We start from the raw sequence: 57,671 nt of genomic DNA on the forward strand, positions 1-57,671 counted from the left end.
AAGGAAACCTCTTGACGAGGTTCATAAATTTACTGGCTATTCGGCACGCTGTTGAGTTCTCAAAGAACACGCGCTCATCGTCACTCGCCGCTCGCACGGCTCGATCGGAGGCTTGTGCATTCAGTAAGCTTGTTGTGAAACCAGACGCCCTTGGCCACACGACTCGATCGAGTCCGGACTGGGTCTTCCTGTTTCGCGGTCACCCACTCTACCACACGTGGTGGGAGCTTGGTTCGTGACCCCCGCCGCGCTCCGTTCCGGCTCTTTCGTTCCGGCCCGTTCCGCGCTGGCAGAGAGAAAGTTACACGCACCCGAAGCGGAGGTCAAATCGGGGGCGCAGCGTGGCCACACGGACTGAAACCGCAGGTCAGCAGCCCGTGCAGCACTCGACACCACGCTATCCGACCGGCTCTGCGCGCAACAGTGTGACCGCGATCACACCAGAACGCGCACGCCGGCCGTGTTCCGCTTGCCCCGGCGCACCACCAGCCACGACCCGTGCAGCAGGTCTTCGCTGGTCGGCACCCACTCCTCGTCGGAGACCTTCGCGTTGTTCACGTACGCGCCGCCCTCCTTCACCGTCCGCCGCGCCGCGCCCTTGCTGTCCGCGAGCCCGGAGCTGACCAGGAGGTCGACGATCGTCGGGGCGTCGGCCAGGCGCACCTCGCCGGTCGGCGCCTCGGCCATCGCGGCCTCCAGCGTCGACAGGTCCAGCTCGCGCAGCTCGCCCCGCCCGAACAGGGCCTGGCTCGCCGCGATCACCTGCTTGGTCTGGTGCTCGCCGTGCACGAGGTCGGTGAACTCCTGGGCCAACCGCTTCTGCGCGGCCCGCAGGTGCGGCGCGGACGCGGTCTGCTCCTCCAGCTCCGCGATCTCCTCGCGGGACAGGAAGGTGAACATCCGCAGGTACCGCAGCACGTCGGCGTCGCCGACGTTCACGAAGTACTGGTACCAGGCGTACGGCGACGTCATGGTCGGGTCGAGCCACAGGTTGCCGCCGCCGGTGGACTTGCCGAACTTGCGGCCCTCGGCGTCGGTGACCAGGGGCGCGGTCAGGGCGTGCACGGACTTGCCGTCGACCTTCCGGACCAGGTCCACGCCGCCGATGATGTTGCCCCACTGGTCGGAGCCGCCCACCTGGAGCCTGGTGTCGTACTTCCGGTTGAGCTGGAGGTAGTCGTGCGACTGCAAGAGCAGGTAGCTGAACTCGGTGTAGGACATGCCGTCGCCGTCGAGGCGCCGCTTGACCGTCTCGCGCGCGAGCATGACGTTGATCGAGAAGTGCTTGCCGACGTCCCGCAGGAACTCCAGCACCGACACCCCGCCGGTCCAGTCGAGGTTGTTCACCACGATCGCGCCGGTCGGCGAGTCGTCGAACTCCACGAACCGCTCCAGCTGGCCGCGGATGCGCTGCGCCCAGTCGGCGACGGTGTCGAGCGTGTTGAGGCTGCGCTCGGCGGTGTCGCGCGGGTCGCCGATCATGCCGGTGGCCCCGCCCGCGAGGACGATCGGCCGGTGCCCGGCGCGCTGGAAGCGGCGCAGCATCAGCAGCGGGACGAGGTTGCCGGCGTGCAGGCTGGGCGCGGTCGGGTCGAAGCCGCCATAGAGGGTGAGCGGGCCCGAGTCGAGATCCTCGCGCAGCGCGTCGAGGTCGGTGGACTGCGCGATCAGGCCGCGCCAGGTCAGCTCGTCGAGGATGTGCTCACTCACGGCTGACCATTCTCCCCTACCAGGGCAAAGCGGTTTGCGCAGGTGCCCGTCGGGGTATGCGGGTGCCTGAGGAGCCGGGGGGCACACCTAGTTCGAGAGGACTCGGCCGATGACCTACCCCGATCGCGATCCCCGTTCCGTCGACCGCCCCACCGAGGCGATGCGCCCGGTCGGCCGTCCCGTGCACGAAGAGGTCGTCGAGCGCGGTGACAGCCGGGTGCGGACCGTCCGCGCGGTGTGCGCGGTGATCGACGTGGTCTGCTGGGTGTTCGCCATCGTGCTGGCCGTGCACATCTTCCTGGTGATCGCGGGCGCCAACCCGGCCAACGGGTTCGCGCAGGTCATCGAGTCGTGGTCGGCCGGTGTGTCGCTGGGGCTGCGCAACCTGTTCACGCCCGCCAACGACGCGCTGCGGACGCTGCTCAACGACGGTCTCGCCGCGATCCTGTGGCTGGTGATCGGCGCGCTGCTGACGAACCTGATCACGCGGGTGGCGCTGCCGGCGGACGAGCGCCGGGCCTGGTACCGCCGGACCGTCCGGTAGCACTACGGTCGGTCACCGGCGGGCTCACCCGGGTGAGGAAAAATCGCCCCGCTGGTCAATTGTCGTCGGGCCGCCCGGCCGCCAGGTTTGCTGGGTGGCCAGCGACTTGCAGAAGCGGAAGAGCTCCATCGTCTTCACGGCGATGGACGCCGACGACGACGGTTTCCTGGAGCGGGCGGACTTCGAGGCGCTCACCGACCGGTGGGTGGCGATCCGCGGGGACAGCGGCGAGGCGCGGTTGCGCGAGCTGATGATGGGCTGGTGGGAGACGCTGCTGTCGGCGTCGGACCAGGACCGCGACGACAAGGTGACCTTCGACGAGCTGCTGGGTGTGGTGGACGACCTCGGCACCATGTTGGACCTGGTGGTGGCGACGGCGGAGTCCATGTTCGAGGCGGTGGACGAGGACGGCGACGGCAGCATCTCCGCCGAGGAGTACTCGTGGATGATCCGGGCGTGGACCGGGTCGGAGACGCCGACGGAGGAGGCGTTCGCCCGGCTGGACCTCGACGGTGACGGGACCCTGTCCAAGAGCGAGTTCGTGTCGCACTGGGTGGAGTTCTGGGCGGGCGACGACCCCGACGCGCCGGGCACGCACGTGTTCGGGACCGTCTGACCCGGGTCACCCGATGGTGACGCCCAACTTGCCGACCGCACCACGGATGAAGTCGGCGACCGCGCGGGTGCTGTCGGTCGCCGTCCCGTAGGGGGTGACGCTTCGGAGCAGGTCAACGCGTTGATGCGGTGGGCGGAGGAGCACCGGGGGTACGTGGCGGAGTCACGGCTGCGGCACGACGCCGGGCACCTCTGAAGCGCCCGGAGTCAGCTCACCCGCGTGCGACGGGTGCCTCGGCGGTACGTGCTGACCGCCGGGGAGTCGATCCAGAAGCGCCACGGCACGTCCACCGCGACCGCCACGCCGACCCGCGGGCCGGTGCGGATGTCGGTGGCCGGGTCGCCCGCCAGGAGTCGCACCGACGCGTCCGGCTCGGTCAGGTCGATGCCGTTGTGCGCGCGGTCCAGGCCCAGGACGCCGGTCAACCGCGCCGGCCCCTTGGCCAGTTCGGCGTGGCTGCGGGCGGACGGGCGGCGCATCTGGGCCAGGTCCTCGCCGTAGACGACCTCGCCGGCGCGCAGCAGGACGGCGCCGGGCACGCCGTCGGTCAGGGAGACCACGTTGGCGCAGAAGTGCATGCCGTAGACGAAGTACACGTACAGCCGGCCCGCCGGGCCGAACATGACCTCGTTGCGCGGTGTGCGGCCCCGGTAGCAGTGGGACGCCGGGTCGTCGCCGCCCCGGTACGCCTCCACCTCCACGATGCGCACGCCGACGACACCCTCGGGGGTCGTGCTCTCGATGATGGACCCGAGCAGGAGCCGGGACGCGTCGACGGGGTCGACTGCCAGCTCCTGCTCGGTGAGCTGCCTAGGCGCGTCGAGCAAGGCGTGCCTTGTCCCGCAACCGCTTGAGCTGTTCCGCCACCCGGTCGGGCGCGGTGCCGCCGTGGGCGTCGCGCGACGCGATCGAACCTTCCACGGTCAACACGCTACGCACCTCGGGCGTGAGGTGGGGCGAGATCCCCGCGAACTCGTCGTCGGTGAGGTCCTCCAGGCCCACACCCCGGGCCTCGGCAGCGCGCACGCACTCCCCCGCGGCCTCGTGCGCCACGCGGAACGGGACGCCCTGCCGCACGAGCCACTCGGCGATGTCGGTGGCCAGGGTGAACCCGGCGGGCGCGACCTCGGCCATGCGGGCGGTGTCGAAGCGCATGGTGGCGATCATCCCGGCCAGCGCGGGAAGCAGGAGTTCCAGCTGCTCGACGGAGTCGAACAGGGGCTCCTTGTCCTCCTGGAGATCGCGGTTGTAGGCCAGCGGCTGGGCCTTGAGGGTCGCCAGCAGGCCGGTCAGGTTGCCGATCAGGCGGCCGGACTTGCCCCGGGTCAGCTCGGCGACGTCGGGGTTCTTCTTCTGCGGCATGATCGAGCTGCCGGTGGCCCACGCGTCGTCGAGGACGGCGAAGTGGAACTCCGCCGTGGTCCAGATGATGACCTCTTCGGCGATCCGGGACAGGTTCACGCCGATCATGGCCAGCACGAACGCGATCTCGGCGGCGAAGTCGCGGGACGCGGTGCCGTCGATGGAGTTCTCCGCCGGCGCGTCGAAGCCGAGGTCCTCGGCGACCGCCGCCGGGTCCAGGCCCAGCGAGGAACCCGCCAGCGCGCCCGACCCGTACGGGGAGACGGCGGCGCGCTTGTCCCAGTCGCGCAGCCGGTCGATGTCGCGCAGCAGGGCCTGGCCGTGGGCCAGGAGGTGGTGGGCGAGCAGCACGGGCTGCGCGGACTGGAGGTGCGTGCGGCCGGGCATGACCGCCGTCGGGTGGGCCTCGGCCTGACCGGCCAGGGCGTCCACGACGTCCAGCACGCCCTCGGACACGCGGTGCGCGGCGTCGCGCAGCCACATCCGGAACAGGGTCGCGACCTGGTCGTTGCGGGACCGGCCGGCGCGCAGCTTGCCGCCCAGCTCGGGGCCGGCGCGCTCGATGAGGCCGCGTTCCAGGGCGGTGTGCACGTCCTCGTCGGCCAGGGTCGGGGTGAACGCCCCGGAGGCCACGTCGGCTTCCAGCGCGTCCAGCGCCGCGATCATCCGGTCGCGCTCGTCCTCGGTCAGCAGGCCCGCGCGGTGCAGCACGCGGGCGTGCGCGCGGGAGCCCTTGATGTCATAGGGCGCCAGCCGCCAGTCGAAGTGCGTGGACGCCGACAGCAACGCCATCGCGTCCGCCGGTCCGCTCGCGAACCGGCCACCCCACAGAGAACTCACGTCTACCTCTTCACCGTTTCCCAGCCGTCACGGCTGCGCGAATGCCTTTGGTCGTGGCTCGGCCGCCGTGCAGCACGAGCCGGATCTCGCCGGACACGTCCCCCTGGGTGTGCTCGATGAAGGTGTCCAGCGCGTCCTTGAGGGGCGAGTACCACAGCCCGTCGTGCACCAGTTCACCCCAGCGCCGCTCCACCCGCCGCTTGAAGCGCACCAGGTCGCGCTCCAGGGTGATCTCCTCCAGCTCGCGGTGCGCGGTGATCAACGTGGCCGCGCCGTGGCCGCCGGTGCGCAGGTTGACCTCGCGCAGCGCCTGCCCGGCGGTCACCGTCTCGCCGTCGAGCGCGACCGGCACACCCCGGTCGAAGGTGACCAGGAGTTCCTGGGGGTCGTCGCCGTGCGGGACGGCGCTGCCCGACCACACGGTCCGGGACGCGGCGGGCGCGTGGTCCAGCACGATCACCCGCAGGTCGGGGGCCAGGGCGTGCAGGCAGGTGTCGAGCCGTTCGCCGCCGCTGTGCGCGATGGTGGTCGCGCCGTGCTCGCGCGCGGTGGCGACCACGTGCTTGGCCACCAACGGGTCGGCCAGTGCGGAAGCACTCGCTTCGGCGGCGTTGGCCAGCAGGGCGGGAAGGCAGTAGGAGTCGGCGAACTCGTCCGCCGCGTCCACCAGCACCCCGTCGACGTCGACCACCACCACCTCGGCGGCGGACAAGGCGACGGCGAAGGTCTCGAACGTCTCCCTGCCGACCACGACGACCCGTTCAGGCACCGTTGGGTCCCTGGTCGTCGCCCGCGGCCAGCGCGAGGATGCGGGCCGCGAGGTCCGCGCCGGTCAGCGGCTCGCGGGCGACGATGATGATCGTGTCGTCGCCCGCGATGGTGCCGACGATCTCGTGCAGCGCCGCCCGGTCCAGGGCGCTGGCCAGGAACTGCGCCGCGCCCGGCGGGGTGCGCAGGACGGCCAGGTTGGCCGACGAGTCGGCGGAGACCAGCAGCTCGTTGAGCACCCGGACCAGGCGGGACGTGCCGCCCTGGACGCCGCGCACCGGGCTGCCGTCCTCGGGGATGACGTACACCGGCGCGCCGCCGTCGGGGCCGCGCAGCTTGACCGCTCCCAGCTCGTCCAGGTCGCGGGACAGCGTGGCCTGGGTGACGTCGATGCCTTCCATCGCGAGGGTCTTGGCGAGCTCCGACTGGCTGCGGATGGCTCGCTGGCTGACCAGCTCGACTATGCGGGCCTGCCGCGCGGTTCGGGTCACGAGCTGTTCTCCAGCAGCCACACCAGCAGGGCCTTCTGGGCGTGCAGGCGGTTCTCCGCCTCGTCCCAGATCGCGCTGTCCGGGCCGTCGAGCACCTCGTCGGTGATCTCCCAGCCGCGGTGCGCGGGCAGGCAGTGCAGCACGGTCGTCTTCACGCCGGTGGACGCGACCAGCGCCGCGTTGACCTGGTACGGGCGGAACGGGCCGACGCGGTCGCGGCCGTCGTTCTCCTGGCCCATCGACGTCCACGTGTCGGTGACCAGCACGTCCGCGCCCTCGACGGCCTTGCGCGGGTCGATGACCACCTCGACGGACCCGCCGGTCTCGGCGGCGCGCTTGCGGGCGTCGTCCAACGCCCACTGCTCGGGCTGGAACCCGGCCGGCGCGGCGACCCGGACGTGCATCCCGGCGGTGGCGCCGCCGAGCATGATCGAGTTGGACATGTTGTTGGCGCCGTCGCCGAGGTAGGTGACGGTGAGGCCGGCGAGCTTGCCGTGCACGCGCCGGATGGTCTGGAGGTCCGCCAGCACCTGGCACGGGTGGAACTCGTCGGTCAGCGCGTTGATCACCGGGATGCGCGACACCGACGCCATCGCCTCGATGCGCTTCTGCGCGAACGTCCGCCACACCACCGCGTCCACGTAGCCGGACAGGATGCGGGAGGTGTCCTCGATGGTCTCCTCGCGGCCCAGCTGCATCGAGCGGCCGTCGATGATGACCGGGTTGCCGCCCAGCTGGGCGATGCCGACCTCGAAGGACAGCCGGGTGCGGGTCGAGTTCTTCTCGAAGATCACCGCGACCGACTTCGGCCCGGCCAGCGGCTTCGCGCCCAGCCGGTCGGCCTTGTAGGTGTCGGCCAGGTCGAGGACCTCGGTCTGCTCGGCGGGGCTCAGGTCGTCGTCACGCAGGAAGTGCCGGACCATCAGGACTCCTCGCTCGGCGGCAGGAAGGACGGGAGGTCGGCCACCAGGCGGTGCGCGTCGGACTCGTCGAGCACCAGCGGCGGCGCGAGGCGGATCACGTCGGGCTGGATGGGGTTGATCAGATAGCCGGCCTGCTGCGCGGCAGCCGCGATCTTCGCCGAGACCGCCTCGCGCAGCGTGATCCCGAGCAGCAGGCCGGCTCCCCGCACACCGGAGATGAGCGGGTGGCCCAGGGCCTCCACGCCGGCGGCGATCTCCTTGCCGACGGCGGCGGAGTGCTCCAGCAGGCCTTCGGCGGCGATGGTGTCCAGGACGGCCAGGGCTGCCGCGCAGCACACCGGGTTGCCGCCGAACGTGGTGCCGTGGTGGCCGGGCTGGAACAGGTCCTTGGCCGCGCCGAAGGCGATGCACGCGCCCAGCGGCAGGCCACCGCCCAGGCCCTTGGCCAGGGTCATGACGTCCGGGACGATGCCGAACCGCTGGAAGGCGAACCAGGAGCCGACGCGGCCGATGCCGGTCTGCACCTCGTCCAGCACCAGCAGCGCGCCGTGCCGGGCGGTGATGGCGCGGGCGGCCTGGAGGTAGCCCTCCGGCGGCACCACCACGCCCTGCTCGCCCTGGATCGGCTCCAGGACGAACGCGGCGGTCTCGTCGTCGATCGCGGCTTCCAACGCGGCCACGTCGCCGAACGGGATGTGCACGACGCCCGGGACCAGCGGTTCGAACGGGCCGCGCTTGGCGGGTTGGCCGGTCAGGGCGAGCGCGCCCATCGTGCGGCCGTGGAACCCGCCCTCGGTGGCGACGACCTTGGTGCGGCCGGTGCGGCGGGACAGCTTGAACGCGGCCTCGTTGGCCTCGGCGCCGGAGTTGACGAACAGCACGCGGCCGTCGCCGTCCTGGCCGGTCAGGTCCAGCAGGCGTTCGGCGAGCTTGAGCGCGGGCTCGTTGATGTAGAGGTTCGAGCTGTGGCCGAGCTTGCCGATCTGCTCGGTCACGGCGGCGATGATCGCCGGGTGCGCGTGGCCCAGGGCGTTGACCGCGATGCCGGACAGCAGGTCCAGGTAGCGGTTGCCGTCGGTGTCCCAGACGTAGGCGCCTTCGCCTCGTTCGAGGGTGAGACCAGGCGTGCCGTAGTTGTTCATCATCGCGGCTTGCCACCGCTGCTGGTCAGTCACTCTCGTCCACCCCTGTCGAATTGCCGACTCCGTCGGCGGTCACCATCGTGCCGACACCCTCGGACGTGAAGACCTCCAACAACACCGAGTGCGCCAACCGTCCGTCGATGACGTGCGCCTCGGGCACGCCACCGCGCACCGCGCGCAGGCAGGCCTCCATCTTGGGCACCATGCCGCTGTCCAGGTCCGGAAGGAGTTTCTCCAGCTCGGACGAGCGGATCTGGTGCAGCAGCGAGTTCTTGTCCGGCCAGTCCGCGTAGAGGCCCTCCACGTCGGTGAGGACCACGAGCTTCTCGGCCTTGAGCGCCACGGCGACCGCGCCGGCGGCGGTGTCGGCGTTGACGTTGTGCACCACGCCGTCCGCGTCCGGGGCGACCGTGGAGACGACCGGGATGCGGCCGGCGTTCACGATGTCCAGCACCGCGTCCGGGTTGACGTCCACGATGTCGCCGACCAGTCCGATGTCCACCGGCTCGCCGTCGATGATCGCGGGGCGGCGGGCGGCGGTGAGCAGGTGGGCGTCCTCGCCGGACAGGCCCACCGCGTACGGGCCGTGCTCGTTGATCAGGCCGACCAGCTCGCGCTGCACCTGCCCGACCAGGACCATGCGCACGACGTCCATCGCCTCGGGCGTGGTCACGCGCAGGCCGCCGCGGAACTCGCTCTCGATGCCCAGCCGCTTGAGCATGGCCGCGATCTGCGGACCACCGCCGTGCACCACGACCGGGTGCAGGCCGGCGAGCTTGAGGAACACCATGTCCTGGGCGAACGCGCGCTTCAGCTCGTCGTCCACCATCGCGTTGCCGCCGTACTTGACGACCACGATCGCGCCCCGGAAGCGCTGCAACCAGGGCAGCGCCTCGATCAGGACCTCGGCCTTCTCGCGCGCGTTCATGAGCTGTAGGCGCTGTTCTCTTCGACGTAGGCGTGGGACAGGTCCGTGGTCAGGACGGTCGCGGTGCCGTCGCCCAGGTTCAGGTCCACCACGATCTCGACGTCCCGGCCGGACAGGTCGGCCTCGCTGCGGTCGGCGGCCTTGTGGCCGTCGGTGAACAGGGTGACGCCGTTGATCGTGATGCCCAGTTTGTGCTGGTCGACGGTGGCGCGGGAGCGGCCGACGGCCATCGCGATGCGGCCCCAGTTCGGGTCGGAGCCGAACAGGGCGGTCTTGACCAGGTTGTCCTCGGCGACCGTCTTCGCGATCTCGACCGCCTCGGCCTCGGAGACCGCGCCGTTGACGGTGATCGCGATCTCCTTGGTGACGCCCTCGGCGTCGCCCTGGAGCTGCTTGACCAGGTCGCCCGCGACCACCGTGAGCAGGGCCTGGAAGTCCTCGGCGCTGGGTGTGACGCCGGACGCGCCGGAGGCCAGGACCAGGACGGTGTCGTTGGTGGACGTGCCGCCGTCGACGTCGAGCCGGTCGTAGGTCCGGGCGGTGGTGGCGCGGAGGGCCGCGTCGAGGGCCTCGCCGTCGATCACCGCGTCGGTGGTGATGACGCTGAGCATGGTGGCCATGTTCGGGGCGAGCATCCCGGCGCCTTTGACGAAGCCGCCGACCGACCAGCCGTCCGGGTGGGCGGCGAAGGACTGCTTGGGCCGGGTGTCGGTGGTCATCACGGCCGTGGCGGCGTTCAGGCCCGCCTCGGTGGTGGTGTCCAGCTCCTTGGCGGCGACCTCGATGCCGGCCTTGAGGTTGTCCATCGGCAGGCGCTCGCCGATCAGGCCCGTGGAGCAGACGGCGACCTCGATCGCGCCGACGCCCAGCACCTCGGCCACCTTCTCGGCGGTGGCGTGGGTGTCCTGGAAGCCCTCGGGACCGGTGCACGCGTTCGCGCCGCCGGAGTTGAGCACGACGGCGTTGAGCTTGCGCTCCTTGAGCACCTGCTGCGACCACAGCACGGGGGCGGCCTTGACCTGGTTGGTCGTGAACACGCCCGCCGCGGCCTGGCCGGGACCCTCGTTGACCACCAGCGCCAGGTCCAGCGCGCCGGACTCCTTGATGCCCGCGGCGACTCCCGCGGCCTTGAAGCCCTTGGGGCCGGTGACGCCCTTGTCACGGACGGGGTTGTTCACGGTGCCACTCCCACGGTGGACAGGCCGGTGGTCTCCGGCAGGCCGAGTGCCAGGTTCATGCACTGCACCGCGGCGCCCGCGGTGCCCTTCGCCAGGTTGTCGACGGCGGCGACCACGACCAGTCGGTTCAGGTCGCGGTCGACGGTGACCTGGAGCTGAACGGCGTTCGAGCCGAGCACCGCGCCCGTGGTCGGCCAGTGGCCTTCCGGCAGCAGGTGCACGAACGGCTCGTCGGCGTAGGCCTTCTCGTAGACCGAGCGCACGTCGTCGTCGCTGGTCAGCGTCGCGGTGCAGGTCGCCAGGATGCCCCGGGGCAGCGGCGCGAGGACCGGCGTGAAGGACACCTTGATCTCGCGGCCGGCGACCTTGGACAGGTTCTGGGTGATCTCCGGGGTGTGCCGGTGGGTGCCGCCGACACCGTACGCGGACAGCGACCCCATCACCTCCGAGCCCAGCAGGTTCGGCTTGAGCGACTTGCCCGCGCCGGACGTGCCGGACACGGCGACCACCGTCACCTCGGGCTCGATCAGCCCGACCGCGGGGGCGAGGGCCAGCGAGGACACGGTCGGGTAGCAGCCGGGAACGGCGACGCGCTTGGCGTTCTTCAGCTGGTCGCGCTGACCGGGCAGCTCGGGCAGGCCGTAGGGCCAGGAGCCGGCGTGGGTGCCGCCGTACCAGCGGGTCCAGGCCTCGGCGTCGGTCAGCCGGTGGTCGGCGCCGCAGTCGATGACCAGGGTGTCGTCGCCCAGTTGCGCGGCGATCTCGGCGGAGTGGCCGTGGGGCAGGGCGAGGAAGACGACGTCGTGGCCGGCGAGGTTCTCGACGGTGGTCTCGCCGAGCACGCGGTCGCCGAGCGGCAGCAGGTGCGGTTGGTGGGCCAGCAGCGGGGTACCCGCGTTGCCACCGGCCGTGAGCGCGCCGATCTCCACCTCCGGGTGCCCGAGCAGGAGCCGCAACAGCTCACCCCCGGCGTACCCACTCGCCCCCGCGACCGCGATCCGTACCGTCATGCGGATAAGTATGCACGCTCGTGCAAAGTCACTCAAATACGCTTTCCCGATGGGTCCCGCGACCTTCGTCACCCACCCCCACCGCAACACCCCTCACCGCAACGCCCCGCACCACCCTCGCCCATCACGACAGCTCGCGCCACCGCCTCCCGCCGCCACCTCGCTCAACACGACGGCCCGGCACCCGCGGCTACCTTGGCGCTCATGAGGGCAGTGATCTTCGACTGGCGGGGCACCCTCGTGCTCACGCCCACCTTCCGCGGCTGGGTCACCGAGGCACCGCGCCGCCTCGGCCGCGACACCTCCACCGCACCCGACGTCATCGCGGCGATCGACGTCTCCCGCCTCGACGCACCCGGCGTCGACGCCGACGCCACCCTCCACCGCGAGACCTACTACGACGCCTTCGCCGACGCCGGCCTGGACGACGACTTGGCCGACACCCTGTACGAAGTCGAGTCGGACCCCGCGTTCAACCCGTTCGCGGTGGACGCCGCAGCCACGCTGAACACCTTGCACGACAACGGGATCCGCATCGGCGTGCTCAGCGACATCCACTTCGACATCCGCCCCGCCTTCGACGGCCTCCCGGTCGACTCGTTCGTGTTGTCCTTCGAGCACGGCGTGGTGAAGCCGGACCCGACGATCTTCCGGATCGCGCTCGACGAACTCGGCACGTCCCCCGAGGAGACGCTCATGGTCGGCGACCGGGCCACGCACGACGGCGCCGGCGTGAACGTCGGCCTCCCGACCCTCCTCGTCCCACCGCTGCGGGACGTCGACGACGCCCGACTGCACCTCGTCACCAATCTAATGGTTGCTAACGCCTCCAACCGTTAGATAACGTGGGCACCATGCTGCTCCCCAAGGTCTTCCACCGCCGTGTCGAGGTCGACGGCGTCCAGGTCTTCTACCGGGAGACCGGCCCGGCGGACGCGCCCACGGTCCTGCTGCTGCACGGTTTCCCGAGCGCTTCCCACCAGTTCCGCCGCCTGATGGACTCGCTCGGGACCCGCTACCACCTCGTCGCACCCGACTACCCGGGCTTCGGCCACAGCGACGACCTCGACCACCACACGTTCGAGCGACTCGCCGACGTGGTCGAGGGTTTCGTGCGGGCGATCGGCCTGACCCGGTTCGCCCTGTACGCGTTCGACTTCGGCGGCCCGGTCGGCTTCCGCCTGGCGACCCGGCACCCGGAGTGGATCACCGGCCTGGTCGTGCAGAACGCCAACGCCTACACCGAGGGCCTGTCCGAGGCCGCCCAGGGCTTCGTCGCCAACCGCGACCGGGACATGGCGCGCGGCCTGATGACCCTCGCCTTCACCAGGTCGCAGTACGAGGACGGCACCACCGACCCGACCCTGGTCGACCCCGACGCCTGGACCCTGGACCAGCACTTCCTCGACCAGCCGGGCCGCACGGAGATCCAGGTCGACCTCGCGCTGGACTACCACACGAACGTCGCCCTGTACCCGCGCTGGCAGGAATGGCTGCGCACCCGGCAGCCACCGACCCTGGTCGTCTGGGGCCGCGGCGACGGCATCTTCACCGAGGACGGGGCGAAGGCCTACCTCCGCGACGTGCCGGACGCCGAACTGCACCTCTTCGACACCGGCCACTTCGCCCTGGAGGAACACGCCACCGAGATCGCCCCCTTGCTGGCCACCTTCCTCGACCGCCTCCCGGCCTGAGCCCCGCCTACGAGCCTGAGCCCGCCCCCCAGCCAGCCGACTTCGCCCGCCGGTCGGCCCCCGTCTCAGATGCCGAAGCGGTCGAGGGCTCGGATCTTGTTGGTCGCGTCCAGGGCCGCCACCTTGTACGCCTCGGACAGGGTCGGGTAGTTGAAGACGGTGTCCACCAGGTAGTCCACCGTGCCGCCGCACGCCATGACCGCCTGTCCGATGTGGACGAGGTCGGTCGCGCCCGTGCCGAACAGGTGCACGCCGAGCAGCTTGCGGTCCACTGTGGACACGAGCAGCTTCAGCATCCCGTAGGCGTCGCCGACGATCTGGCCGCGGGCCAGCTCCCGGTAGCGGGCCAGGCCGACCTCGTACGGGGTCGCCGACGCCGTCAGCTCGGCCTCGGTGGCACCGCAGTACGAGATCTCCGGGATCGTGTAGATCCCGATCGGCTGCAACGCGGACAGCTCGTTCACCGTCTCGCCGAACGCGTGGTACGCCGCCAGCCGCCCCTGGTCCATCGACGTCGCGGCCAGCGCCGGGAAGCCGATCACGTCGCCCACCGCGTAGACGTGCTCCACCGGCGTGCGGTAGTGCTCGTCCACCGTCAGCCGGCCGCGCTGGTCGGCTTCCAGGCCGGCGGCGGCCAGGTTCAGCTCCTCGGTCGCGCCCTGGCGGCCCGCCGAGTACATGACGGCCGCCGCCGGGATGCGCTTGCCGCTCGCGAGCGTGGTCACGGTGCCCTGCTCGGACACGGCGACGTTGACCACCTTCTCCCCGAACCGGAACGTGACCGCCAGGTCGCGCAGGTGGAACTTCAGCGACTCCACGATCTCCGGGTCGCAGAAGTCCAGCATGCGCTCCCGCTGTTCGACGACCGTCACCCGGCTGCCCAGGGCGGCGAACATCGAGGCGTACTCGATGCCGATCACCCCGGCCCCGACCACGACCATCGACGACGGGATCTCCTCCAGCGCGAGCACCTCGTCCGAGTCGAGGACGCGCTCCTCGTCGAAGTCGACCTGCGCCGGCCGGGCCGGGCGGGTGCCGGTGGCGATCACGATCTTGTCCGCCGAGACCGTGTGGTGCTCGCCCCGGTGCACGCCCTGCACCGCGACGGTGTGCGGGTCGACGAACCGGGCCGTGCCGGTGAGCAGGTCGACCTGGTTGCGGTGCAGCTGGGCCCGCACGACCTGGACCTCCCGCCCGATGACGTGCTGGGTCCGGGCGAGCAGGTCCGAGATCGTGATGTCCTTCTTGACCCGGTAGTCCGCGCCGTACAGCTCGCGCTGACTCATGCCGGTCAGGAACATCACCGCTTCCCGCATGGTCTTCGACGGGATCGTGCCGGTGTTCGCGCAGACACCGCCGACCATGTCCGCCTTGTCCACGATCGCGACCCGCTTGCCGAGCTTCGCGCCCGCGATGGCCGCCTTCTGCCCTCCGGGGCCAGAGCCGATGACCAGCAGGTCGTAGTCGAACTCGCTCATGACCGAAGCGTGTCACATCGAGCCGCTCTACGGTGGTCGCGTGAGCGGACTCGTCGCGGCAATCCACGAAGGACTGAAATCGGCTGCCGACCCGGCGAAGGCACCGGAGATGCAGCGGTACATGAAGTCCGAGATGCCGTTCCTCGGTGTGCCGAAGCCCGAGCGCGCCGCACTGGCGCGATCGCTGTTCGGCAAGTTCCCATTCACCTCCCGTGACGAGTGGGTGGACACGGTGCTGGAGCTGTGGCGCGGTGCCACGTACCGCGAGGAGCGGTACCTGGCGCTGGACCTGCTGGGCCGGTACCCCAAGTGGCAGGACCCGACCATGTTGCCGGTGTACGACGAACTGGTCGTGACCGGCGCGTGGTGGGACTACGTGGACGAGATCGCGTCCCGCCGCATCGGCCCCCTGCTGCGCGCGCACCCCGACGACGTCGAACCGGTGGTGCGCACCTGGATGACCGACCCGGACCGCTGGCGGCGGCGGGTGTCGGTGATCTGCCAGCTGGGGTCGAAGGGCGAGACCGACCTCGACCTGCTCCAGGACGCGATCGAGGCGAACATCGCGGACCCGGACTTCTTCCTGCGCAAGGGCATCGGCTGGGCGCTGCGCCAGTACGCCCGAGTGGACCCCGGATGGGTGCGCGCGTTCGTGGACGCGCACCCGGACCTCTCTCCTCTCTCTAGACGGGAAGCCACGAAGCACCTGTGACGGCGGCAAGCGCCACGTAGCGACTGGGCTGCGACGGATGGCAGGTTGGACGGGTTGCGGGTTGGACGGGTGGCGGCGGGTTGCGGGAGGCTGCCGCGCGGTGTGGAGGGGCCGCGCGGTGCGGAAGGCGGCCGGGGCCTATCGCAGCCGGGGTCGGCCCCAGACGGTGCATGGCGCGGCCTGCCTGGGTGCTCGAGTGGTGCGAGGTGGTCAGTCGAGCATCCCCAGGCTGTTCCGGCGGAGGGCGGGTGTCGGGGGTTCGGTCGGCGGGTAGGGGCTCGGCGTGTAGGCGGTGCGCAGGTGGTCGGCTATCAGGGTGATCGCCTCTCGGGCCACCTCCACCGGCCTCCTGTGGGTGAAGCCGTGGTCGACACCCTCGAACTCGCGGTAGGTCACAGGTACGGCCTCGGCTTCCAGGATCTTGGCGAAGTCGCTCATCTCCTCTCGCAGCGTGTCGTGCTGGGCGGTCAGCACCAGGGTCGGCGGCAGGTCCGCCAGGTTCGGGTGGCGGATCGGTGAGGCGTGCGGGTGCTCCGGGTCGACACCCGCGAAGTACGTGCGGCGGACCAGGGACATGAGGGACCTGCGCACCACCGGTTTCTCCAGCATCGACGTGCGGCTGGAATCCGGGCGGCTCAGGTCGACGGCGCCGAACTCGACCGTCAGCGCCACCGGCAGCCGTATTCGGGCCTCGGCCGCGCGCAACGCCACGTTGACCGCCAGCTTGCCGCCGGTGCCGGCCCCGCCCACCGAGATGCGGGCGCCGTCCCACCCGTATGTGGCCGATCGCATCCACCGGTACACGTCGAACAGCTCGTCCTCCGCGACCGGGAACCGGACTGTGGGCGCGGTCGAGTAGTCGGGCACCACGACGTACGCCCCCACCTCGGAGGCCAGGAACCGCGCCACGTTGTCCTCCTGCTCGGGCACGCGCGCGATGAACGCCCCGTCGTGGGCGACCAGGTGCACGGGCGGGCGGTCGACCGGATCGGGTGGCGCGTACACCAGGGCTCGGACCTCGCCGTGGCGCGTCGGGATGCGGACCGTGGCAGGTCTGGCCACCTTCCTCGTGGCGAACTGGAGTTCGGGCGACGCGTACCGGAGCCGGTGCACGACGGGGAACGCGACCTGGAACGCCGCCGCGGTGAGCGCGGGACGCCAGGCGATCAACGGGTCCTTGCGGAGCATGACGCACCTTCCTTTCCAACTGGTTGGTTAGGAGAGTGCCGGCAAGATCGGAGTTTGTCAACTAACCGGTTAGAAGATAGTCTCGCCGGCGTGATCAGAGACGCGGACGCGACCCGCCAGCGCCTGCTCGATGCCGCCCTCGCCGAGTTCGCCGAGCACGGCATCGCGGGTGCGCGGGTGGACCGGATCGCCGCCCAGGCGAGCTCGAACAAGGCGCAGATCTACCACTACTTCGGCGGCAAGGCGCAGCTCTTCGACGCCGTCTACGGCTCGATCGTGCGGCGGGTGGTCGAGTCGACGCCGATCGACGTGCACGACCTGCCGGGGTACGCGGCGAAACTGGCCCGGATGTACGACGTGCACCCCGAGGTCATGCGGCTGGCGGTGTGGCACCGGCTGGAGCCGGGCGAGTCCGAGGTCAACGCCCTGGCCGTCGAGGCGACCGGCCGCAAGGTGGAACTGATCGCCCAGGCCCAGGCGGAAGGGGTGCTGTCCAAGCGGTTCCCGCCCGCGGTGCTGCTCGGACTGGTGCTGCACCTGGCGGCGACGTGGACGGAGGTCAACCCGGAGTTCCCGGGCGAGCTTCCGGAGGCCGAGGAGCGCTACGCGCACGTCGCCGAAGCCGTGCGCAGGCTCATCGCGGAGTAGGCCGGGGACGCGCTCCAGCCACAGGTTCGGCCGCGGATGACCAGCAGGTCAGCCGCGGGTGGCGCGGCCCGAGTAGGTCAGCGGGAAGACGGAGTCCTGGCAGGCGTCGGGCACGTCCGGGGAGATCTGCACGACCATCTCCACCTCGACCGTCCCCGCCGGCGGGATGGACACCGGCTCGGCCATCGGTCGCACGCTCAGCACCCCGGACGGGCAGTCCGGCACCCGGTTGTGCGCCGCGTCCAACGGCTGCCCCGGCACGGCCTGGAGCGTCATCACGACGATGTCGACGCTGTTCGGGTTGGACAGCCGCACGAGCCGCGACCCGACCCCGCCGGGCCTCAGCTCGACCGGTGCGCCGGACACGTCGTTGATCTCGAACGGCTTGAGGTCGGAGACACCGGGCTCGCCGTTGCTCACCGCGTACGCCATCGCGGGCAGTTCGGGTTCGGGCCAGGTGAGGTGCATCGCGGCGACCACGGCGGCACCGACGCCCAGGATGGTCATGGCGACGGCGACTTCCATCCGTGGTCCCAAAGTACGCATGAGGCAACCTCACTACGACTGCGCATCAGGCGGTGGGTTCGCCGCTAGCTCCCCGTCGGACCGGCGACCAGACTCGCCCGGCGGTTCATCGCTTCGCCCCTCGGCCCAGCGGGCCGCGAAGCCAATCTTGGAGAACGTTCAACCTCGGCGCAAGAACCAAGCAGGCCCGGAAATACAGGTCCAAAGACCCCTTGACAGGTGACGCTGAGTGGCCTGATCTGCACGTTCCCACTACCTCGGCGACCGAGGGGTTCACCCTACCGGCCCAATCCTGGACCCGCACTGGTGCGGGTCCAGGAACTCTGCGTCAGCCTCTCAGCACCGCCCCGAAGCGGGTCGACGCCTCCGCCACGGCCGCGTCCCGGGCCGCCGTGGCCTCCTCGACCGTCAGCGTCCGGTCCGGCGCGCGGAACCGCAGCGCGTAGGCCAGCGACCGCTTGCCGTCGCCGACCTGGTCGCCCGTGTACACGTCGAACAGCCGCAGGTCCTCCAGCAGCTCGCCGCCGCCGGCGGTCAGCGCCCGCGCCACCTCGGCGGCGGGCACCGCGGCGTCCACGACGACGGCCACGTCCAGCAGCACCGGCGGGTACGGCGACACGACCGGCGCGGGGCGGCGGTCCTCCACCGGCAGCGCGTCCAGGTCCAGCTCGAAGGCCACGGTCCGCTTGGGCAGACCCAGCGCCTCCAACACCTTCGGGTGAAGCTCGCCCGCGTGGCCCACCGGCCAGTCGCCGACGCGCAGCTCGGCGCACCGACCTGGGTGCCACGGCGCCAGGGAGGACGCCTTGACGGTCAGCTCGACGCCGTACGCCTCACCGACCAGCCGCGCGGCCTGCACCGCGTCCGCCCAGTCCGCCGGGCGGCCCTTGCCCCACCAGCCGGCGTGCTCGCGCAGCCCGGTCAGGACCGCCGCGACGTGCACCGGCTGCTGCGGCAGGGACGCGATCAGCGACGCGACCTGCTCGTCGGACGGCTGCTCGCCCACGCCCACCTCGGGCACCGGCACCGGCTGCGTCCGCGGCAACGTCACCTGGGCGACCGTGTACAGCGCCACGTCACGGGCACCGCGCGCCAGGTTGCGCTGCAAGGTCTCCAGCAGACCCGGCACCAGCGTGGTCGCGAGCGCGTGCTTGTCCGCCTCCAGCGGGTTCAGCGCGCTGACGAACCGCCGCCGCACGTCGTCCTCGGCCAGCCCGAACGCGTCGAACACCGAGGGCGCGATGAACGGGAACGGCTTGACCTCGACGAACCCGTTCTCGGCCAGGGCGCGCGACACCGTCCGGCGACGCCGCTGCTGCTCGGTCAGGCCGCGACCGGCCGGGGCGGGCGGCAGCGTGGACGGGATCGTGTCGTACCCCTCCAGCCGCAGCACCTCCTCCACCAGGTCGGCGGGCTGGGTGAGGTCGGCGCGCCACGTCGGCGGCACCGCCGTGACCAGGGTCGATCCGTCGTCACCGGTCGAGACCTCGACCTGGCAGCCGATCTGGCCCAGCCGCCGCGCCGTCACGCCGCGCGCGTAGCGCACGCCGGCCACCCGGTCGGGCAGGTCGATCGGCATGGTCACCGGACCGGGCAGCACCGGAGCGCCCACGTCCGTGCGGCCCGGCTTGATGCTGCCTTCGGCGAACATGTGCAGAAGCCGCGCCGCGCGCTCCAAGGCCACCGGGGCCAGCGCCGGGTCCACGGTCCGCTCGAACCGCTTGGCGGCCTCCGACGGCAGCTTGTGCCGCCGCACGGTGCGCGCGATGGACGCCGGGTCCCAGTTCGCCGCCTCCAGCAGGATGTCCGTGCTGGTGTCGCGGACCTCGGTGGACGCGCCGCCCATGACGCCGGCCAGCGACACCACGCCGCTGTCGTCGGCGATCACGATGTCGTCCGGGTCCAGCGCCCTGACCTGCTCGTCCAGCGTGGTGAGCTTCTCCCCCGCCACTGCGCGCCGCACGACCAGGCCGCCCTGGACGGCCGCGCCGTCGAACGCGTGCAGCGGCTGGCCGAGCTCCAGCATCACGTAGTTGGTGACGTCGACCGGCAGCGAGATGGACCGGATCCCGGCCAGCATCAGCCGCCGCCGCATCCACCACGGGGTCGGCGCGGTCGGGTCCACCCCGGTCACCCGGCGGGCCACGAACCGCGAGCACGCCGAGACGTCCTCGATCCGCACCGGCAGCACGTCGCCCTCGCCCTCGGGCACCTCGGCCAGGCCGGGGTCGCCGAACGGCACGTCGAACGCGCAGGCGATCTCGCGGGCCAAGCCGCGCACGGAGAACGCGTAGCCGCGGTCGGGCGTGGGCGCGACCTCGATGACCGTGTCGTTAAGGCCCAGCAGCTCGATGGCGTCGTCACCGGGCTGCGCGGTGCCGCTGGGCAGCACCAGGATGCCCGCGTGGTCGTCGCCCAGGCCCAGCTCGCGGGCCGAGCAGATCATGCCCTCGCTGACGTGGCCGTAGGTCTTGCGCGGGGTGATCGCGAAGTCACCGGGCAGCACCGCGCCGGGCAGCGCCACGACGACCGTGTCGCCCTCGACGAAGTTCGACGCGCCGCAGACGATGCCGTTGACCTGGTCCGGACCGACCTCGACCTGGCAGTACCGGATGGGCTTCTTGAACTCGGTGAGCTCCTTGATCTCCACCACCCGGCCCGCGACGAGCGGACCGGTGACGGGACCGAGCTGGTGGACGTCCTCGACCTCGAGACCGATCCGCACGAACGCCTCGGCGAGCTGCTCGGGCGTCGGGGTCTCCGGGAACTCGAGGTTCTCGACCAGCCAGGTAACCGGGATACGCACCGGTCATGCCTCCGTTCCGAAGGGCTGGGTGAAGCGGACATCGCCTTCGACCATGTCGCGCATGTCGGGCAGGCCGTTGCGGAACTGGAGCGTGCGCTCCAGGCCCATGCCGAACGCGAACCCCGAGTACACCTCCGGGTCGACACCGCAGTTGCGCAGGACGTTCGGGTTGACCATGCCGCAGCCGCCCCACTCGACCCAGCCGGGGCCGCCCTTCTTCTCCGGGAACCACACGTCCACCTCGGCGGACGGCTCGGTGAAGGGGAAGAAGCTGGGCCGCAGGCGGGTCTTGGAGTCCTCGCCGAACATGGCGCGGGCGAACGCGTCGAGCGTGCCCTTCAGGTGCGCCATCGTCAGGCCCTTGTCCACGGCCAAGCCCTCGACCTGGTGGAACACCGGGGTGTGGGTGGCGTCGAGCTCGTCGGTGCGGAACGTCCGACCCGGGCACACCACGTACACCGGCAGCTCGCGGTCCAGCAGCGTGCGGGCCTGCACGGGGCTGGTGTGCGTGCGCAGCACCAGGCCGGAGCCCTCGGGTGCCACGTAGAAGGTGTCCTGCATGGAGCGGGCCGGGTGGTCCTTGCCGAAGTTCAACGCGTCGAAGTTGAACCACTCGGTTTCCAGCTCGGGGCCCTCGGCGACCTCGTAGCCCATCGCGACGAACACGTCGGCGATGCGCTCGGCGAGCGTGCTGATGGGGTGGCGCGCGCCGCGCGGGACCCGGTCCCACGGCAGCGTGACGTCGACCGACTCCTCGCGCAGGACCCGCTCGTCGCGCTCGGCCTGGAGCACGGCGCGGCGCTCCTCGAACGCGTGCTTGACCGCGTTCTGCGCCTCGTTCACCCGCTTGCCCGCCTCGGCCTTGGCGGCCGGCGGCAGCGCGCCGATCTCCCGCCTGGCCAGCAGGACGGGCGAGCGGTCACCCAGGTGGCTCGGCTTCACGGCGGCCAGCTCGTCGAGGTCGGCCGCCTTCGCGAAGGCCTCCCGCGCCTGCTCCACCGCCGTGTCGAGCGCCTCCGGTGAGAGCGCCGCGACCTGCTTGGGGTCGTACGGGTCGTTGGCTCCGGACATGGTTGGTGGACAGCTCCCGTCGCGTGCCGCGTGTGGAAACCACCCCGCGAAGGGCACGGAGCGGCGGGTCGATCCTAGGTGATCGGGGTGGGGCCGGATCCACCGCGGCCGTGACTGCGCCGTGACCCCGGCAGGTCGGCCGCGCGGAATTGTCGTACCCCTCGTGCACACTGATCTTCGAGTGAGCCGCCGGCCCGGCGGGCGAAGCGCCGAAAACCGGGTCCGCCGCCACCGTGGCGCACCTAGAATCGACCGTCCTACGTGACCTGACCCGAGGTGGATCGCACTCTCATGGCACACACCTTCGGTGTCGACCTGCGCGGGATCATCGACCTGCTCAGCCACCACCTGTACAGCAGTCCCCGCGTGTACGCGCGCGAGCTGCTCCAGAACGCGGTGGACGCGATCACCGCCCGCCGAGCGCTCCAGCCGGACGCGCCGGGCGAGGTGGTGATCGAGCCGATCGACTCCGGCACGGGCGGCACCCTCCGCATCTCCGACACGGGCATCGGCCTGACCGAGCGCGAGGTCCACGACCTGCTCTCGACACTGGGCCGCACGTCCAAGCGGGACGAGCTGGGGTTCGCCCGCCAGGGCTTCCTCGGCCAGTTCGGCGTGGGTCTGCTGTCCGCGTTCCTGGTCGCCGAGCGGATCCGACTGGTGTCCCGGTCGGCCAAGGGCGGCCCGGCGGTGCGGTGGACAGCCGACGCGGCCGGCAACTACGAGGTCGAGGTCGACGAGACAGCCCGCGCCGAGATCGGGACCACGATCGAGCTGGTGCCCAACCGGGACTCGGAGCACTGGCTGGAGCACGACGTGGTGAAGGCGCTGGTCACCGAGTACGGCGAGCTGCTGCCGGTGAAGGTGAGCGTGAGCGGCGAGGTGCTCACCGCCGAGCGGCTGCCGTGGCTGGACGACGCGCTGGAGTACGGCGCGAAGGTGCTGGGCGTGCGGCCGTTCGACGCGATCCCGGTCGAGGTGCCGACCGTGGGCCTGACCGGTGTGGCGTACGTGCTGCCCGGCGGGGTCCACCCCGGCGCGCGCCAGTCGCACCGCGTGTACCTGAAGCGGATGCTGGTCGGCGACGCCATCGAGGGTCTGCTGCCGGAGTGGGCGTACTTCGTGCGGTGCGTGGTCGACTCGTCGTCGCTGCGGCCCACGGCCAGCCGCGAGGCGCTCTACCAGGACGAGACGCTGCTCGCGGTGCGCGAGGAGCTGGGCCGGCAGGTCCGCGACTGGCTGGTGCGGCTGGACGCGACCGACCCGGACCGCACGGCGGCGCTGCTCGACGCCCACCACCTGGGCATCAAGTCGCTGGCGCGGGTGGACGACGAGATGCTGCGGCTGGTGGAGCGGTGGCTGCCGTTCGAGACCACCGACGGCGGGCAGTCGCTGCGCCAGTTCAAGCGCAAGCACGGCTCGATCGCGTACGTGCCGGACGTGGACGAGTTCCGCCAGCTCGCGCCGGTCGCCCACGCGCAGGGCATGGGCCTGCTCAACGCGGGTTACGCCTACGACGTGGAGATCATGGACCGGCTGGTGGCGCTGGACGGTCCGGCGGCGGCGCGGCGGGTCGCGCCGACCGAGGTGCTGGCCGCGCTGGGCGACCCTGAGCCGGAGCTGGAGCGGGCGCTGCGCGACCGGTTGGCGCTGGCCAAGGAGGTGCTGGAGCGGCACGACTGCGAGGCCGTGCCGCGCGACTTCGACCCGGCGTCGCTGCCCGCCCTGCTGGTCACCAACGTGGAGGGCGAGCGCCGGCGCGATGTCGAGCAGGTCGGCGAGCAGGCCGACCCGCTGTGGGCGGAACTGCTGGGCAGCCTGGTGTCGGAGCAGTCCGACGCGGCCCAGCGGCTCGTGCTCAACGTGCGCAACCCGCTGGTGCGGCGGTTGGCGGGGCTCAACGACTCGGCACTGGTGGAGCTGACCGTCGAGTCCTTGTACGTGCACGCGTTGCTGCAAGCGCGCCGGCCGATGCGCCCCAAGGACACGGCCGCGCTCAACCGCTCTTTCCTGGAACTGCTGGACCGCGCTGTCGGAGGGCAATCGTGAGCGAGGAGAAGACCGCCGCCGAACAGCAGTTCGTCGAGGCGTACCACATGCCCGAGGGCATGGCGCGGCACGAGGCGCTGGAACGCGCCGCGCGCACCGCGGACGCCGTCGACCACCTGCCGCTCGGCGTGAGCTGCCGGATCGCACTGATCCGGTCCGCCTACGACCTGGGTCGCTACGACCTGATGCTCGCGCCGTTCGCGTGGTGCGGCGCGGCGGAGAAGCGCGACCCCACGGCGTTCGACGAGTGGGAGACGCACAGCTTCGACTGGGCGCACAAGTGGATCGTCAGCGGGCTGATGGCCGACCCCCGGTTCACCCTGGAGCAGGTCCGGTCGGTGATCACGCAGCTCGGCGAGCGGTACCAGTCCCACGGGTACTCGATGCAGCCGGTGTACGGGGCGCAGGCGCAGCTGGCCGAGCACATCGGCAACGAGGACGGCTACCGCAACTACTTCGCGCGCTACCTGGCGATGGACCGGGGTCCGATGAGCGACTGCGAGGCGTGCGTCGTCGAGGACCAGGCCGGGCACCTGATCCGGCAGGGCCGGTACGCGGAGGCGGTCGCGCACGCCGAACACCAGTTGGAGAAGGACACCGGCTGCGCCACCCAGCCGCAGGGCATCCTGACCACGCTGACACCGGCGTTCGTGGCGCTGGGCGACCTGGACCGGGCACGGCAGGCGCACGTGGTCGCCCACCGGCTGGTGCGTGACGACCAGTACGGCGGCTACGTGGACGACCACCTGGTGTTCTGCGCGACATCGGGCAACGTCCAGCGCGGGATCGAGCTGTTGCAGCGGCAGGTGCACCGGGTGCACCACTCGCCGTCGCCGTCCCAGGAGATGCACTTCGCGGCGGGCGCGGCGGTGCTGCTGGGCCGGGTGGGCAAGCCGCAGGACTTCGTCGTGCCGCGCGACGGGCAGATGGAGGTCTACAGCGCGCCCCAGCTCCGGGAGCTGCTGGAGGAGAAGGCCCTCGAGATCGCGGAGCGGTTCGACCGGCGCAACGGGACGGACGCGGTGAGCCGCCGCATCCGCGCGAAGCTGGCGTCGGCCGACACACCGCACGTGCCGCTGGCGGTGCCGTTGCGGACGGAGGTCGCGCCCGCGCCGGAGGAGGAGCCGGCCCCGGTCGCCGACCCGGTCGAGCTGGCGCAGGCGATGAACCACGCCTTCGACCACGGCGACTTCATCACCGGCATGCGGTTGCTGCGGTCGCTGCCGCGCGACCTCGACCCGCTGCTGCCGGAGGGCCTCGCGGCGCGGGTCGCGGCCCGGCGGGCGCTGGCGGCGCGGCAGAGCACCGTGCACGAGGAGCACGAGGCCGCCATGACCGAGCTGGACGCGGCGGTCGCCCGGCTCGCGGCGGCGGGAGAGCACGACTTCGCCAACCGGTACCGCAGCCGGGGCGCGGCGATGCGGGCCGAGCACGTGGGCCTGGAGGCGGCGCTGGTGGAGGCGCGGGAGTGCGTGGCGGAGGCGGACCGCGCGGGCACCCCGTACACCCGGGTGCTGACCCGGCTCGTGGTGGTTGACCTGCTGGGCGAGGTGGACGCGTCCGACGAGCGGGGCGAGCTGGTGCGCGAGGCGCTCGTGCTGGCCGAGAGGGACGTGCCGGAGCTGGTCGCGCGGGTGCGGTGCGACGTGGCGCAGCACCTGGCGTCCATCGGCGAGCTGGACGAGGCGTCCGCGGTGGTCGCCGACGTGCTGGCGGGCGAGCCGACACCGGGCGTGCGGTTCGACGCGCTGCGGCTGCGGTTGAAGATCGAGACGGTGCTGGGGCTGCCCGCCGCGCTGGACACGGCGGAGGAGTTCGTGGCGGCGTTCAACACACCGCGCGGTCCGTGGACGGCGGAGGCGCACCGGCAGCGGGTGGCGTCGGTCGACCGGCTGGAGGTCGAGGACCGGCAGCTGGAACAGCTGCGGGAGGCGATCTCCGTGGGGCACGAGCTGGGCGTGCCCGAGGACGTGGCGCACGCGTGCTACACGCTGGCGGGCGGCTACCTCAAGACCGGGCGGTTCGTGGAGGCCGCCGAGGCGCTGGAGGAAGCGGTCCGGGTCATCGAGAGCCACGACGTGCGCGAGGACATCGTGGTCCCGGTGCGGTACCGGTTGGCGCAGGCGTGTTCACGACTCGACGAGAACGAGGCGGCGCGAACACACCTGGAGACCGCGCTGCCGATGATCCCGGACGAGGAGCCGTGGCGGCGGGCGCTCGCCTACGACCTGCTGGGCGGCGTGCTGCGGCGGCTGGACCGGGCGTCGGCCGGCGCGCGGGCCTACGCCGAGGCGGCCCGGCACTGGGAGCAGGTGCCGGACGCGGCCGAGGCGGCGGGTTCGTGGGTCGAGTCGGCGGCGGCCCTTCCCGACGACGAACGCGACACGTGCGCTGCGGCACTGGACGCGGCGGAGCGCCTGCTGCCCGCGATGGACAACGAGGAGCACCGGACGCACCTGTCGGCGCGGATCGCGGCGATCCGGGCGTTCCTGCACTTCCAGGCCGGACGGTACGCGGAGGCGCTGGAGCGCAACGGCGTGGCCGAGGAGCTGGCGGCTCGGCTGGGCGACGTCGACTGGCAGTCGTTCCTGGCGCAGCGGGGTGCGCGGTTCCTCCTCCAGTCCGGTGACGCGGTCAACGCGGAGGCGGAGATCCGGCGGGCGGCCGGCCTGCTGACCGACCACGCCCCGTTGCAGATCGTCGGTGACACGGCCAACGTGCTGGAGGAGGTGCTGCGGACCTTGGACAAGCCGGTGGCAAGCGACCCGCTGTTGCGCTCGCTGAACGCACGACTCCAGGACTGACCGCGAACGGCGACTGGGCACGAGCGGCGAGGCTGGGCGCGTCGAGACCGAGGTGACCGGCCTCGACGCGCTCGGCTGCGGAGGCGCGCGGGCGGGCATCCCGGCGGACGTCCGCGCAAGCTGCGCCGCGCTCGGCGGCGGAGGCGCGGGTGAGGCGGGCCGTGGCGGGCAGGGGTGGCCGCGGTCAGGTGCGTTGGGCTCGCGCGGAGGCGTAGAGGCAGACCGCTGCGGCGGTGGCGAGGTTCAGGCTTTCCGCGCCGCCGTAGATCGGGACCTTGAGCGACGTGTCGAGCTTGGCGACCACGTCGTCGGGGAGGCCGTGGGCCTCGCTGCCGAACACCCAGGCCGTGGGGCGGGCCAGGTCGCCGCGCAGGTCGGCGGTGACCAGGTCTTCTTCGGCGTACCCGTCGGCGGCGACCAGGCGCAGGCCGGCTTCGCGGCAGGCCGTGAAGACCTCGTCCGCGTCGCGGGAACGGGCGATGGGGAGGTGGAACACGCTGCCGGTGGAGGCGCGCACGCACTTGCCGTTGTGCGGGTCTACGGTGTCGCCGGCGAAGATCACCGCGTCCGCGCCGGCCGCGTCGGCGACCCGGGCCACGGTGCCGGCGTTGCCGGGGTCGGCGACGCCGTGCAGCACCGCGACCAGGCGTGCGCCGGTCAGCGACTGCCGCAACAGCGACAAGGGCACGTCGAGCAGGTCGCACACCGCGACCACGCCCTGGGGTGACACGGTCTCCGACAGGCCTGCGGCGGCCTTCTCGGTGACGGTGCTCACCGGCACCCCGGCGTCCACCGCCGTCCGCACCAGTTCCGGGTTGCGGTCGGCGGCCACCGAGGTGACGAACAGCTCGTGCACCCGACCGCGTCCTGCGGCGGCCCAGGTCAGCGCCTCGCGCACCGCCTGCGCGCCTTCGGCCAGGAAGCGGCCCGCCCGTTCGCGGCCGGACCGCCTGGTCAGGTGCCGAGCAGCAACGACCCGGGGTGTCCGTTCGGTGAACGGAGCAGCCCCGGGTCGCGGTGCGTCGCTCAGGCCTTGTCCTCGACGGGCGCGTTCACGTCGGCGGGCAGCGCGGCCTTCGCCAGCTCGACCAGCGCGGTGAAGGCGCCGGGGTCGCTGACGGCCAGCTCGGCCAGGATCTTGCGGTCGACCTCGATCTCGGCGAGGCGCAGGCCCTGGATGAAGCGGTTGTAGGTCATGCCGTTGGCGCGGACACCGGCGTTGATGCGCTGGATCCACAGCTTCCGGAAGTCGCCCTTGCGCGCGCGGCGGTCGCGGTACGCGTAGTTGAGCGAGTGGAGCACCTGCTCCTTGGCCTTGCGGTACAGCCTCGAACGCTGGCCGCGGTAGCCGCTGGCGAGCTCAAGGGTGGTACGGCGCTTCTTCTGGGCGTTCACGGCCCTTTTGACGCGTGCCACGGGTCCATCCTGTCGATCTCGTGGGGCTCGTGGCCCCGGTGTTCAAGGGGAGCGGGAGGATCAGATGCCGAGCAGCTTCTTGATCCGCGGCACGTCGTTCTTGGCGACATCGGTGGTGCCGCTGAGGCGACGGGTCAGCTTGCTGGACTTCTTCTCCAGCAGGTGGCGCTTGCCCGCCTTCTCACGGATGATCTTGCCGCTGCCGGTGACCTTCACGCGCTTGGAGGTCCCGCTGTGGCTCTTGTTCTTCGGCATTCCTGTCCTCGTCTCCTGCCGGCCGACCCGCAGACGCGAGACGGCCACGCTTGCGCCCGGCCGGGAGCCGGGTCACGGTCTGCGCCCGGCCGGGGCCGGGGTCACTCTTCGACAGACTCCGTCGGGGCGTCCTGCTCGTGCTTCACCGGACGGGTCTTCGTGGTCTTGTGCGGCGCCAACACCATGATCATGTTGCGGCCGTCCTGCTTGGGGTTCGACTCGACGAAGCCCAGCTCCGCGACGTCCTCCGCCAGCTTCTGGAGCAGCCGGTAACCGAGTTCGGGCCGGGACTGCTCTCGGCCGCGGAACATGATGGTCACCTTGACCTTGTTCCCGTGCGACAGGAAGCGGGCGACGTGGCCCTTCTTCGTCTGGTAGTCGTGCGGGTCGATCTTCGGCCGGAGCTTCTGCTCCTTGATGACCGTCAGCTGCTGGTTGCGGCGCGACTCACGGGCCTTCTGGGCGCTCTCGTACTTGAACTTCCCGTAGTCCATGAGCTTGCAAACCGGCGGCCGAGCCTGCGCGGCGACCTCGACGAGGTCGAGATCCGCTTCCTGCGCGAGTCGGAGCGCGTCCTCGATGCGAACGATCCCGACCTGCTCGCCGTTCGGCCCGACCAGACGAACCTCCGGCACGCGGATGCGCTCGTTGATACGCGGCTCGGTGCTGGCGGGAGCACCTCGGTTCGAGGGACTTGTCATTCACGTCCTTTGTGACTCGTTGTGCGCCAAAGACAAGAGGCCCCACACCTGCCCGGTGTGAGGCCCGCTTCCGACCGATCGCACAACGAAGGGCGCAGTCCACCCGTCGAGGTGACCGGACCCGGCCACCTGAAGGCGGTGGAACGCGGGTGGGAGCGGGGCTCCACTTGCCGTCCCCACGTGGGTGGGGACTGGTCGCGCGGAGAATAGTAGCAGATGGCTTGTCAACCCCCGAACCGGCGACCGGAACGGGTCGGTTGCGAGAATGGCCGACGTGACCGACCTGCCTTCGAACAACGTCCGCGAGCTGTCCGATGTTCCCAGCATCGAGGTGATCAGCAAGGCGGCCATCATGCTGCTGTCCGCCGCCGCCGAACGCCTCGGCCTGGCCGACGAGGACCCGGACACCAGCCCCCGCCGCGACCTCGACGAGGCCCGGCGCCTGATCACCGCCCTGGCCGGCCTGGTCACCGCGTCCGCCGAGTACCTGGGCCCGCACGCCGGACCGCTGCGGGAGGGCCTCCAGTCGGTGCAGCGCGCCTTCCGCGAGGCCTCCGCCGTGCCGGACGAGCCGGGCCAGGGCCCGGGCGAGAAGTACACCGGCCCCGTCTACTGACCCACGCCCGAATACGACACGCGACCCACCTGGACGCCGGGGTGGGTTGCCGCGAGGCCCCCGCCACTGGGCGGTACGGGGCGAGCGGTTCGCGGTGTGCTTGGTGAGCTGTTCGCCGATGTTTCGTGGTGCCCGAGTGGCGTCGGGAGCGGTGTGGGAAATGTTCGCGGGATCACTCTCCCGAGTGATCTCGCGAACACGGGCGGACACCTGCGGACAAGTTGTGAAAGTGCCTCTGGCAAGCGCTCTCCGTGTGGTTGGCTGTGCCCGCGCGGGGGTCACTCGAACGAGTGAAGTCACCCCCTCGCTTCCGCTCAGTACCCACATTGAGGGGGCACCCAGTCATGGGAGATTTCGGCACGTCCTGGAGACGGATCGCCGGTGTCGGGGCAACAGCGGCGATCGCCGCTCTGGGCCTCAGCGCGACACCGGCGTTCGCGCAGGAGGTGACCATCGAGGGCGCGGGCAGCAAGGGCGCCGTCGAGGGCAGCTACATCGTGGTGCTGAAGGATCGCAAGGACACCGACGCGGTCCTGAGCAAGGCCTCTTCTGTGCGCGTCACGCACAGGTACTCGGCCGCGCTCGACGGCTTCGCCGCGCGGATGAGCGAGGCCGAGGCCAAGCGGCTCGCGGCCAACCCGTCCGTGGCCAAGGTCGTGCAGGACCAGAAGATCAAGAAGGCGGGCTCGCAGAGCAACCCGCCGTCGTGGGGTCTCGACCGGATCGACCAGCGGGACATCCTGCCGTCGAACAACACGTACGCCTACCCCAACCTCGGTGGTGGCGTGCACGTGTACGTGATCGACTCGGGCATCCGGACGACGCACGCCGACTTCGGGGTGCGGGCGACCTTCGACTTCAACAGCATCGGTGACGCGAACGAGGACTGCGACGGTCACGGCACGCACGTCGCCGGCACCATCGGCGGCGCGTCGCACGGTGTCGCGAAGGGCGTGCGCCTGCACGCCGTGAAGGTCCTGGACTGCGTGGGCGACGGCACCATCGCCGGTGTCATCGCGGGCGTGGACCACGTCACCGCGAACCACGTCAAGCCGGCTGTGGCGAACATGAGCCTCAGCGGGTTCGACCCGGCGGGCAACATCCTCGGTGTGCTCGACGACGCGGTGCGCCGGTCGATCGCGGCGGGCGTCACCTACGTCACCGCGGCTGCCAACTCGGGTGACGTGACGGGCGAGGGCAACGCCTGCGACTGGTCGCCGGCTCGGGTCTCGCAGGGCATCACCGTCGGCGCGACGGACTCCTCCGACGCGCGGGCGTACTTCTCGAACTGGGGCTCGTGCCTGGACGTGTTCGCGCCTGGCGTGAACATCACGTCCACCTACTCCTCGGGTGACAACGCGACCGAGGTCATGGACGGCACGTCGATGGCCGCGCCGCACGTCGCGGGCGCGGCGGCGCTCTACCTGTTCCAGAACCCCGCCGCCACGCCGGCCCAGGTGCAGGCCGCGATCGTGAACAACGCGACCACCGGCAAGGTCACCGACCCGATGGGCTCGGCGAACCGCCTGCTGTACACCTCGCCCACCCCGGAGTGGACCCCGGTCGCCGACCGGATCGTGCGCGGTGAGTCGCTGACCGTCGGTCAGCAGAAGGTCTCCCCCAACGGCCAGTACAAGCTGGGCGTGGAGGCCGACGGCAGCATGGTCCTGCGCAACGCCGCCAACGCGATCGTGTGGCACAGCCAGACGTCGGGTCGGGGCGTGGTGCGGGCGGAGCTCCAGCACGACGGCAACTTCGTGCTGTACGCCCGCGGCGGCGAGGCCCGCTGGCACACCTCCACCTACAACTCCCCGGTGGACCGGATCGTCGTGCAGAACGACGGCAACGTCGTCGCGTACGGCGGGTCGAGCTACTACTGGCACCGGCTGCTCTCCACGCCGGCCAAGGACCGGGTCGCCAAGGGTCAGATGCTGATCCGCGGTGAGGAGAAGGTGTCGCCCAACGGCCAGTACCGGCTGGCGCTCCAGCCGGACGGCAACCTGGTGCTGTACAACGCCGCCAAGCAGGCGGAGTGGCACACGCGCACCTACAACAGCGACGTGACGCGGGCGGAGCTCCAGTCCGACGGCAACTTCGTCCTGTACAGCACCGCCGGCGCGCCCCGTTGGTACACCGGCACCAACGGCACGCCGTCCGACCGGCTCGTGGTGCAGGACGACGGCAACGTCGTGCTCTACGGCGGCAGCCAGTACTACTGGCACCGCCGGCAGTGAGCCGCCCTCACCGGCCCCGCACGCCCCGCGTCCTGAGGTAGCGGGTGGCCAGGGCCTCGACGACCTCGCGGTCGTCCTGGCGCCAGGCCGTGGCGGGGTCGGTGGGGAACTTCGCCAGCTCTCGCGGTGACAGGGTCGTCAGACCCTGGAGAGCCAGCAGGTCTATCCGGCCGGTGTCGCGCAACTTCCGCGCGGCACCGGCCTTTTTCGCGTAGCGCAGCCGCAGCGGCAGCCACGTGATCAGCAGGAACGCCACCGGGATGGCGATCAGCGCCACCGCCAGCCACAGCGCGGTGGTCTCCACGGCCGCCACCTGGGTGTTGCCCGCGTCCACCAGGGTCCCGCCGGCGTCACGTCCCTTGTCCAGGGCCTCGCCGAGCCTCCCGCCCACCAGCGGCACGTCCCGGGCCTTGGCGGCGGCGTCGGAGAACGTGTCGCGCAGGCCGTTGCCCGCTCTGGTCAGGCCGTCGCCGGGCGCCCGCAGGGTGAGCACGGCGTCCCGTGCGCCTTGCGCCACCTCGACCCAGAACCACACCCACGCCAGGGCCAGCAGGTCGGCCACCGCCTGGATCGCCCGGCGCGCCGGTGCGTCCGCGTACCACTTCATGCGAGACCAATACCACCGATACGTCCCGGTGACCCCCTCCCGCACTAATCTGGCCGGAGTGGGGACGACGTTCGGCGGCCTGCTGCGCGAGTACCGGCAGCGCGCGAGGCTGACCCAGGAGGAGCTGGCCGGGGGTTCCGGGGTCAGCGTCCGGGCGATCAGCGACATGGAACGCGGCCGGGCCAGGGGTCCGCAGCGGCGCACGGTGGAGGCGTTGGCGGGGGTCCTGAACCTGTCCGACGAGGAACTCCGGCAGCTGGCCAGTGCCGCCAAGGACGGTCGGGTGCGCAAGCAGCCCGCGATCGCCCAGTGCGCGTTGCCGCCGGACATCGCCGACCTGACCGGCCGGGACCGGGCGTTGGAGGTCCTGACGGGGATCGCCGACCGCGCCGAGACGTCCGTCGCCGTGCTGCACGGTCCGCCGGGGGCGGGCAAGACGAGCCTGGCGGTGCGGGCCGGGTACCGGTTGGCCGACCGCTATCCGGACGGGTGTTTCTTCTTCAACCTGCGGGGCATGGACGCGCGTCCGCTGCACCCGGCGGAGGTCGTGCACCGGATGCTGCTCGCGCTGGGTGTCGAGGAGTCGCGGGTGCCCTCGAGCGAGGCCGAGCGCTCGGACCTGTACCGGGAGCTGCTGCGGGACCGGTCGACGCTGGTGGTGCTGGACAACGCCGCCGACGAGGCCCAGGTGCGGCCGTTGCTGGCCACGGGCAGGCGGTCGCTGGTGCTGGTGACGTCCCGGCAGGTGCTGGGCGGGTTGGAGGCGGTGGCGCGGCTGGCGCTGGACGTGCTGGGGCCGGCCGAGTCGGTGGACCTGCTGGCCGCGATCGCGGGTGCGCGGGTCGCGGCCGAGCCCGAGGAGGCCGCGCGGGTGGCCAAGCTGTGCGGGCACCTGCCGCTGGCGCTGCGCATCGCGGGCAACCGGCTGGCCAGCCGTCCTAAGTGGACGGTCGCGCACCTGGCGGGCCAGCTCGCCGACGAGCGCCGCCGGCTGACCGCGCTGACCGCAGGCGACCTCCAGGTGCGCACGGCGTTCGAGATGTCCTACCGCCAGCTGGGCGGCAAGGCGGCGCTGCTGTTCCGGCGGCTGTCGGCGCTGCCCGGCGCCACGTTCACGCCCGAGCTTGCGGCGGTGGCGGCGGGCATGGACCGGTTCGAGGCCGAGGACACGCTGGAAGAACTGGTGGACGTGAGCCTGCTCGACACCGCCGAGACGCCGGGCCGGTACGTCTTCCACGACCTGGTCCGGGTGTTCGCCGGCGAGCGGCTGACCGAGGAGGAGCCCGACCACGAGGACACCCGCACGCACGTGGTCCGGCACCTGCTGCGCACGGCGGTGGCGGCGGCCGGGTTTTACGGTCCCGACGCCCGGGACACGCCGACGGAGTTGTTGGCGGACAAGGAGGACGCCGACGCGTGGCTGGTCGCGGAGACCCCGGGCTGGCTGGGCGCGCTGCGCTGGGCGTCGGCGCGCGGCCTGCACCGCGAGGTGCTGGACCTGGCCACGGCCATGCACTGGTACTCCGACCAGCGCGGACGCGGCGAGACGTGGGTGGAGGTGTTCACCGCCGGGGTGGCGGCGGCGCGGGCGCTGGGCAGCGTGCGCGACGAGGCCGTGCAGCTGAACTTCCTGACCTGGACGCTGTGCGTGCTGCTGCGCCGGCCCGCCGACGCCCTCGCGCTGCACGACGAGGCCTGGACTGCCGCGGTCGCGTGCGGTGACGTGCGGGAGCAGGCGTGGGCCATGCACTACCGGGCCGCGTCGGAGCTGCACTCGGGTGAGCTGGAGTCGGCGTTGGACAGCGCGGGCCGCGCGCGGGAGCTGTTCCGGGCGGCGGACTACCCGTTGGGCGAGCAGATCTCGTCGTCCTGCCTGGGACTCGTGCTGCACGGCTTGCGGCGGTACGACGAGGCCGTGGACGTGCACCGGGGGCTGCTCGACGACGTCCGCTCGGGCGTGCTGAACCTGTCGGCGGTGATGACCGCGGAGATGCTCGGCAGCCTGCTCGTGCGCACCGCCAACAGCCTGGCCGAGCTGGGCCGCTGGCCGGAGGTGCTGGCGACGGCGACCGAGGCGGTCGAGCACTCGGTCGCCGCCACGGCGCCCAACACCACGAGCGACGCGCGCACGTTGCGCGGGCTGGCCCTGCACCGGCTGGGTGAGCCGGCCGAGGCGCGGACGGAGCTGCTGGCGGCCGTGGCGGTGGCGACCCAGCAGCGGCACCGCCGGCTCGTGCACGCGTTGGAAGTGCTGGCCGAGGTCCACGACGAACTCGGCGACCCGGCGGCGGGAGGGGAGTGCCGAGCCCGGGCCGCCGAACTGCGGTCATCCGATAGGTGACGCGTTCCTGGCCATCGCAACGCGGTCCTTTCCTGGGGGTGACCCCAGTCAACCGCCGGGCGCGGGCGCGCACCACGCAGAAGTACCGGCAGAAGTACGCGCCCGTCTCACCCGTGCTGGATTGCCGCTCCTTCGTCGCGGCGGCTCGGCCGCCTGGAAGTCGGCCCATCGCGTCGCCTTTCGCTCCGATCGAAGGACGTGATCGGAGCGAAACACGGCGCGACAGGCCGACGCGGCCTCGCGGGCAGGGTCTCGGGCTCCCGCAAAACTCCTCCGCCGGCTCCACGCCCGAAATTGTCGTACCTCGCCGGCACGCTCGATCACATGCTGATCAACCTGCTGTTTCCGCCCCGTTGCGCCGGCTGCCGAGCCGAGGGTCCGCTGTGCTGTCCGCGCTGCCTCGGCGCGTTCGGCCCACCCCTACCCGTACCGGTGTCCGGTAAAGGACCGCCGGTGTTCACGCTGTCCCATTACGCGGGCGCCGGACGTGAACTGGTACTCGCGTTCAAGGAACGCGGCAGACGGGAGCTGGCGACAGTGTTCGGCGCGCTGGTGGCTCGGGCGCTGCCCGCGCTTCCCGGCGTGCACCCGGACGAGTTCGGGAAATGGTGGCTGGTGCCCGCTCCGTCACGGCGCGCGGCTGCCCGCCGACGCGGCGGCTCCCACTTGGTGGGAATCGCGCGGGCGTCGGGTGCGTCCGTAGCTCCGATACTGGCCTTCTCGGCCGGTGTGCGCGACTCGGTGGGGCTCGACGCGGCGGCCCGGCGGGCCAACCTGAGCGGGCGCGTGCGCCTGCGGCGCAGTGGTCTGCCACCGCCGGGAACAGCGGTTGTGCTGCTGGACGACGTGGTCACGACGGGTGCGACGGCCACCGCGTGCGGTTCGGTGTTGGCCGCGGCGGGTTTCCGGGTATCCGCCGTGCTGACGCTGACCGCGGCCCGTTCAACCCACCCACACGGGTGATTCGAGGCGGGAACCTCGCGCGGTGCTCGCCCGTTGGCCGGGTATGAGGCGCGCACGGAGGCCGTTCGGCGCAGTGACTGTGCCGACGGGTGCCCGTGCTCTGCTGGGCTGTTCGGGTGAGCCGACGTCAGCGTCTCTCCGCAGTGCGCTTGTCCGGCGCACGGCGGGTGCCCGATTTTCGTCGCTCTGCGTCACGAACGAAAAATCATGGAGTTCCCCCGCCTCGGGGGCTGTCGCAGCGGCGAATACCGGGCTAACGTGCACCGCTATCAGCGTTCCCGGCACGCGGGGAGGAGGCGAACAGCCCATGACCCTGGCGCCGGTGGAGCGCTGAGGACAACCCTCAGCGACAACGCGCGAAGGCGATCGCGCGACCGGTGCCGCAGCGATCCAATGCCATAGCTCGCAGCTAACGCGAGGGAGGTCGTGTATGGACATCGTCGTTAAGGGCCGCAACGTCGAGGTGCCCGATCACTACCGGGTCCACGTCGCCGAGAAGTTGGCCCGGCTTGAGCGATACGACCGCAAGGTCATCCGCTTTGACGTGGAACTCTTCCACGAGCCGAACCGCAGGCAGTCGAAGAACTGCCAGCGGGTGGAGATCACGGGCAAAGGACGTGGCCCGGTAATCCGATCCGAAGCGTGTGCGGGCGACTTCTACGCCGCCCTGGACTCCGCGGTCACCAAGCTCGAGAACCGCCTGCGCCGGTCGCACGACCGACGGCGGGTGCACCACGGGCGACGCGGCCCGACTTCGGTCGCCGAGGCGACCAGCGGACTGGGGGCGCCGCTTCCCCCCGTCCAGACCGACCAAGACGGACAGGCACAGGGCATGTGGCTCGGGCACACCGCGTTGCTCGAAGCCGAGGAGTCCGAACCGACCTACGGGGGCATGGCGGAAGTGCCCTCGCAGCAGCGGTGGGACGACGTCGAGGAGAAGCTGCCCGGCCAGATCGTGCGCGAGAAGGAACACGCGGCCAAGCCGATGACGGTGGACCAGGCCCTCTACGAGATGGAACTGGTCGGCCACGACTTCTACCTGTTCTCCGACGCCGACTGCGGGCGCCCCAGCGTCGTCTACCGACGGAAGGGATTCGACTACGGCGTGATCCGGCTGGCCTGAGGGAGCCGGCCCAACCCAACCTCCACGACCCCCGGCGTTTCTCTGCGCGCCGGGGGTCGTGCCGTGTCCGGACCCGCTCGCCGCCCTCTCGACAGAGGTCCTTCGGGAAGCCGAAGTCAGAGACCTCCGTCACCCCGCACGAGCACCGACCCCCTCCCCACCTGCCCCGACACGCCCGACCGCGCGACCCTCCGCGCCGCTTCCGCGCACCCCGCGGGCACGTCCCGCCGAGCGGTCTCCCGAACGGGTGATCAACCGATTACGGGCCGTTCCGCACCCCTTCCTACCTGTGTCTGTGCACACACCTTCACCGCTTGCCTACGATGGCGGGTGGTGTGGGCTCGTCATCCCCCGTGGCGAGCCGCTGGAAGGCGCCCATCCCCGGGCGCGACGCGATGAGGTAATGAGGTCGACCCGAGATGGTGCTGTCCCGACTGCTCCGCGCCGGCGAAGGCAAGATGCTCAAGCGCCTGCGCAACATCGCAGCGCACATCAACAACCTCGAAGACGACGTAGTCGACCTCACCGACGCCCAGCTGCGGGCCAAGACGGAGGAGTTCAAGAAGCGCTACGCCGAGGGCGAGTCGCTGGACGAACTGCTCCCCGAGGCCTTCGCCGTGGTCCGCGAGGGCGCCAAGCGCACCCTGGGCCAGCGGCACTTCGACGTGCAGCTGATGGGCGGCGCGGCGCTGCACCTCGGGCAGATCGCCGAGATGCGCACCGGTGAGGGCAAGACCCTGACCTCGGTGCTGCCCGCGTACCTCAACGCGATCGCCGGCGAGGGCGTCCACGTCGTCACCACCAACGACTACCTGGCCAAGCGCGACGCGGACTGGATGGGCCGCATCCACCGCTTCCTCGGCCTGACCGTCGGCGCGATCCTGTCGGAGATGACCCCGGAGCAGCGCCGGGCCGCCTACCACGCCGACATCACCTACGGCACGAACAACGAGTTCGGCTTCGACTACCTCCGCGACAACATGGCGTGGAGCCAGGACGAGATGGTCCAGCGCGGCCACTTCTTCGCGATCGTGGACGAGGTCGACTCGATCCTCATCGACGAGGCCCGCACACCGCTGATCATCTCCGGTCCGGCCGACCAGTCGTCCCGCTGGTACCTGGAGTTCGCGCGCCTGGCGACCAAGATGCGCAAGGACACCCACTACGAGGTGGACGAGCGCAAGCGCACCATCGGCGTCACCGAGGCGGGCGTGCAGTACGTCGAGGACCAGCTCGGCATCGAGAACCTCTACGACTCGACGAACACGCCGCTGGTCGGGTACTTCCAGAACGCGATCAAGGCCAAGGAGCTGTTCACCCGCGACAAGGACTACATCGTCCGCAACGGCGAGGTCCTGATCGTGGACGAGTTCACCGGCCGCGTGCTGGCGGGCCGCCGCTACAACGAGGGCATGCACCAGGCCATCGAGGCCAAGGAGGGCGTGGAGATCAAGGCGGAGAACCAGACGCTCGCCACGATCACCCTCCAGAACTACTTCCGCCTGTACTCGAAGCTGGGCGGCATGACCGGTACCGCCGAGACCGAGGCGGCCGAGTTCCACCAGACCTACAAGCTGGGCGTGGTGCCGATCCCCACGAACCGGCCGATGCAGCGCAAGGACCAGCCCGACCTGGTCTACAAGACCGAGGAGGCGAAGTTCGAGGCGGTCGCCGAGGACATCGCCGAGCGGCACGAGAAGGGCCAGCCGGTCCTGGTCGGCACGACCAGCGTCGAGCGGTCGGAGTACCTGTCGAAGCTGCTGGTCAGGATGGGCGTCCCGCACGAGGTCCTCAACGCCAAGCACCACGACCGCGAGGCGCTGATCATCGCCAAGGCGGGCCGCAAGGGCGCCGTGACCGTGGCGACGAACATGGCCGGCCGCGGTACCGACATCGTGCTGGGCGGCAACCCGGACATCCTCGCCGACCACGAGCTGCGCGAGCGCGGCCTGGACCCGGTGGAGAACCCGGACGAGTACGAGGCCGCCTGGTCCAAGCTGATCGAGGAGATCACCGTCGAGGTCAAGGCCGAGGCGGAGGAGGTGCGCGCGGCCGGCGGCCTGTACGTGCTGGGCACCGAGCGGCACGAGTCGCGGCGCATCGACAACCAGCTGCGCGGCCGGTCCGGCCGGCAGGGCGACCCGGGCGAGTCCCGGTTCTACCTGTCGCTGAAGGACGAGCTGATGCGCCGCTTCAACGCGGCGATGGTCGAGACCGTGATGACCCGCCTGCGCGTGCCGGACGACGTGCCGATCGAGCACAAGATGGTGACCCGGGCGATCCGGTCCGCGCAGACCCAGGTCGAGCAGCAGAACTTCGAGATCCGCAAGAACGTCCTCAAGTACGACGAGGTCATGAACGAGCAGCGCAAGGTGATCTACGCCGAGCGCCACCGCGTCCTGGCCGGCGAGGACCTGCGCGAACAGGTCGAGCACATGATCACCGGCGTGGTCGGCGACTACGTCGACGGCGCCACCGCGGACGGCTACGCGGAGGACTGGGACTTCGACCGCCTGTGGACGGCGCTGAAGACCCTGTACCCGATCACCCTGGACTACAAGGAGCTCCTGGAGTCCGACGAGGACATCACCAAGGAGCACCTGAAGGAAGTCCTCCAGCAGGACGCCCTGAAGGCCTACGACGCACGCGAGGCCGACATCGACGGCCGCGTCGGCCCGGGCGCCATGCGCGAACTGGAACGCCGCGTCCTCCTCTCGGTCCTCGACCGCAAGTGGCGCGAGCACCTGTACGAGATGGACTACCTGAAGGAAGGCATCGGCCTGCGCGCGATGGCGCAGCGCGACCCGCTGATCGAGTACCAGCGGGAGGGCTTCGACATGTTCAACACCATGCTCGACGCCCTGCGCGAGGAAACGGTCGGCTTCCTGTTCAACCTCCAGGTGGAAGCCGCCGAACCCGAACCGGCCCAGGAACCCCCGGTCCAGGTCTCCATCGCCTCCGGTGCCGGCCCCCTGACCGGCAGCCGAGCCCGAGCCAGGGCCGCCGCCGCAGCCGCCGCGGAACAGCAGCAACAGTCCCCGTCCGAAGCCCCGGCCGGCCCGGCCCTGGCCCAACTCTCCAGCGGCAACGCCATCCCCCCGGCCCTGCGCGGCAAGGGCCTGGACCACCGCGGCGCCCAACAGGGCCTGACCTACTCGGGCCCCTCGGAAAGCGGCGACGAACAGACCAGCGGCGGCGGCACCCAACAACGAGGCAACCAGTCCCAAGGCGCCGCCGGCACCCGCAAGGAACGCCGAGCAGCAGCCCGAGCAGCAGAAAAGGCCAACCGCAAGCGCACCTAACCCCCAGCCCCAACCCAGCCACCCCGGTGCCCCCGCGACCCCCAGGTCCGGGGGCACCGGCACACCCCCAACAGATCACCCGATCGAGCGACATACAGGATCCGCGACCAAACCCCACCTCGCGCGTCCCGTAAAACGAGGAGCGCGGGAACACGGCCCCACGAGCCAAGGCCCCACCCCCTCGACCCCCGCCCGGCGGCCAGCGCCGCACCCGGCAGTCCCGCGACGGCCGGCACAGACGGCGACGCCTGGCACCGGCGGCGGCCGGCACCGGATGGCGGCCGGGACCGGATGGCGGCGGCAAGGCGCCGCGACGCCTGGCACCGATGGCGGCGGCCGGCACCGATGCCGGCGGCAAGGCGCGGCGGCTGGCAGCAGTGGCGGCGGCAAGGCGCGGTGGCCACGGCTGGCGGCGGCGGTGGTGGCGGCCGGCAGCCGTGGCGGCAGCAAGGCGCGATGGCTGCGGCAAGAGCGGCTGCGGCGGGGCTGGCAGCGGTTGCCGCGGCTGAGAGCGGCTGCGGCCCGTCTGGGAGCGTCAGGGCTGTGTGCGGATGGCCTGCGGTGGCTGAGAGCAGCAGCGGCCCGTCTGGGAGCGGTTGCGCGGCTCGTAGCGGCCGTGGCGGCAGGGCTGGCCCCTGGCCCCCGCGAAAGAGCTCCGGCGGCGGCAGGCCGGTCCAACCCCAGCGGGGCGTGGCGAGTGCGATGAGGCCGCGGCGCGGGTGCCTCGGCGCGGCGTGCGCCCTGCGGTCCTGCGCGGCATGCGGGCGTCCTCCGCGGCATGCGGGCGTCCTCCGCGGCATGCAGGCGTCCAGTGCGGGATGTGCGGGCGTCCTCGGCGGGATGCGGGCGTCCGGCGTGGCGCGTGGGCGCGGCGGGGGCAGCCAGGGGTGCTTGACGGGCTGGTGGGAGCCGGGCGGGCCGGCTCCCACCAGCGTGGATGGGTGGTCAGGGATGGGTGGTTATGGCAGCAGGTGGAAGGCGGTGCAGCGCCAGCGGTCGCCGGACCACTCCATGCGGGCCGCCAAGGCGCGGACGCGGCCCGTTCGGGTGCTGACCACCGCGGACAGCTCGGTCACCTCCGGGGAGATCCGGCAGACGCGCATGCGGTTGAGCCGCGCGCCCTGGCCGAGGGCCTTGCCGACCTCCGCGGCGGCGGGTGGGGTCAGGTGGGCGGCCAGTTGGCGGAGGGGGCGGCGGCCGTCCACGGCTTCTACGACCGCGGTCAGCAGGTGGTGGACGGTGGCCGTCCGGTGGTCCGGTGGGGTCGGCGTGGTCGCGCGCACGTTGCGGTGTGGGGATGACATGCTCGAACCGAGGCGGTGATCGGCGATTCCGTACCAAGATCACCCGAAGGAGGTCAGGCGTGCGCGGGTTGGTGTTGGACTTCGGTGGTGTGCTGACCGACCTGGGCGACGAGCCCGCCGCCGAACCGCCCCTGCTCGCCGCCGCCCGCACGGCCAAGTCCCACGGGGTGCGCACCGCGATCCTGTCCAATGCGGACGGCCTATGGGCCCCGCCGATGGCGTGGCAGGACGTGTTCGACGTCGTCGTCACCTCCGGCGAGGTCGGGTTCGCCAAGCCGGACCGCCGGATCTACCTCGTCGTCGCCGAACGCCTCGGCGTGGAGCCCGCGCACTGCGTCTTCGTCGACGACCTCGCCGTCAACGTCCGGGGCGCGGCGGCGGTCGGCATGGTGGGTGTGCACCACCGGACCGTCGACGCCACTGTGAATGAACTCGAAGTGTTGCTGGAACTGCCCCTCCAATGACCTGTGGGCCGGCTAAACCCGGCGACGAATAGGTCGCCACCTGCGTGCGCCACCAGGTGTCCTGAGCGGCCATTTCTTTTCAACCGGCAATCGGTCGCGGTTAAACAGGTGCTCAATTGGTGAACGATCGGCGAAGCTTCCCATCGCGGGTGCGTTCGAATGGCGGAACGTCCGTGCGGACGAAGGGCCGGGTGGGCGGCTCCCGCGCGGTCGAGGAGCGCGAGCCGGCACGGGCTCAAGACACCTCGGAAGGCAGCGCACGGGGGTCCGAATGATGGGAGTGCCCCGCTCACGTGCGGCGTTGTACCTTTGACGTGCTGTAGTCGAGCGAACGCTCCCAGTGACGCGCCACCACCGCCCACCCGCCCGCCGGTGGCCGGATACGCTCGCCTCATAGTTATGACTTATGGGGCTCCCCCACGAATTCCTAATTGCTCCCTTCGGACCATTCATCCCCGTCGTGGGCGGCGGGTACGGTAGCGGCTGGTTCCGGCAACAACGGACCACAACCAGACCATCCGGACCGCCGTCGGGTGCGACAAACCATTTTCCCCGGGGTATTCGTGGACCAATTTCCCGGTGGCGTCGCCCTGCCCGCGGAACGGTCGGGGCGACACGTTGGGGGAGTGGCACATGGTGCACCGGGAAGTGGAACTGCTCGCGATCGGGGCGGGGCCGTCCAACTTATCCCTGGCCGTGGCGCTGGAGGAGCTCGCGCCGGACGGCCTCGCGAACGACAGCCTGCTCATCGAGGCGGGTCCCACGGTCGAGTGGCAGCGCGGCATGCTGCTGCCCGGCACGCAGAGCCAGGTCTCCTTCCTCAAGGACCTGGTCAGCCTGCGCAACCCGCGCAGCGCGTACTCGTTCGTCAACTACCTGCACTCGGTGGGGCGGCTCGACCAGTTCGCCAACCTGGGCACGTTCACCCCCTACCGCACCGAGATCTCGGACTACCTGCGCTGGGTCGCCGAGCACCTGACCAAGGTGTCCGTCGAGTACAACCGCCGCGCGACGGCGGTCGAGCCGCTCGTGGACGAGAACGGCGACCTGACCGGCTGGCTGACCCGCCTCGCCGACGGTGACACGATCGGCAGCCGCTACCTGGTCGTCGGGGCCGGCCGCGACAAGCGCGTGCCCGCGGTGTTCAAGAACCTGCCCGAGCGCAAGGTCATCCACAGCACCGAGTACGTCGACCGCATCGCCGCGCTGCCCCGCGAACTGCCCTACCGGGTGACGGTCGTCGGCGGCGCGCAGAGCGCGGCGGAGATGTTCCACTCGGTGCAGACCGACCTGCCGAACTCGCGGCCCACGATGGTCATGCGCTCGATCGGCATGAACGCCTACGAGAGCAGCAAGTTCACCAACGAGCTGTACTACCCGTCGTTCGTCGGCGAGTTCTACGACTCCCGCCCCGAGCAGCGCGCGCAGATCCTCCAGGAGATGCACAAGACGAACTACTCGGGCCTCGCGCCGGGATTCCTGGACACCCTCTACCGGCAGCTCTACCTGGACTCGATGTCCGACGACCCGCGCCTGCGCGTGGTGACGATGGTCGACGTCACCGACGCCCGCGAGGTCAACGACGAGATCGTGCTGTCGCTGACCGACCGCAAGACCGGCCTGGTCGAGGAGCTGCGCACGGACCTGGTGCTGCTGGGCACCGGCTTCGACCCGGCGATGCCGCGGCTGGTCGGCGAGCTGGCCTCCCGCCTGGGCCTGCCGGAGATCTCGGTGTCGCGCCGCTACCGGATGGAGACCGGCGACTCGGCCGGCGCCGTCTACCTCCAGGGCGTCAACGAGGCGACCCACGGCATCTCCGACTCCCTGCTCAGCGTGCTGGCCTGGCGCGCGCAGGAGATCGTCGCCGACCTGCTCGAACACCGTGCCGCGCGGTCGGCCGTGCCGACGCCCGCGGTCGCTGCGTCCGCCGTGGGCGCCTCCGCCGTCGCGACCGCCTGAACCGGAGAACTCGCATGAAGCTGCTGGGCATCGAAGCACGCCAGAACGCCACCTACTACCAGTCGCGGTACAAGCAGGTCGTCGACTTCGGCGCGGACCTGTTCGTGCTCAACGGTGAGGGCACGGAGGACTTCTGGCCCGCCGACCGCTACCGCATCGCCGGTTCCAAGCACATCGACGCCATCATCGAGACCGCGAAGGCCTGGCACGCCGAGGAGAAGTTCGACGGCGTGTTCGCCTTCGCCGAGGCGGCCGTCGTGACCGTCGCCGCCGTGGGCGAGGCGCTGGGCCTGCCGACCATCGGCGTCGAAGCGGCCCTGAACAGCCGCAACAAGATCCTCATGCGGCGCGCGCACGAGAAGGGTGGCGCGGCGCACCCCGACTTCCGGTTCGCCGCGGACGTGCAGGACGCGTTGCAGGCCGCCGAGGAGTTCGGCTACCCGGTGATCCTCAAGCCGACGCTGGGCGCGGGCAGCTACTACGTGTTCCGCTGCGACAGCCCAGACGAGCTGCGCGAGCGGTTCGCCGTGGCCGCGGAGGGCATCCGCGACATGCCGTGGGTGGCCACCGAGGCCGACGGCATCGACCTGGGCCCGAACGGCCTGATCGTCGAGTCCTTCCTGGACGGTCACGAGCACCTCATCGAGGCGCTGGCCTGGGACGACGAGGTGTACCTCGGCAACGTCGTGGACCGCGTCACCGAAGAGGGCGACACCTTCGACGACGACGTGCACCACTCGCCGACCGCGCTGAGCCCCGAGGACCTGGCCGCCGTGCACGAGGTGGTCAAGGCCGGTGCGCACGCGCAGGGCATCCGGCGCAGCGCGCTGCACGCGGAGGTCCGCTTCCACCGGGGCAAGCCGTACCTGCTGGAGATCGCCGTCCGGGTCGGCGGCGGCGGGTTGGACTACCAGTCGCGGGCGTCGGGCGGGTACGACCCGATCAAGGCGGTCATGGACGTCGCGCGGGGCGTGAAGCCCGACGTGCGCCACTACACGCCGACCGGCGTGCACGTGTGGGGCAACGCGATGATCTGCGACGCGGGGACGATCAAGGAGGTCATCGTCCCGGACGAGGTGGAGAAGTCCGACAAGACGCTCTTCCTCAAGATCACGGCGAAGCCCGGCACGGTGATCCTGCGCCCGCCGGACGGCAACAGCGTGCTCGGCTTCCTCCTCGTCACCGGCGACTCGTACGAGGACGTGCAGCGGACGCACCAGGAGTTCTCGGACCGGATCCAGGTCGTCTTCGAAGCACCGGGGGAAGCGCGATGATCACGAAGTTCCGCATCGACGAGAGCGTGGCCAAGGAGGAGTTCGGCCTGGCTTGCCAGCGCCTGATCCCGTGGCCCACCGACTCCGACTCGGCCGAGGAGCCGCCGCTGGGCGCGATGGCGTGCTTCCTGCGGCCCGGCGGGTCCTCGCTGCCCGACTGTCACAACCAGGACGAGTTCATGCTGATCCTGTCCGGGACCGGCACGCTCGACCTGGACGGCGAGAGCGCGTCGTTCGAGAAGGGCGACCTGCTCGTGCTGCCGCGCAACCAGGAGCACGTGGTGCACAACGGCAGTGACGACGAGAACCTGGTGTGGGTGTCGCTGTACTGGCCGTTGCGCGAGGTGCCGTTGTCATGACGACCTGGATCACGGCGACTCCGCCGACCCCGAACGGCGACCTGCACGTCGGTCACCTCGCCGGGCCTTACCTCGCCGGTGACGTGTTGCGCAGGTTCCTTGGCAGCGAAGGTATTCCGGTCAAGTACACGACCGGTCTGGACGACCACCAGAGCTACGTGCCCGTGCGCGGCCTGAAGGACGGCGGGCGCAAGGGCGAGGAGGTCGCCGACGGGTACGGCGAGACCATCGTGCAGGTGTGGGAGCGCGCCGGCATCACGCTGGACACCATCGGCCGGCCGCGCGTGGACGCCGGGTACGTCGCTTACGTGCAGAACTTCTTCCGCAAGCTGGTGGACGACGGGCACATCGTGCCGCGCGTGAAGCCGTTGCCGTACTGCGTTTCCTGCGACCGGTGGCTGTACGAGGCTTACGCCGTCGGCGCGTGCCCGCACTGCGGGGCCCGGTCGAACGGCAACGCTTGCGAGCCTTGCGGTCGCCCGAACCACGTGGGCGACCTCGTGGACCCGCGGTGTGTGGTGTGCGGTGACGCGGCCGAGCTGCGTGACAATGAGAGGCTCTTCCTCCTGTTAGAACCCTTCACCGATCAGCTGGTGGAGTTCTGGTCCACTGTGGACATGCCGCCGCGCTTGCGCGCGTTGTGCGAGGCCATGTTGGACGACGGCTTGCCCGAGATCGCGGTGAGCCACCCGTCGGAGTGGGGCATCGAGGTGCCCGTGGCGGAGTTCTCGGACCAGCGGATCTACGTGTGGTTCGAGATGGGGCCGGGGTACCTGCTGGAGAACGACCCGGCGGGTGGCGTGCCGTCGTCCGGTCCGGTGCAGTTCTTCGGGATCGACAACGGCTACTTCCACGCGGTGCTGTTCCCGGCGAGCTTCTTGGCCTACGACCCGGCCGTGCCGCTGCCGCGGGCGTTCGTGGTGAACGAGTTCTACCAGCTGGAGGGCTTGAAGTTCTCGACGAGCCGGCGGCACGCGATCTGGGGCTACGAGGCCCTGGACCGGGTGGGACCGGACATCCTGCGCCACCACGTCCTGGCCGACCGCCCGAACGGCCGCGAGACCAGCTTCAGCCTCGACGCACTGGCCCGCACCGCCGACCACATCGACCGGCACTGGAACGGCTGGCTGCGCCGGCTGTTCGCGGAGGCAGCCGAGGAGTTCGGCGGCGTGGTCCCGGACATCACCCCGTCCGGCGCGTCGTGGGAACTCCTGCGGACACGCCTGACTCGAACCGTGACCGACCTGCGCGACTCCTACAACCTGCCAGGCTTCGACCCCCGCCGCTCGATCGCCCTGCTGGACGAGGTCGTGGCCCTGGCCACCGACTACGGCCACATTCACCACCACGACCGCACCCGCTCCCGAGGCCGCAACGCCTACCGCGCAGCCCTGGCGGCTCAACTCTCGGTGGCAGCGGCCCTTTCAGCCTGGGCGGCCCCCGCCCTACCCCACGGAGCCGCCCGCCTGGCCGGCCTGCTGGACCTACCCCCGGACCGCCCGGTCCGCGAGAACGCCCTGGCAGTCCCGACAGGCGCCCGCCTGGGCACCCTCGACACCCCGGTGTTCGGCAGCTGACATGCCCCACGACCCGGCCAGGCCCGCCCCACGCGACCTGGCCGGTTCGTCGGCAGGCAGGGTCGCGGCGGCGGGTCTGGACGGGCCGGCGGGCGCACCCAGGACGGTGAGTGCGGCCGGGCCGGCGGGCGCGCCCAGGACGGTGAGTGCGGCCGGGCCGGCGGGCGCGGGCGGATCGCGCAGCGCGGCGGGGTCTGTGGGCGCGGTCGGGTCGGGCAGCGCGGCCGGATCGGTAGGTGCCGCTGGGTCGGTGGCCGCGGCCGGGTCCGTAGGTGCCGGTGGGTCGGTTGGCTGCGGCCGGCTCTGTGGGTGCCGCTGGGTCGGTGGGCCGGGTCTGCGGCGCGCGGGTCTGGACGGGCCGGGAGGTCTGGGTGGGTCCGCGGGCGAGGTCTGCGGCGGCGGGTCTGGGCGGGCTGCGGCGGCGGGTCTGGGCGGGCTGCGGCGAGGTCGGGCAGGGCTGGCTGCATCGCGCGCCGAGCGCGGCCGGCGCGGCCAGCCCCGGAGGCGCGCGGCGATTCGCTGCGGCTCGCTTCGGGCAGGCGCGGCGGGGTCGGCTCCGGGCGGGGCGGTGTGCTCCGGCGGGCGGGTTCGGCGGCCGGCGGGCTCGGGCCAGGGCGGGGTGCTCCGGCTCGGGCGCTGGCGGGCTGCTGGTGGCTCGGGCCGGGCGTCGTCCTCTGGCGGGCTCCGGCGGGCGGGCCTTCGCGGCGGGCTCCGCCGGGCGGGTTCCGGCGGGCGGGCTCTCGCAGCGGGCTCCGGCTGCCCGGGGGCCTGGCTGCCGAGGGTCTGGCTGGCGGCTTCGGCTGGCCGGGTCTCGTGGTGGGCTGCGGGCTGGGGTGGGTGGCTTGGGGCGGAGTGGGGGTGGGGTGGGGGCTGGGTCCTGGTGGCGGGGCCGGCCGTTTTCCGCGCTCCTTGTTTTACGGGACGTGTGAGTTGGGGTTTGGTCGCGGATCCTGCATGTCGCTCGATCGGGTGGTTGTGGGTGAGGTGGCTGGGCCTGGTGACGGTACTGCTGTTGGTGGGTTGGCGACTGGGGGAGTGATCGGGCTGTGGATGGTTTAGCTGGGAGTGGCGTGGGGCTTGGGGTTCGCGTGGCTGTGGTGGGGCCGTTCAGTGGGCCTCGGGCTGCTTGGGGGCGGTTGCTCACGGATGCTGCCGATAGGCATCCGTCGGTTCAGTGGGAGTTTCACGACGATCGCGGGGATCGGGTGGTTGCCGCGAAGATTGCGGCTGGTGTGGTGACCGGCGGTTATGCGGCGGTCATCGGGCATTTCAACAGTCTTGGGGCGGAGGACTCGCTGCCCCTCTATCGCGAAGCCGGGCTGCCGGTGGTGCTGCCGTTGTCGACTCGGCCTGGGCTTGTCGACGGGTATCCGGACGCGGTCCAGTGGTGTCCGGATGACCTTGACCAGGTGGCGGCCCTCCGCCTTGCGGCTGCTACGCACGGGGTCAAGAAGCTTGGCGTTCGGCATGACGGCACCGACTACGGCAAGGGTATGGCCGCCCTGTTCTCGGGTGACGAGGATGGCGACGGGCTGGTTGTCTGCGGGACCCATCACGGGAGTGCTGAGACGGCCTTGGCGATTCGAAAGCAAGGCTATGCCGGGCCGCTGTTCTTCACCGATGACTGTGCGGTGGACGAGTTCGCGGAATTGGCCGGGGACGCTGCTGACGGGGCGAAGGTTGTTCGGCTCGCCGGTGGGGCGCAGGCCTTTGTGGACGGTGCGTTCGAGGCCCTGGTCAAGGCGCTGACACACAACGACATTGCGGCCCGAGTGCGCGCGGAGAAGCCGCGTGTCGGGTGGGAAGTTGTTGCGGTGGAGAGGGTTCCGCACTACGACGTGGTGGTCGTGGGTGCGGGTGTGGTGGGGGCGGCTGCGGCTTCGGCGTTGGTGCAGGCCGGGGTGTCGGTGGCGGTGTGCGCGCCCGTTGACGACAGCGAGTCGGCCACGCGGTACTCGGGTGGGCTGGTTCGTGCTTACGAGCACGACGGTGAATTGCGTCGGCTCGCCATCCGCAGCTACCAGTTGCTGTGGCAGGAGTCCCCGCACTTCCGGCGCACGGGCTCGCTCGTGCTGCTGGGACCTGAGCACCTGGCCGACGCTGCCGCCGGAGTCCACGACCTGACCGCCGCGGGTATCGAGGCGAAGCTGGTGGACGCGGACGAGTTGCTGCGGGACTTCGACATCCGCGCGGCGGGCGCGGTGTGGGAGCCGGCGGGTGGGTACGCCTCGCCGCCGGTCGTCGCGCGGGCGTTGGCGGACGGGATCGCGCGGCACGACGCCAAGGTCCACCGCGTCGAACAGGACACCCGGGGCACCCGGCTCGTCACCTCCACCGGCACCCTCACCGCCCGGACCGTGGTGATCGCGGCCGGCGGCGGGACGCCGACGCTGGTGGACGTCGGGCCGGCGCGGATGAAGCGCATCCGGTACGCGTTCTTCGACCGGGGCGGGCGCGAGCTGCCGACCGTGGTCGACCTGCGGACCGGCGTGTGGGGGCGGCCGGTGCTCGACGGGCCGTACGCGGGCGGGTTCCTCGCCGGGCGGCCGGTGGACGAGTGGGACGTCGGCCTCGACGGTGGCGACCAGCTCACCGCCGACCAGGTCGCCCACATCCGCGAGGGTGTGCGGGAGCTGTGGCCCTGGCTGGGCGACGCGGCCTACCTCGGCGGACGGTACGGGGCCGACCTGTTCGCGGACGCGCCGGTGGTCGGCCCGGTCGGGGACGTGGTCGTGGCCGCGTGCTGGGCGGGCGGCGGGTTCAAGACCGCGCCGGCGGCGGGCGAGCAAGCCGCCTTCGCCGCCGTCAAAGCCCTCACGGGCTGACCCCACCCGACGCGGCCAACCCGGCCCGAACCCGACCAGACCTACCCGGCCCGGCGGCGCAGCACCTCGAAGCACAGCACGGCCGCCGCCGACGCCACGTTCAACGACTCGACGCCCGCCGCCATCGGGATGGACAGCCACCCGGTGACGTGCGGGCGCACGTCGTCGGAGATGCCGGCGGTCTCGCTGCCCAGCACGTACGCGGCGCGCTCCGGCAGCTCCGCGGTGTAGATCGTCTCGCGTGCCCCGGCGTCCAGCGCGTAGATCGGGTACCCGGCCTCGGCCAGCAGACCCGCCGCCTCGCCGGCCGTCGCGCACTTCAGCACCGGCGCCCGGAACGCCACCCCGGCCGACGCCTTCACGACCAGCGGGTCGATGGACGCCACCCCGCGCCGAGGCACGACGATGCCGTCCATCCCGGCGGCGGTCGCGGTGCGCAGGATCATGCCGACGTTCGCGGGCGTGGTGATGCCGTCCAGCAGCAGCAAGCCGCGGGGGTCGTCGCCCAGGCCCAGCTCCAGCGGCTTCATCCGGGGCGCCACGATGTCCGCCAGCACGCCCTGGTCGTGCCGCCCGTTGCCCGCGAGCACCTTCACCCGCTGCGCCGTGGCCCGCTGCACGGCCACCCCGCGCCGCCGGGCCGCGTCCAGGATCTCCTGCGCCGCCGGACCTCGCGCACCCTCCGCGAGCAGCACCTTGTCGACCTCCAGCCGGGGGTCGTCCAAAGCCTCCAGAACGGGCTTGCGGCCATAAACGGTGACGAAACGGTCCTTGGGCGAAATCTGCACGCGAACAGTGTCCTCCACCCGAATGGGGCTTGTGCGCGCGCTGTCAATCATGATGATCGTCACATGACCACGCGCGACGAGGCGCACCGTCTGTTGGCCAGCGGCCAGGAGGCGGACGTCTACCTGCGTCCGGACGGCCTGCTGCTCAAACGCAGCCGCACCGGTCGTGACCTGCGGCAAGAGGCCAAGCTGATGCGCCACCTCAGCGCGCACGGCGTCCCGGTGCCGCGCGTGGCGCACGCCGAGGGCACCGACCTGGTCATGGAGTACGTCCCCGGCCCGCGCATGTCGCAGGAGCTGGACGCCAAGCCGTGGCGCGCGGGCGCCCTGGGCCGCGAGCTGGCCGACCTGCACCGCGCGCTCGACGACGTCCCCGCCCCGGACTTCCTCGACGGCGACGGGGACGGCGGCTGCCTGCTCCACCTGGACCTGCACCCCGGCAACGTCGTGCTCGGCCCGGCCGGCCCGGTGGTCGTGGACTGGGCGAACGCGGCCCGGGGCGACCGGAAGGTGGACGTCGCCCTGAGCTGGCTGGCCATCGCCGTCGCCCCGCTGCGCCCGTTCAAGCGGCTGGCCCGGACCAGGCTGGTGAAGGCGTTCCTGGCGAACGTGGACGTCGAGGTGCGCAAGGCGATGCCCGCCGCCGCCGCGATCCGGCTCGCCCGCCACGTGCGCGACGCCGCCGAGGTCGACGCAGTGAACCGGCTCGTCGCCCGGTGCAGCGACTAGCCTGGGCCGCATGCCCGACCGACTCTCCGCGCTGGACGCCTCGTTCCTGTACCTGGAGGACTCCACGACGCCGATGCACGTCGGTGGGGTCGCGGTGTTCCGCCGGCCGAAGGCGGGTTTCGACTACGACCGGCTCGTCGACCTGATCGAGCAGCGGCTGTCGCTGGTGCCGCGCTACCGGCAGAAGGTCGTGCACGTCCCCGGCAGGCTCGCCCGCCCGGTGTGGGTGGACGACCCGGACTTCGACGTCACCTACCACGTGCGCCGCTCCGCGCTGCCCAAGCCGGGCACCGACCAGCAGCTGCACGACCTGGTGGCGCGCCTGATGTCCCGGCCGCTGGACCACGCCCGGCCGCTGTGGGAGATCTACCTGGTCGAGGGCCTGGCCCGCAACCGGACGGCGGTGGTCACCAAGACCCACCAGGCCGTGGTGGACGGCATCGGCGCGCCCGAGATCGGCCAGGTCATCCTGGACGTCTCGCCCACGCCGCGCCCGCCGGTGGAGTCGCTGTGGATGCCGCAGCCCGAGCCCAGCTCGCTGCAACTGGTCGCGGACGCCGTCGCCGAGGTCGTGCAGCGGCCCGGTGAGCTGGTGGAGAACGTCCGCTCGGCCGCGATGGACACCGTGGCCACGGTCCGCAAGGTCGCGGGCGCGCTGGGCGGGCTGGCTTCGGCGGTCCGCACCGCCGCCACCCCGGCCCCCGGCAGCCCGCTGAACGTCCGGATCTCGCCGCAGCGCCGCTTCGCCGTCGCCAAGACCAGGCTGGACGAGCTGCGCGCGATCCGCCGCGCCCACGGCGGCACGGTCAACGACGCCGTCCTGGCCGTCCTGTCCGGCGCGCTGCGCACCTGGCTGCTCTCGCGCGGCGAGGTCGTCTCCGCCCACACGACCATGCGGGCGATGGCGCCCATGTCGGTGCGCGACGACGACCAGAGCGCCGGCAAGGTGTCGGCGTACCTGGTGGACCTGCCGGTAGGCGAGCCCAACCCGGTCGTGCGGCTGCACCACGTCAGCCACGCGATGCGCGCGCACCAGGAGTCCGGGCACTCGGTGGCCGCCGAGACCCTGGTCCGGTTCTCCGGCTTCGCCCCGCCGACCCTGCACGCGCTGGGCGCGCGGGCGGCGAGCTCGTTCTCGCGGCGGCTGTTCAACGTGGTGGTGACCAACGTGCCCGGCCCCCAGGTGCCGTTGTACGCGGCGGGCGCGAAGATGACCGAGATGTTCCCGGTCGTGCCCCTGGCGAAGAACCAGGCCCTGTCGATCGGGGTCACGTCCTACGACGGCGGGGTGTACTTCGGGCTCAACGCCGACCGGGACGCGATGTCCGATGTGGACGTCCTCGCGGCGATGGTCGAGGAGTCGGTGGAGGAACTGATGGGAACGGTGTCTCAATGAGGGTGTACCTCCCGGCGACCGTGGCGATGCTGCGCGACCTGGTGGAGCAGGGCGAGTTCGCGCCCGTGGGCGGCACCGGCTTCGCGCTGACCCCCGCGCTGCGCGAGTCCTACGCGACCGGCGACACCGAGGAGCTGGAGTACTCGGCGATGCTCGACGCGGCCCGCGCGTCGCTGCGGTTGATCTCGAACGAGGAGAAGGGCGTGCCCCGGCGGGCGGTGGTGTCGGTGGACGTGGACGAGGTGAAGCTGCGGCCGGACCTGGACTTCTCCGTGGTGAAGGTGACCGGGTCGGTGCCGTTGAAGAAGATCGCGGCGATCCACCTGGACACCTCCGACGCCGAGGACGCCGTCCGGGACGCCGCCGAGGTGGTGGACGCGGCCGACCTGGGCGACCCGGACGCGGAGTTCGCGCTGGGCGAGGCCGAGGACCACGAGCTGGCCTGGTACGCGCCGCAGGAGCTGCCGTTCGTGCTGGAGCTGATGTAGGGCTACATGCCGGGCGCGGGCTCCCACAGCTCGACCCGGTTGCCCTCGGGGTCGACGACCCAGCCGAACTTGCCGTACTCGGAGTCCTCGGTCTGGGGGAGGACCTCGACGTTGCGCGCGCGCAGGCGCGTGAGCAGGCCGTCGAGGTCGTCCACCCGGAAGTTCAGCATCGCCCGCTGACCCGGTTCGCCGAAGTACTCGGTGTCGTGGGCGAACAGCGCGAACGTCGTGGTCTCCTCGGCCGACCAGTGGAAGGTCACCGCGCCGTGCTCGGACATCGGCACGCCGAGGTGCTCGCGGTACCACCCGGCCAGCCGGACCGGGTTGCGCGCACGAAGGAAGACCCCGCCGATACCGGTCACTTTCGCCACGGCTGCGCACCGTACTACCGCGTGCCACGATGACGGCATGGACGCGGTCACCTCCGTACCTGTGCCGACCAACGAACCCGTCCGCGCCTACGCGCCCGGCTCCGCCGAACGGGAGTCGCTGCGCCGCCGCGTCGCGTCGCTGGAGGCCGAGTCGCACGAGCTGACCATGACCATCGGCGGTGGCCGGCGGATGGCCGGCGGCGACCGGATCGACGTGGTGCAGCCCCACGACCACCGGCACGTCCTGGGCGTCACGGCCCAGGCCACCGCCGAGGACGTCACGGCCGCCGTCACCGCCGCCCGCGCCGCCGCTCCGGCGTGGCAGGAACTGCCGTTCGACGAGCGCGCGGCGGTGCTGCTGCGGGCGGCCGACCTGCTGGCCGGTCCGTGGCGGGACACCGTGAACGCGGCCACGATCCTCGGCCAGTCCAAGTCCGTGCAGCAGGCCGAGATCGACGCGGCGTGCGAGCTGATCGACTTCCTGCGCTTCAACGTCCACTTCGCGCGCGGCCTGCTGGCCGAACAACCCCAGTCAGCGCCCGGCCTGTGGAACCGCTTCGACCACCGCCCGCTGGACGGTTTCATCGTGGCGATCACGCCGTTCAACTTCACCGCCATCGCCGCCAACCTGCCGCTGGCGCCGGCGCTGATGGGCAACACGGTCGTGTGGAAGCCGTCCCCGACCCAGCAGTTGGCGGCCCACCACACCATGCGCCTGCTGGAGGCGGCAGGCCTCCCGCCCGGGGTGGTCAACATGGTGACCGGCGACGGGCGGGCGGTCAGCGAGGTCGCCTTGGCGGACCCCGCGTTCGCCGGCCTGCACTTCACCGGCTCGACCAGGACTTTCAAGGCGTTGTGGCGCACGATGGCCGCGAACCTGGACGTCTACCGGTCGTACCCGAGGGTGGTCGGGGAGACCGGCGGCAAGGATTTCGTGGTCGCCCATCCGTCCGCCGATCCGGACGCCTTGGTGACTGCTCTGGTGCGAGGAGCTTTCGAGTACCAGGGCCAGAAGTGCTCGGCCGCGTCCCGTGCGTACATCGCGCGGTCGGTGTGGGAGTTGGCGCGGGACAAGCTGGTGGACGTCACGAAGTCGTTGTCATACGGGGATGTCACCGACTTCAGCCACTTCGGCGGAGCCGTGATCGACGCCCGCGCCTTCGCGAAGCACCGTGACGCTCTCGCGGCGGCGAAGGCGGACGACACCATCGAGGTGTTGGTGGGTGGTGGATGCGACGACGAGGTGGGTTACTTCGTCGAGCCGACGATCCTGCTGGGCACCGACCCGAGGAACGACATCTTCACGACGGAGTTCTTCGGGCCGATCCTGTCCCTCTTCGTGTACGAGGACGAGGACTTCGACGACATCCTGGACGTGGTGGACGCGTCGACCCCTTACGCCTTGACGGGCTCGGTGTTCGCCACGGACCGGGCGGCGGTCGAGCGGGCGGGCAGGGCGTTGCGGTTCGCGGCGGGCAACTTCTACGTCAACGACAAGCCGACCGGTGCGGTGGTGGGTCAGCAGCCCTTCGGCGGCAGCCGGGGGTCCGGCACCAACGACAAGGCGGGCTCCGCGTTCAACCTGCTGCGCTGGACTAGCCCGAGGACGATCAAGGAGACCTTCGTCCCACCCACCGACCACACCTACCCGCACATGACGCCCTAGTCGTACTCCTCCAGCTTGCCCCGCGACTCCAGCAGCCGCCGCAGGGAGGCCAGGCGGCCCGGTGACGCCTCACCCGTCGTCACCAGCTCGTCCAACATGCAGTCCGGGTCCTCCGGCGGACCCAGGTGGCCGCAGCCGGACGGGCACTCCTCGGCCATCTCCTTCATGTCCGGGAACGCCCGCACGATGTCGTCCGGCGTGATGTGGGCCAGGCCGAACGACCGGATGCCCGGCGTGTCCACGGCCCACCCACCCTCGGGCAGCGGCAGCGCGACCGCCTGCGTGGACGTGTGCCGGCCCTTCCCGACGCCGCTCACCACGCCCACGGCCCGGTTCGCGTCCGGCACCAGCTTGTTCACCAAGGTGGACTTGCCGACACCGGAGTGCCCGATCAGCGCCGACACCTTGTCCACCATGCGTTCCCGCAGGTCCCCCGGGTCCACATCGGACCGGGTCACGACCACCGGGACGTTCAGCTCCTCGTACGCCGCCAGCAGCTCGTCCGGCGGGGCCAAGTCGGACTTCGTCAAGCACAGCAACGGTTCCAGGCCGCCCGCGTACGCGGCCACCAGGCAACGGTCGATGAAGCCGCGCCTCGGTTCGGGTGCGGCCAGGGCCGACACGATCACCAGTTGGGCCGCGTTGGCCACGACGACCCGTTCGAACGGGTCCGTGTCGTCGGCGGTCCGCCTCAGGACCGACGTGCGTTCCTCCACGCGCACGATGCGGGCCAGGGTGTCGGGGGCGCCGGACGTGTCGCCGACCAGGCCCACCTGGTCGCCCACCACGACCGGGGTGCGGCCCAGTTCCCGTGCCCGCATGGCGGTGACCAGGCGGTCCGGGTCTTCCTCCACCGCGCACGTCCAGCGGCCCCGGTCCACGCCCACGACCATCGCGGGCACCGCGTCGGAGTGTTCGGGACGGCGCTTGCTGCGTGGTCGGGTGCCCTTGCCCGGCCGCACGCGCACGTCGGACTCGTCCAGTCGCCGCCAATCGCGCGTCACGGTCAGCGCGCTCCCAGCATCGTCGCCCACATCCCCGGGAAGTCGGGGATCGTCTTCGTCGTCGATCCGATGTCGTCCACCTCCACGCCGGCCACCACCAGGCCGATGATCGCGCCCGCGGTCGCCATGCGGTGGTCCGCGTAGGCCTGCCACACGCCGCCGTGCAGCGGGCTCGGGTCGATGATCAGGCCGTCCTCGGTCTCGGTCGCCCGGCCGCCCAAGCGGTTGACCTCGGCGGCGAGCGCGGCGATGCGGTCGGTTTCGTGGCCGCGGATGTGGGCGACGCCGCGGATGTGGGTGCGGCCCTCGGCCAGGGCGGCCAGGGCGACCACGGTGGGCGTCAGCTCGCTCTCGTCGCGCAGGTCGATGTCCACGCCGGTCAGGCGGTTCGGGCCGCGGACGGTCAGACCGCGGTCGTCCACGGTGGCGGTGCAGCCGAAGCGCTCGAAGATGTCCTTCACGGCCGCGCCCGGCTGAGTGGTCGTCGCGGGCCAGCCGGGGATGGTGACCTCGCCGCCGGTGACGGCCGCCGCCGCCAGGAACGGCATCGCGTTGGACAGGTCCGGTTCCACCGTGTACTCGCGGGCCGCGATGGGGCCGGGCTCGACGCGCCACACGTTCGGCGTCGAGTCGTCCACGGTCACGCCCGCCTCGCGCAGCATGGTCACCGTCATCTCGATGTGCGGCAGGGAGGGGACGGGCTTGCCGTCGTGCACGACGGTCACCCCGCTCTCGTAGCGGGCGCCCGACAGCAGCAGGCCGGACACGAACTGCGACGACGCCGACGCGTCGATGGTCACCTCGCCGCCGGGCAGGCCGCCCTTGCCGTGCAGGGTGAACGGCAGCGCCTCGCCGTCGATGTCCGCGCCCAGCGCGCGCAGCGCGTCGAGGATCGTGCCCATCGGCCGGACCCGCGCGTGCTCGTCGCCGTCGAACACGACCTCGCCCACGGCGAGCGCGGCGGCGGGCGGCAGGAAGCGCATGACCGTGCCCGCGAGGCCGCAGTCCACCGCCGCCGGGCCGTGCATGGGCAGCGGCGTGACCAGCCAGGACCCGTCCGGACCGTCGGTGATCTCCACGCCGAGCGACCGCAGGGCGGCGGCCATCAGGTTGGTGTCGCGGCTGCGCAGCGGGGCGTGCAGCTCGGACGGGCCGTCGGCGAGCGCGGCCAGGACCAGGGCGCGGTTGGTGATCGACTTGGAGCCGGGCACGGGTACCGTCGCGTGCACGGGGCCGTCGGCGGTGGGAGCGGACCACTGCTGAGTCATGGCCTGATGATTCCGCATCGGGTGGTCGATGGCTCGCACCGGGCGTTGCGACGTGCGACGATGACCATTCGGAGGTGATCGGTTGTGTGCGGCAGGTACGCCTCCACCAAGAACCCGGCCCTGCTGGCGGCGGAGTTCGACGCGGTGGACGGCA

50 protein-coding genes (1 of these 50 running past the window's edge) are annotated in these 57,671 nt (G+C 71.5%); 25 read left to right on the forward strand and 25 right to left on the reverse strand.

What is annotated here, in order from left to right; genetic code table 11:
- Window positions 1-435: 435 nt before the first annotated feature.
- Entirely contained in the window at window positions 436-1,710 is a 1,275-nt protein-coding gene (gene tyrS / locus WBN91_RS08155) for a tyrosine--tRNA ligase (RefSeq protein ID WP_337727295.1), read from the reverse strand.
- A 109-nt stretch (window positions 1,711-1,819) separates the two neighbouring features.
- On the opposite strand from tyrS, the gene WBN91_RS08160 reads away from it, so the two are divergent.
- Window positions 1,820-2,254, forward strand: a complete 435-nt coding sequence (locus tag WBN91_RS08160) for a hypothetical protein (protein WP_337727294.1) — start codon at window positions 1,820-1,822, stop codon at window positions 2,252-2,254.
- 94 nt (window positions 2,255-2,348) lie between these two features.
- Entirely contained in the window at window positions 2,349-2,870 is a 522-nt protein-coding gene (locus WBN91_RS08165; RefSeq protein ID WP_337727293.1) for an EF-hand domain-containing protein, read from the forward strand.
- Window positions 2,871-3,076: 206 nt separating this feature from the next.
- Here WBN91_RS08165 and WBN91_RS08170 read toward each other — a convergent pair whose 3' ends face one another.
- From WBN91_RS08170 to argC, 9 genes are read right to left on the reverse strand one after another with little or no spacing between them, the layout of a single operon-like run.
- Entirely contained in the window at window positions 3,077-3,697 is a 621-nt protein-coding gene (locus tag WBN91_RS08170) for a DNA-3-methyladenine glycosylase (protein ID WP_337727292.1), read from the reverse strand.
- Window positions 3,681-5,072: an argininosuccinate lyase gene (gene argH / locus WBN91_RS08175; RefSeq protein ID WP_337727291.1), complete on the reverse strand. Its 1,392-nt coding sequence runs from the start codon at window positions 5,070-5,072 to the stop codon at window positions 3,681-3,683. Before argH ends, WBN91_RS08170 begins: the two co-directional genes overlap by 17 nt.
- Before the next feature lie 10 nt (window positions 5,073-5,082).
- Window positions 5,083-5,841 carry an argininosuccinate synthase domain-containing protein gene (locus WBN91_RS08180; protein ID WP_337727290.1) on the reverse strand — a complete coding sequence of 253 codons (759 nt, stop codon included), beginning with the start codon at window positions 5,839-5,841 and terminating at the stop codon, window positions 5,083-5,085.
- A complete protein-coding gene (locus WBN91_RS08185) occupies window positions 5,834-6,331 on the reverse strand; it encodes an arginine repressor (RefSeq protein WP_337727289.1) in 498 nt (165 codons plus the stop codon). Before WBN91_RS08185 ends, WBN91_RS08180 begins: the two co-directional genes overlap by 8 nt.
- Window positions 6,328-7,254 carry an ornithine carbamoyltransferase gene (gene argF, locus WBN91_RS08190; RefSeq protein ID WP_337727288.1) on the reverse strand — a complete coding sequence of 309 codons (927 nt, stop codon included), beginning with the start codon at window positions 7,252-7,254 and terminating at the stop codon, window positions 6,328-6,330. Before argF ends, WBN91_RS08185 begins: the two co-directional genes overlap by 4 nt.
- Window positions 7,254-8,399, reverse strand: a complete 1,146-nt coding sequence (locus WBN91_RS08195; RefSeq protein WP_337727297.1) for an acetylornithine transaminase — start codon at window positions 8,397-8,399, stop codon at window positions 7,254-7,256. Before WBN91_RS08195 ends, argF begins: the two co-directional genes overlap by 1 nt.
- 22 nt (window positions 8,400-8,421) lie before the next feature.
- Window positions 8,422-9,324: an acetylglutamate kinase gene (gene argB, locus WBN91_RS08200; protein ID WP_337727287.1), complete on the reverse strand. Its 903-nt coding sequence runs from the start codon at window positions 9,322-9,324 to the stop codon at window positions 8,422-8,424.
- The gene (argJ, locus tag WBN91_RS08205; protein WP_337727286.1) at window positions 9,321-10,502 is read right to left on the reverse strand and encodes a bifunctional glutamate N-acetyltransferase/amino-acid acetyltransferase ArgJ; all 1,182 of its coding nucleotides are present in this window, start codon (window positions 10,500-10,502) and stop codon (window positions 9,321-9,323) included. The genes argB and argJ overlap by 4 nt, the downstream gene beginning before the upstream one ends.
- Entirely contained in the window at window positions 10,499-11,512 is a 1,014-nt protein-coding gene (gene argC, locus WBN91_RS08210; protein WP_337727285.1) for an N-acetyl-gamma-glutamyl-phosphate reductase, read from the reverse strand. Before argC ends, argJ begins: the two co-directional genes overlap by 4 nt.
- A 204-nt stretch (window positions 11,513-11,716) precedes the next feature.
- Here argC and WBN91_RS08215 point away from each other — a divergent pair, with 204 nt between their 5' ends.
- The gene (locus WBN91_RS08215) at window positions 11,717-12,352 is read left to right on the forward strand and encodes an HAD family hydrolase (RefSeq protein ID WP_337727284.1); all 636 of its coding nucleotides are present in this window, start codon (window positions 11,717-11,719) and stop codon (window positions 12,350-12,352) included.
- Between the two features lie 14 nt (window positions 12,353-12,366).
- Entirely contained in the window at window positions 12,367-13,206 is an 840-nt protein-coding gene (locus WBN91_RS08220; protein WP_337727283.1) for an alpha/beta fold hydrolase, read from the forward strand.
- Between the two features lie 65 nt (window positions 13,207-13,271).
- On the opposite strand, the gene sthA is transcribed toward WBN91_RS08220, so the two are convergent.
- On the reverse strand, window positions 13,272-14,684 hold the full coding sequence (sthA, locus tag WBN91_RS08225) for a Si-specific NAD(P)(+) transhydrogenase (RefSeq protein WP_337727282.1): 1,413 nt from the start codon (window positions 14,682-14,684) through the stop codon (window positions 13,272-13,274).
- Between sthA and WBN91_RS08230 the strand changes: the two genes are divergently transcribed.
- Window positions 14,683-15,396: a DNA alkylation repair protein gene (locus tag WBN91_RS08230; protein ID WP_443217678.1), complete on the forward strand. Its 714-nt coding sequence runs from the start codon at window positions 14,683-14,685 to the stop codon at window positions 15,394-15,396. The two genes, sthA and WBN91_RS08230, sit on opposite strands and share 2 nt — an antisense overlap.
- A 210-nt stretch (window positions 15,397-15,606) precedes the next feature.
- On the opposite strand, the gene WBN91_RS08235 is transcribed toward WBN91_RS08230, so the two are convergent.
- Window positions 15,607-16,584, reverse strand: a complete 978-nt coding sequence (locus WBN91_RS08235) for an alpha/beta hydrolase (protein ID WP_337727280.1) — start codon at window positions 16,582-16,584, stop codon at window positions 15,607-15,609.
- A 90-nt stretch (window positions 16,585-16,674) separates the two neighbouring features.
- On the opposite strand from WBN91_RS08235, the gene WBN91_RS08240 reads away from it, so the two are divergent.
- Window positions 16,675-17,232 carry a TetR family transcriptional regulator gene (locus tag WBN91_RS08240; protein ID WP_337727279.1) on the forward strand — a complete coding sequence of 186 codons (558 nt, stop codon included), beginning with the start codon at window positions 16,675-16,677 and terminating at the stop codon, window positions 17,230-17,232.
- Window positions 17,233-17,280: 48 nt separating this feature from the next.
- Here WBN91_RS08240 and WBN91_RS08245 read toward each other — a convergent pair whose 3' ends face one another.
- The 3 genes from WBN91_RS08245 to pheS all read right to left on the reverse strand — a co-directional run bounded on the left by WBN91_RS08245 (window position 17,281) and on the right by pheS (window position 21,634).
- On the reverse strand, window positions 17,281-17,757 hold the full coding sequence (locus tag WBN91_RS08245) for a hypothetical protein (RefSeq protein WP_337727278.1): 477 nt from the start codon (window positions 17,755-17,757) through the stop codon (window positions 17,281-17,283).
- 328 nt (window positions 17,758-18,085) lie between these two features.
- A complete protein-coding gene (gene pheT / locus WBN91_RS08250) occupies window positions 18,086-20,563 on the reverse strand; it encodes a phenylalanine--tRNA ligase subunit beta (RefSeq protein WP_337727277.1) in 2,478 nt (825 codons plus the stop codon).
- A gap of 3 nt (window positions 20,564-20,566) precedes the next feature.
- Window positions 20,567-21,634 (reverse strand): phenylalanine--tRNA ligase subunit alpha, encoded by a 1,068-nt coding sequence (gene pheS / locus WBN91_RS08255; protein ID WP_121227302.1) that lies wholly within the window; start codon window positions 21,632-21,634, stop codon window positions 20,567-20,569.
- Between the two features lie 291 nt (window positions 21,635-21,925).
- Here pheS and WBN91_RS08260 point away from each other — a divergent pair, with 291 nt between their 5' ends.
- Both WBN91_RS08260 and WBN91_RS08265 read left to right on the forward strand, forming a co-directional pair.
- On the forward strand, window positions 21,926-23,683 hold the full coding sequence (locus WBN91_RS08260) for an HSP90 family protein (RefSeq protein WP_337727276.1): 1,758 nt from the start codon (window positions 21,926-21,928) through the stop codon (window positions 23,681-23,683).
- Window positions 23,680-26,487, forward strand: coding sequence for a hypothetical protein (locus WBN91_RS08265; RefSeq protein WP_337727275.1), 2,808 nt, complete (start codon window positions 23,680-23,682; stop codon window positions 26,485-26,487). The genes WBN91_RS08260 and WBN91_RS08265 overlap by 4 nt, the downstream gene beginning before the upstream one ends.
- A 184-nt stretch (window positions 26,488-26,671) precedes the next feature.
- On the opposite strand, the gene WBN91_RS08270 is transcribed toward WBN91_RS08265, so the two are convergent.
- The 4 genes from WBN91_RS08270 to infC all read right to left on the reverse strand — a co-directional run bounded on the left by WBN91_RS08270 (window position 26,672) and on the right by infC (window position 28,859).
- Entirely contained in the window at window positions 26,672-27,517 is an 846-nt protein-coding gene (locus WBN91_RS08270) for a TrmH family RNA methyltransferase (RefSeq protein ID WP_337727296.1), read from the reverse strand.
- On the reverse strand, window positions 27,514-27,903 hold the full coding sequence (gene rplT, locus WBN91_RS08275) for a 50S ribosomal protein L20 (RefSeq protein ID WP_121227296.1): 390 nt from the start codon (window positions 27,901-27,903) through the stop codon (window positions 27,514-27,516). Before rplT ends, WBN91_RS08270 begins: the two co-directional genes overlap by 4 nt.
- A gap of 60 nt (window positions 27,904-27,963) precedes the next feature.
- Window positions 27,964-28,158 (reverse strand): 50S ribosomal protein L35, encoded by a 195-nt coding sequence (gene rpmI, locus WBN91_RS08280; protein ID WP_309116120.1) that lies wholly within the window; start codon window positions 28,156-28,158, stop codon window positions 27,964-27,966.
- A gap of 101 nt (window positions 28,159-28,259) precedes the next feature.
- The gene (gene infC, locus WBN91_RS08285) at window positions 28,260-28,859 is read right to left on the reverse strand and encodes a translation initiation factor IF-3 (protein ID WP_337727274.1); all 600 of its coding nucleotides are present in this window, start codon (window positions 28,857-28,859) and stop codon (window positions 28,260-28,262) included.
- A gap of 265 nt (window positions 28,860-29,124) precedes the next feature.
- Between infC and WBN91_RS08290 the strand changes: the two genes are divergently transcribed.
- Together WBN91_RS08290 and WBN91_RS08295 are read left to right on the forward strand one after the other, a co-directional pair.
- Window positions 29,125-29,475: a DUF1844 domain-containing protein gene (locus tag WBN91_RS08290; RefSeq protein WP_337727273.1), complete on the forward strand. Its 351-nt coding sequence runs from the start codon at window positions 29,125-29,127 to the stop codon at window positions 29,473-29,475.
- A gap of 344 nt (window positions 29,476-29,819) precedes the next feature.
- Window positions 29,820-31,709 carry a S8 family serine peptidase gene (locus WBN91_RS08295; RefSeq protein ID WP_337727272.1) on the forward strand — a complete coding sequence of 630 codons (1,890 nt, stop codon included), beginning with the start codon at window positions 29,820-29,822 and terminating at the stop codon, window positions 31,707-31,709.
- A 7-nt stretch (window positions 31,710-31,716) separates the two neighbouring features.
- On the opposite strand, the gene WBN91_RS08300 is transcribed toward WBN91_RS08295, so the two are convergent.
- Window positions 31,717-32,316 carry a hypothetical protein gene (locus WBN91_RS08300; RefSeq protein ID WP_337727271.1) on the reverse strand — a complete coding sequence of 200 codons (600 nt, stop codon included), beginning with the start codon at window positions 32,314-32,316 and terminating at the stop codon, window positions 31,717-31,719.
- Between the two features lie 58 nt (window positions 32,317-32,374).
- On the opposite strand from WBN91_RS08300, the gene WBN91_RS08305 reads away from it, so the two are divergent.
- The 4 genes from WBN91_RS08305 (at window position 32,375) to secA (ending at window position 40,045) form a co-directional block, all read left to right on the forward strand.
- Window positions 32,375-34,657, forward strand: coding sequence for an ATP-binding protein (locus WBN91_RS08305; protein ID WP_337727270.1), 2,283 nt, complete (start codon window positions 32,375-32,377; stop codon window positions 34,655-34,657).
- Between the two features lie 453 nt (window positions 34,658-35,110).
- Window positions 35,111-35,620 carry a ComF family protein gene (locus WBN91_RS08310; RefSeq protein WP_337725890.1) on the forward strand — a complete coding sequence of 170 codons (510 nt, stop codon included), beginning with the start codon at window positions 35,111-35,113 and terminating at the stop codon, window positions 35,618-35,620.
- A gap of 430 nt (window positions 35,621-36,050) precedes the next feature.
- Window positions 36,051-36,743, forward strand: a complete 693-nt coding sequence (gene hpf, locus WBN91_RS08315; RefSeq protein ID WP_121225469.1) for a ribosome hibernation-promoting factor, HPF/YfiA family — start codon at window positions 36,051-36,053, stop codon at window positions 36,741-36,743.
- 419 nt (window positions 36,744-37,162) lie between these two features.
- Window positions 37,163-40,045 carry a preprotein translocase subunit SecA gene (gene secA, locus WBN91_RS08320; RefSeq protein WP_337725889.1) on the forward strand — a complete coding sequence of 961 codons (2,883 nt, stop codon included), beginning with the start codon at window positions 37,163-37,165 and terminating at the stop codon, window positions 40,043-40,045.
- Window positions 40,046-41,004: 959 nt separating this feature from the next.
- Here the strand turns inward: secA and WBN91_RS08325 are convergent.
- Window positions 41,005-41,349 (reverse strand): Rv3235 family protein, encoded by a 345-nt coding sequence (locus WBN91_RS08325; RefSeq protein WP_337725888.1) that lies wholly within the window; start codon window positions 41,347-41,349, stop codon window positions 41,005-41,007.
- Window positions 41,350-41,408: 59 nt separating this feature from the next.
- Between WBN91_RS08325 and WBN91_RS08330 the strand changes: the two genes are divergently transcribed.
- The 6 genes from WBN91_RS08330 (at window position 41,409) to WBN91_RS08355 (ending at window position 49,807) form a co-directional block, all read left to right on the forward strand.
- Window positions 41,409-41,813, forward strand: a complete 405-nt coding sequence (locus tag WBN91_RS08330; RefSeq protein ID WP_337725887.1) for an HAD-IA family hydrolase — start codon at window positions 41,409-41,411, stop codon at window positions 41,811-41,813.
- A gap of 633 nt (window positions 41,814-42,446) precedes the next feature.
- Complete coding sequence (locus WBN91_RS08335) at window positions 42,447-43,772, forward strand: SidA/IucD/PvdA family monooxygenase (protein ID WP_337725886.1); 1,326 nt, start codon at window positions 42,447-42,449, stop codon at window positions 43,770-43,772.
- A gap of 14 nt (window positions 43,773-43,786) precedes the next feature.
- Complete coding sequence (locus WBN91_RS08340) at window positions 43,787-45,046, forward strand: ATP-grasp domain-containing protein (RefSeq protein WP_337725885.1); 1,260 nt, start codon at window positions 43,787-43,789, stop codon at window positions 45,044-45,046.
- Entirely contained in the window at window positions 45,043-45,405 is a 363-nt protein-coding gene (locus tag WBN91_RS08345) for a cupin domain-containing protein (protein WP_337725884.1), read from the forward strand. The genes WBN91_RS08340 and WBN91_RS08345 overlap by 4 nt, the downstream gene beginning before the upstream one ends.
- Complete coding sequence (locus WBN91_RS08350; protein ID WP_337725883.1) at window positions 45,402-46,982, forward strand: class I tRNA ligase family protein; 1,581 nt, start codon at window positions 45,402-45,404, stop codon at window positions 46,980-46,982. Before WBN91_RS08345 ends, WBN91_RS08350 begins: the two co-directional genes overlap by 4 nt.
- A gap of 1,631 nt (window positions 46,983-48,613) precedes the next feature.
- Window positions 48,614-49,807 carry an NAD(P)/FAD-dependent oxidoreductase gene (locus WBN91_RS08355; protein ID WP_337725882.1) on the forward strand — a complete coding sequence of 398 codons (1,194 nt, stop codon included), beginning with the start codon at window positions 48,614-48,616 and terminating at the stop codon, window positions 49,805-49,807.
- Between the two features lie 41 nt (window positions 49,808-49,848).
- Here WBN91_RS08355 and WBN91_RS08360 read toward each other — a convergent pair whose 3' ends face one another.
- Entirely contained in the window at window positions 49,849-50,646 is a 798-nt protein-coding gene (locus WBN91_RS08360; protein ID WP_337725881.1) for a TrmH family RNA methyltransferase, read from the reverse strand.
- 12 nt (window positions 50,647-50,658) lie between these two features.
- Here WBN91_RS08360 and WBN91_RS08365 point away from each other — a divergent pair, with 12 nt between their 5' ends.
- From WBN91_RS08365 to WBN91_RS08375, 3 genes are read left to right on the forward strand one after another with little or no spacing between them, the layout of a single operon-like run.
- Entirely contained in the window at window positions 50,659-51,324 is a 666-nt protein-coding gene (locus tag WBN91_RS08365) for a phosphotransferase (RefSeq protein WP_337725879.1), read from the forward strand.
- A gap of 10 nt (window positions 51,325-51,334) precedes the next feature.
- Window positions 51,335-52,720: a WS/DGAT/MGAT family O-acyltransferase gene (locus WBN91_RS08370; protein ID WP_337725878.1), complete on the forward strand. Its 1,386-nt coding sequence runs from the start codon at window positions 51,335-51,337 to the stop codon at window positions 52,718-52,720.
- Entirely contained in the window at window positions 52,717-53,208 is a 492-nt protein-coding gene (locus WBN91_RS08375; protein ID WP_337725877.1) for a DUF6912 family protein, read from the forward strand. The genes WBN91_RS08370 and WBN91_RS08375 overlap by 4 nt, the downstream gene beginning before the upstream one ends.
- Window positions 53,209-53,210: 2 nt before the next feature.
- Here the strand turns inward: WBN91_RS08375 and WBN91_RS08380 are convergent, their stop codons facing one another.
- A complete protein-coding gene (locus WBN91_RS08380) occupies window positions 53,211-53,579 on the reverse strand; it encodes a VOC family protein (RefSeq protein ID WP_337725876.1) in 369 nt (122 codons plus the stop codon).
- Window positions 53,580-53,616: 37 nt separating this feature from the next.
- Here WBN91_RS08380 and pruA point away from each other — a divergent pair, with 37 nt between their 5' ends.
- Window positions 53,617-55,245: an L-glutamate gamma-semialdehyde dehydrogenase gene (gene pruA / locus WBN91_RS08385; RefSeq protein WP_337725875.1), complete on the forward strand. Its 1,629-nt coding sequence runs from the start codon at window positions 53,617-53,619 to the stop codon at window positions 55,243-55,245.
- Here the strand turns inward: pruA and rsgA are convergent.
- Together rsgA and aroA are read right to left on the reverse strand one after the other, a co-directional pair.
- On the reverse strand, window positions 55,242-56,249 hold the full coding sequence (gene rsgA, locus WBN91_RS08390; protein ID WP_337725874.1) for a ribosome small subunit-dependent GTPase A: 1,008 nt from the start codon (window positions 56,247-56,249) through the stop codon (window positions 55,242-55,244). The genes pruA and rsgA overlap by 4 nt on opposite strands.
- A 2-nt stretch (window positions 56,250-56,251) precedes the next feature.
- On the reverse strand, window positions 56,252-57,517 hold the full coding sequence (gene aroA, locus WBN91_RS08395; protein ID WP_337725873.1) for a 3-phosphoshikimate 1-carboxyvinyltransferase: 1,266 nt from the start codon (window positions 57,515-57,517) through the stop codon (window positions 56,252-56,254).
- An 84-nt stretch (window positions 57,518-57,601) separates the two neighbouring features.
- On the opposite strand from aroA, the gene WBN91_RS08400 reads away from it, so the two are divergent.
- Window positions 57,602-57,671, forward strand: partial view of an SOS response-associated peptidase gene (locus WBN91_RS08400; RefSeq protein ID WP_337725872.1) — the 5' end (the start) only. 692 nt of this gene lie beyond the right edge of the window; 70 of the gene's 762 nt are visible here — the first part of the coding sequence; the start codon lies at window positions 57,602-57,604; its stop codon lies beyond the right edge, outside the window.

The organism is Saccharothrix sp. CCNWYY140 (assembly GCF_037401995.1).
Lineage (GTDB): Bacteria > Actinomycetota > Actinomycetes > Mycobacteriales > Pseudonocardiaceae > Actinosynnema.

Coding starts and splice junctions, on each gene's coding strand:
- WBN91_RS08350 (WP_337725883.1), top strand. CDS start 45,402: ATGACGACCTGGATCACGGCGACTCCGCCGACCCCGAACGGCGACCTG.
- sthA (WP_337727282.1), bottom strand. CDS start 14,684: ATGAGCGAGTTCGACTACGACCTGCTGGTCATCGGCTCTGGCCCCGGA.
- WBN91_RS08295 (WP_337727272.1), top strand. CDS start 29,820: ATGGGAGATTTCGGCACGTCCTGGAGACGGATCGCCGGTGTCGGGGCA.
- WBN91_RS08375 (WP_337725877.1), top strand. CDS start 52,717: ATGAGGGTGTACCTCCCGGCGACCGTGGCGATGCTGCGCGACCTGGTG.
- WBN91_RS08220 (WP_337727283.1), top strand. CDS start 12,367: ATGCTGCTCCCCAAGGTCTTCCACCGCCGTGTCGAGGTCGACGGCGTC.
- WBN91_RS08360 (WP_337725881.1), bottom strand. CDS start 50,646: ATGATTGACAGCGCGCGCACAAGCCCCATTCGGGTGGAGGACACTGTT.
- WBN91_RS08245 (WP_337727278.1), bottom strand. CDS start 17,757: ATGGAAGTCGCCGTCGCCATGACCATCCTGGGCGTCGGTGCCGCCGTG.
- pheS (WP_121227302.1), bottom strand. CDS start 21,634: ATGTCCGGAGCCAACGACCCGTACGACCCCAAGCAGGTCGCGGCGCTC.
- WBN91_RS08300 (WP_337727271.1), bottom strand. CDS start 32,316: ATGAAGTGGTACGCGGACGCACCGGCGCGCCGGGCGATCCAGGCGGTG.
- WBN91_RS08290 (WP_337727273.1), top strand. CDS start 29,125: ATGGCCGACGTGACCGACCTGCCTTCGAACAACGTCCGCGAGCTGTCC.
- argC (WP_337727285.1), bottom strand. CDS start 11,512: ATGACGGTACGGATCGCGGTCGCGGGGGCGAGTGGGTACGCCGGGGGT.
- WBN91_RS08365 (WP_337725879.1), top strand. CDS start 50,659: ATGACCACGCGCGACGAGGCGCACCGTCTGTTGGCCAGCGGCCAGGAG.
- WBN91_RS08160 (WP_337727294.1), top strand. CDS start 1,820: ATGACCTACCCCGATCGCGATCCCCGTTCCGTCGACCGCCCCACCGAG.
- WBN91_RS08335 (WP_337725886.1), top strand. CDS start 42,447: ATGGTGCACCGGGAAGTGGAACTGCTCGCGATCGGGGCGGGGCCGTCC.
- WBN91_RS08195 (WP_337727297.1), bottom strand. CDS start 8,399: ATGATGAACAACTACGGCACGCCTGGTCTCACCCTCGAACGAGGCGAA.
- pruA (WP_337725875.1), top strand. CDS start 53,617: ATGGACGCGGTCACCTCCGTACCTGTGCCGACCAACGAACCCGTCCGC.
- WBN91_RS08370 (WP_337725878.1), top strand. CDS start 51,335: ATGCCCGACCGACTCTCCGCGCTGGACGCCTCGTTCCTGTACCTGGAG.
- aroA (WP_337725873.1), bottom strand. CDS start 57,517: ATGACTCAGCAGTGGTCCGCTCCCACCGCCGACGGCCCCGTGCACGCG.
- argF (WP_337727288.1), bottom strand. CDS start 7,254: ATGGTCCGGCACTTCCTGCGTGACGACGACCTGAGCCCCGCCGAGCAG.
- hpf (WP_121225469.1), top strand. CDS start 36,051: ATGGACATCGTCGTTAAGGGCCGCAACGTCGAGGTGCCCGATCACTAC.
- WBN91_RS08230 (WP_443217678.1), top strand. CDS start 14,683: ATGACCGAAGCGTGTCACATCGAGCCGCTCTACGGTGGTCGCGTGAGC.
- WBN91_RS08340 (WP_337725885.1), top strand. CDS start 43,787: ATGAAGCTGCTGGGCATCGAAGCACGCCAGAACGCCACCTACTACCAG.
- WBN91_RS08325 (WP_337725888.1), bottom strand. CDS start 41,349: ATGTCATCCCCACACCGCAACGTGCGCGCGACCACGCCGACCCCACCG.
- WBN91_RS08235 (WP_337727280.1), bottom strand. CDS start 16,584: ATGCTCCGCAAGGACCCGTTGATCGCCTGGCGTCCCGCGCTCACCGCG.
- WBN91_RS08260 (WP_337727276.1), top strand. CDS start 21,926: ATGGCACACACCTTCGGTGTCGACCTGCGCGGGATCATCGACCTGCTC.
- secA (WP_337725889.1), top strand. CDS start 37,163: ATGGTGCTGTCCCGACTGCTCCGCGCCGGCGAAGGCAAGATGCTCAAG.
- rpmI (WP_309116120.1), bottom strand. CDS start 28,158: ATGCCGAAGAACAAGAGCCACAGCGGGACCTCCAAGCGCGTGAAGGTC.
- infC (WP_337727274.1), bottom strand. CDS start 28,859: ATGACAAGTCCCTCGAACCGAGGTGCTCCCGCCAGCACCGAGCCGCGT.
- argB (WP_337727287.1), bottom strand. CDS start 9,324: ATGAACGCGCGCGAGAAGGCCGAGGTCCTGATCGAGGCGCTGCCCTGG.
- WBN91_RS08215 (WP_337727284.1), top strand. CDS start 11,717: ATGAGGGCAGTGATCTTCGACTGGCGGGGCACCCTCGTGCTCACGCCC.
- WBN91_RS08345 (WP_337725884.1), top strand. CDS start 45,043: ATGATCACGAAGTTCCGCATCGACGAGAGCGTGGCCAAGGAGGAGTTC.